Source organism: Bacillus atrophaeus, assembly GCF_001584335.1.
GTDB classification, from domain to species: domain Bacteria; phylum Bacillota; class Bacilli; order Bacillales; family Bacillaceae; genus Bacillus; species Bacillus atrophaeus.
Genome location: NZ_LSBB01000022.1, coordinates 1 through 55,073 on the forward strand (window position 1 = coordinate 1; position 55,073 = coordinate 55,073).

Annotated in this window: 71 protein-coding genes (1 of these 71 running past the window's edge); 44 read left to right on the plus strand and 27 right to left on the minus strand. The window is 37.4% G+C overall.

Annotated features, from left to right (window positions below):
• The 28 genes from AXI57_RS21640 to AXI57_RS19115 form a co-directional block, all read left to right on the plus strand.
• Positions 1-550, plus strand: a 550-nt coding sequence (locus AXI57_RS21640) for a hypothetical protein (RefSeq protein WP_162267652.1), incomplete at its 5' end; no start/stop codon positions are given.
• Positions 551-576: 26 nt separating this feature from the next.
• Entirely contained in the window at positions 577-1,668 is a 1,092-nt protein-coding gene (locus tag AXI57_RS18985) for a hypothetical protein (protein ID WP_061670942.1), read from the plus strand.
• A 49-nt stretch (positions 1,669-1,717) separates the two neighbouring features.
• Positions 1,718-4,078, plus strand: coding sequence for a VirD4-like conjugal transfer protein, CD1115 family (locus AXI57_RS18990; RefSeq protein ID WP_061670943.1), 2,361 nt, complete (start codon positions 1,718-1,720; stop codon positions 4,076-4,078).
• Between the two features lie 13 nt (positions 4,079-4,091).
• Positions 4,092-6,956 carry a pLS20_p028 family conjugation system transmembrane protein gene (locus AXI57_RS18995; RefSeq protein WP_061670944.1) on the plus strand — a complete coding sequence of 955 codons (2,865 nt, stop codon included), beginning with the start codon at positions 4,092-4,094 and terminating at the stop codon, positions 6,954-6,956.
• Complete coding sequence (locus AXI57_RS19000; protein ID WP_061670945.1) at positions 6,953-7,264, plus strand: DUF5592 family protein; 312 nt, start codon at positions 6,953-6,955, stop codon at positions 7,262-7,264. The genes AXI57_RS18995 and AXI57_RS19000 overlap by 4 nt, the downstream gene beginning before the upstream one ends.
• 2 nt (positions 7,265-7,266) lie before the next feature.
• Entirely contained in the window at positions 7,267-7,845 is a 579-nt protein-coding gene (locus AXI57_RS19005) for a hypothetical protein (protein WP_061670946.1), read from the plus strand.
• A gap of 13 nt (positions 7,846-7,858) precedes the next feature.
• Positions 7,859-9,754 (plus strand): VirB4 family type IV secretion system protein, encoded by a 1,896-nt coding sequence (locus AXI57_RS19010; protein WP_061670947.1) that lies wholly within the window; start codon positions 7,859-7,861, stop codon positions 9,752-9,754.
• Positions 9,754-10,380 (plus strand): hypothetical protein, encoded by a 627-nt coding sequence (locus AXI57_RS19015; RefSeq protein ID WP_061670948.1) that lies wholly within the window; start codon positions 9,754-9,756, stop codon positions 10,378-10,380. Before AXI57_RS19010 ends, AXI57_RS19015 begins: the two co-directional genes overlap by 1 nt.
• Positions 10,373-11,479 (plus strand): bifunctional lytic transglycosylase/C40 family peptidase, encoded by a 1,107-nt coding sequence (locus AXI57_RS22325; RefSeq protein WP_081112798.1) that lies wholly within the window; start codon positions 10,373-10,375, stop codon positions 11,477-11,479. The genes AXI57_RS19015 and AXI57_RS22325 overlap by 8 nt, the downstream gene beginning before the upstream one ends.
• Before the next feature lie 18 nt (positions 11,480-11,497).
• Complete coding sequence (locus AXI57_RS19025) at positions 11,498-12,307, plus strand: hypothetical protein (protein ID WP_061670949.1); 810 nt, start codon at positions 11,498-11,500, stop codon at positions 12,305-12,307.
• A gap of 333 nt (positions 12,308-12,640) precedes the next feature.
• Positions 12,641-12,880 (plus strand): hypothetical protein, encoded by a 240-nt coding sequence (locus tag AXI57_RS19035; protein WP_061670951.1) that lies wholly within the window; start codon positions 12,641-12,643, stop codon positions 12,878-12,880.
• 182 nt (positions 12,881-13,062) lie between these two features.
• Positions 13,063-13,506: a hypothetical protein gene (locus AXI57_RS19040; protein ID WP_061670952.1), complete on the plus strand. Its 444-nt coding sequence runs from the start codon at positions 13,063-13,065 to the stop codon at positions 13,504-13,506.
• Positions 13,506-14,738, plus strand: a complete 1,233-nt coding sequence (mobP2, locus tag AXI57_RS19045) for a MobP2 family relaxase (RefSeq protein ID WP_061670953.1) — start codon at positions 13,506-13,508, stop codon at positions 14,736-14,738. The genes AXI57_RS19040 and mobP2 overlap by 1 nt, the downstream gene beginning before the upstream one ends.
• 30 nt (positions 14,739-14,768) lie before the next feature.
• The gene (locus tag AXI57_RS19050; RefSeq protein WP_061670954.1) at positions 14,769-15,239 is read left to right on the plus strand and encodes a hypothetical protein; all 471 of its coding nucleotides are present in this window, start codon (positions 14,769-14,771) and stop codon (positions 15,237-15,239) included.
• A gap of 74 nt (positions 15,240-15,313) precedes the next feature.
• Complete coding sequence (locus AXI57_RS19055; RefSeq protein WP_061670955.1) at positions 15,314-16,693, plus strand: DUF3991 and TOPRIM domain-containing protein; 1,380 nt, start codon at positions 15,314-15,316, stop codon at positions 16,691-16,693.
• 106 nt (positions 16,694-16,799) lie between these two features.
• A complete protein-coding gene (locus tag AXI57_RS21815) occupies positions 16,800-16,955 on the plus strand; it encodes a hypothetical protein (RefSeq protein WP_013603224.1) in 156 nt (51 codons plus the stop codon).
• The gene (locus AXI57_RS19060; protein WP_013603225.1) at positions 16,956-17,468 is read left to right on the plus strand and encodes a type II toxin-antitoxin system PemK/MazF family toxin; all 513 of its coding nucleotides are present in this window, start codon (positions 16,956-16,958) and stop codon (positions 17,466-17,468) included.
• An 839-nt stretch (positions 17,469-18,307) separates the two neighbouring features.
• Positions 18,308-18,706 (plus strand): Rok-like winged helix domain-containing protein, encoded by a 399-nt coding sequence (locus tag AXI57_RS19065; protein WP_061670956.1) that lies wholly within the window; start codon positions 18,308-18,310, stop codon positions 18,704-18,706.
• 168 nt (positions 18,707-18,874) lie between these two features.
• Positions 18,875-19,168: a hypothetical protein gene (locus AXI57_RS19070; protein ID WP_061670957.1), complete on the plus strand. Its 294-nt coding sequence runs from the start codon at positions 18,875-18,877 to the stop codon at positions 19,166-19,168.
• A complete protein-coding gene (ssb, locus tag AXI57_RS19075) occupies positions 19,162-19,632 on the plus strand; it encodes a single-stranded DNA-binding protein (protein ID WP_061670958.1) in 471 nt (156 codons plus the stop codon). Before AXI57_RS19070 ends, ssb begins: the two co-directional genes overlap by 7 nt.
• 67 nt (positions 19,633-19,699) lie before the next feature.
• Positions 19,700-20,056 (plus strand): hypothetical protein, encoded by a 357-nt coding sequence (locus tag AXI57_RS19080; protein ID WP_061670959.1) that lies wholly within the window; start codon positions 19,700-19,702, stop codon positions 20,054-20,056.
• 116 nt (positions 20,057-20,172) lie between these two features.
• Positions 20,173-20,385 (plus strand): hypothetical protein, encoded by a 213-nt coding sequence (locus AXI57_RS19085; protein WP_061670960.1) that lies wholly within the window; start codon positions 20,173-20,175, stop codon positions 20,383-20,385.
• 125 nt (positions 20,386-20,510) lie between these two features.
• Entirely contained in the window at positions 20,511-21,080 is a 570-nt protein-coding gene (locus tag AXI57_RS19090) for a site-specific integrase (protein WP_061670961.1), read from the plus strand.
• Positions 21,081-21,111: 31 nt separating this feature from the next.
• Positions 21,112-21,348 carry a hypothetical protein gene (locus AXI57_RS19095; RefSeq protein WP_061670962.1) on the plus strand — a complete coding sequence of 79 codons (237 nt, stop codon included), beginning with the start codon at positions 21,112-21,114 and terminating at the stop codon, positions 21,346-21,348.
• 12 nt (positions 21,349-21,360) lie between these two features.
• Positions 21,361-22,020: a hypothetical protein gene (locus AXI57_RS19100; protein WP_061670963.1), complete on the plus strand. Its 660-nt coding sequence runs from the start codon at positions 21,361-21,363 to the stop codon at positions 22,018-22,020.
• Positions 22,021-22,085: 65 nt separating this feature from the next.
• Entirely contained in the window at positions 22,086-22,418 is a 333-nt protein-coding gene (locus AXI57_RS19105) for a hypothetical protein (RefSeq protein WP_061670964.1), read from the plus strand.
• A 149-nt stretch (positions 22,419-22,567) separates the two neighbouring features.
• On the plus strand, positions 22,568-23,737 hold the full coding sequence (locus AXI57_RS19110) for a DUF4062 domain-containing protein (RefSeq protein WP_255265383.1): 1,170 nt from the start codon (positions 22,568-22,570) through the stop codon (positions 23,735-23,737).
• Complete coding sequence (locus tag AXI57_RS19115; RefSeq protein ID WP_061670966.1) at positions 23,730-23,975, plus strand: hypothetical protein; 246 nt, start codon at positions 23,730-23,732, stop codon at positions 23,973-23,975. Before AXI57_RS19110 ends, AXI57_RS19115 begins: the two co-directional genes overlap by 8 nt.
• A gap of 364 nt (positions 23,976-24,339) precedes the next feature.
• Here the strand turns inward: AXI57_RS19115 and AXI57_RS19120 are convergent, their stop codons facing one another.
• The 6 genes from AXI57_RS19120 to AXI57_RS19145 all read right to left on the minus strand — a co-directional run bounded on the left by AXI57_RS19120 (position 24,340) and on the right by AXI57_RS19145 (position 27,751).
• Positions 24,340-25,152 carry an ATP-dependent DNA ligase gene (locus tag AXI57_RS19120; protein ID WP_061670967.1) on the minus strand — a complete coding sequence of 271 codons (813 nt, stop codon included), beginning with the start codon at positions 25,150-25,152 and terminating at the stop codon, positions 24,340-24,342.
• Positions 25,153-25,383: 231 nt separating this feature from the next.
• Entirely contained in the window at positions 25,384-25,653 is a 270-nt protein-coding gene (locus AXI57_RS19125) for a hypothetical protein (protein ID WP_061670968.1), read from the minus strand.
• A 15-nt stretch (positions 25,654-25,668) separates the two neighbouring features.
• Entirely contained in the window at positions 25,669-26,148 is a 480-nt protein-coding gene (locus tag AXI57_RS19130) for a hypothetical protein (RefSeq protein ID WP_061670969.1), read from the minus strand.
• Positions 26,145-26,933: a hypothetical protein gene (locus tag AXI57_RS19135; protein WP_061670970.1), complete on the minus strand. Its 789-nt coding sequence runs from the start codon at positions 26,931-26,933 to the stop codon at positions 26,145-26,147. Before AXI57_RS19135 ends, AXI57_RS19130 begins: the two co-directional genes overlap by 4 nt.
• 3 nt (positions 26,934-26,936) lie before the next feature.
• The gene (locus AXI57_RS19140; RefSeq protein ID WP_061670971.1) at positions 26,937-27,464 is read right to left on the minus strand and encodes a thermonuclease family protein; all 528 of its coding nucleotides are present in this window, start codon (positions 27,462-27,464) and stop codon (positions 26,937-26,939) included.
• Entirely contained in the window at positions 27,458-27,751 is a 294-nt protein-coding gene (locus tag AXI57_RS19145; RefSeq protein ID WP_061670972.1) for a hypothetical protein, read from the minus strand. The genes AXI57_RS19140 and AXI57_RS19145 overlap by 7 nt, the downstream gene beginning before the upstream one ends.
• 309 nt (positions 27,752-28,060) lie before the next feature.
• Between AXI57_RS19145 and AXI57_RS19150 the strand changes: the two genes are divergently transcribed.
• Positions 28,061-28,309, plus strand: a complete 249-nt coding sequence (locus AXI57_RS19150) for a hypothetical protein (protein WP_061670973.1) — start codon at positions 28,061-28,063, stop codon at positions 28,307-28,309.
• Between the two features lie 285 nt (positions 28,310-28,594).
• Positions 28,595-29,086, plus strand: coding sequence for a hypothetical protein (locus tag AXI57_RS19155; RefSeq protein ID WP_061670974.1), 492 nt, complete (start codon positions 28,595-28,597; stop codon positions 29,084-29,086).
• A 229-nt stretch (positions 29,087-29,315) separates the two neighbouring features.
• On the opposite strand, the gene AXI57_RS19160 is transcribed toward AXI57_RS19155, so the two are convergent.
• The 3 genes from AXI57_RS19160 to AXI57_RS19170 form a co-directional block, all read right to left on the minus strand.
• Entirely contained in the window at positions 29,316-29,513 is a 198-nt protein-coding gene (locus AXI57_RS19160) for a hypothetical protein (RefSeq protein WP_061670975.1), read from the minus strand.
• Positions 29,514-29,875: 362 nt separating this feature from the next.
• Complete coding sequence (locus AXI57_RS19165; RefSeq protein ID WP_061670976.1) at positions 29,876-30,727, minus strand: hypothetical protein; 852 nt, start codon at positions 30,725-30,727, stop codon at positions 29,876-29,878.
• On the minus strand, positions 30,727-30,984 hold the full coding sequence (locus AXI57_RS19170) for a hypothetical protein (RefSeq protein ID WP_061670977.1): 258 nt from the start codon (positions 30,982-30,984) through the stop codon (positions 30,727-30,729). Before AXI57_RS19170 ends, AXI57_RS19165 begins: the two co-directional genes overlap by 1 nt.
• Before the next feature lie 305 nt (positions 30,985-31,289).
• On the opposite strand from AXI57_RS19170, the gene AXI57_RS21510 reads away from it, so the two are divergent.
• Positions 31,290-31,442 carry a hypothetical protein gene (locus AXI57_RS21510; protein ID WP_155723749.1) on the plus strand — a complete coding sequence of 51 codons (153 nt, stop codon included), beginning with the start codon at positions 31,290-31,292 and terminating at the stop codon, positions 31,440-31,442.
• Positions 31,443-31,983: 541 nt separating this feature from the next.
• Positions 31,984-32,223 carry a hypothetical protein gene (locus tag AXI57_RS19175; RefSeq protein ID WP_061670978.1) on the plus strand — a complete coding sequence of 80 codons (240 nt, stop codon included), beginning with the start codon at positions 31,984-31,986 and terminating at the stop codon, positions 32,221-32,223.
• Between the two features lie 303 nt (positions 32,224-32,526).
• On the opposite strand, the gene AXI57_RS19180 is transcribed toward AXI57_RS19175, so the two are convergent.
• The 4 genes from AXI57_RS19180 to AXI57_RS21515 all read right to left on the minus strand — a co-directional run bounded on the left by AXI57_RS19180 (position 32,527) and on the right by AXI57_RS21515 (position 37,008).
• Positions 32,527-35,562, minus strand: a complete 3,036-nt coding sequence (locus AXI57_RS19180) for a DEAD/DEAH box helicase (protein ID WP_061670979.1) — start codon at positions 35,560-35,562, stop codon at positions 32,527-32,529.
• Positions 35,563-35,586: 24 nt separating this feature from the next.
• Positions 35,587-35,802, minus strand: a complete 216-nt coding sequence (locus AXI57_RS19185; protein ID WP_061670980.1) for a hypothetical protein — start codon at positions 35,800-35,802, stop codon at positions 35,587-35,589.
• Between the two features lie 55 nt (positions 35,803-35,857).
• Positions 35,858-36,667, minus strand: a complete 810-nt coding sequence (locus AXI57_RS19190) for a hypothetical protein (RefSeq protein WP_061670981.1) — start codon at positions 36,665-36,667, stop codon at positions 35,858-35,860.
• Positions 36,668-36,765: 98 nt separating this feature from the next.
• A complete protein-coding gene (locus AXI57_RS21515; protein WP_162268130.1) occupies positions 36,766-37,008 on the minus strand; it encodes a hypothetical protein in 243 nt (80 codons plus the stop codon).
• 187 nt (positions 37,009-37,195) lie between these two features.
• Here AXI57_RS21515 and AXI57_RS21520 point away from each other — a divergent pair, with 187 nt between their 5' ends.
• On the plus strand, positions 37,196-37,396 hold the full coding sequence (locus AXI57_RS21520) for a hypothetical protein (RefSeq protein WP_155723753.1): 201 nt from the start codon (positions 37,196-37,198) through the stop codon (positions 37,394-37,396).
• Between the two features lie 607 nt (positions 37,397-38,003).
• On the opposite strand, the gene AXI57_RS19200 is transcribed toward AXI57_RS21520, so the two are convergent.
• From AXI57_RS19200 to AXI57_RS19220, 5 genes are all read right to left on the minus strand, one after another.
• A complete protein-coding gene (locus AXI57_RS19200; RefSeq protein ID WP_061670983.1) occupies positions 38,004-38,267 on the minus strand; it encodes a hypothetical protein in 264 nt (87 codons plus the stop codon).
• A 3-nt stretch (positions 38,268-38,270) separates the two neighbouring features.
• Positions 38,271-38,528 carry a hypothetical protein gene (locus AXI57_RS19205; RefSeq protein ID WP_061670984.1) on the minus strand — a complete coding sequence of 86 codons (258 nt, stop codon included), beginning with the start codon at positions 38,526-38,528 and terminating at the stop codon, positions 38,271-38,273.
• Between the two features lie 2 nt (positions 38,529-38,530).
• On the minus strand, positions 38,531-39,031 hold the full coding sequence (locus tag AXI57_RS19210; RefSeq protein ID WP_061670985.1) for a hypothetical protein: 501 nt from the start codon (positions 39,029-39,031) through the stop codon (positions 38,531-38,533).
• 73 nt (positions 39,032-39,104) lie between these two features.
• On the minus strand, positions 39,105-39,347 hold the full coding sequence (locus tag AXI57_RS19215; RefSeq protein ID WP_061670986.1) for a hypothetical protein: 243 nt from the start codon (positions 39,345-39,347) through the stop codon (positions 39,105-39,107).
• Entirely contained in the window at positions 39,325-39,993 is a 669-nt protein-coding gene (locus AXI57_RS19220) for a hypothetical protein (RefSeq protein ID WP_061670987.1), read from the minus strand. The genes AXI57_RS19215 and AXI57_RS19220 overlap by 23 nt, the downstream gene beginning before the upstream one ends.
• A gap of 483 nt (positions 39,994-40,476) precedes the next feature.
• On the opposite strand from AXI57_RS19220, the gene AXI57_RS19225 reads away from it, so the two are divergent.
• The gene (locus AXI57_RS19225; RefSeq protein ID WP_061670988.1) at positions 40,477-40,710 is read left to right on the plus strand and encodes a hypothetical protein; all 234 of its coding nucleotides are present in this window, start codon (positions 40,477-40,479) and stop codon (positions 40,708-40,710) included.
• Positions 40,711-41,079: 369 nt separating this feature from the next.
• Here AXI57_RS19225 and AXI57_RS19230 read toward each other — a convergent pair whose 3' ends face one another.
• Genes AXI57_RS19230 through AXI57_RS19240 form a run of 3 tightly spaced genes read right to left on the minus strand, consistent with a single transcriptional unit; the run spans position 41,080 to position 42,105 of the window.
• The gene (locus AXI57_RS19230) at positions 41,080-41,334 is read right to left on the minus strand and encodes a hypothetical protein (RefSeq protein WP_061670989.1); all 255 of its coding nucleotides are present in this window, start codon (positions 41,332-41,334) and stop codon (positions 41,080-41,082) included.
• Positions 41,335-41,365: 31 nt separating this feature from the next.
• Positions 41,366-41,656, minus strand: coding sequence for a hypothetical protein (locus AXI57_RS19235; protein WP_061670990.1), 291 nt, complete (start codon positions 41,654-41,656; stop codon positions 41,366-41,368).
• Entirely contained in the window at positions 41,653-42,105 is a 453-nt protein-coding gene (locus tag AXI57_RS19240) for a hypothetical protein (protein WP_061670991.1), read from the minus strand. Before AXI57_RS19240 ends, AXI57_RS19235 begins: the two co-directional genes overlap by 4 nt.
• Before the next feature lie 234 nt (positions 42,106-42,339).
• On the opposite strand from AXI57_RS19240, the gene AXI57_RS22230 reads away from it, so the two are divergent.
• The 5 genes from AXI57_RS22230 to AXI57_RS19265 all read left to right on the plus strand — a co-directional run bounded on the left by AXI57_RS22230 (position 42,340) and on the right by AXI57_RS19265 (position 46,197).
• Positions 42,340-42,531, plus strand: a complete 192-nt coding sequence (locus AXI57_RS22230; RefSeq protein WP_061670992.1) for a hypothetical protein — start codon at positions 42,340-42,342, stop codon at positions 42,529-42,531.
• A 237-nt stretch (positions 42,532-42,768) separates the two neighbouring features.
• Positions 42,769-43,410, plus strand: coding sequence for a hypothetical protein (locus tag AXI57_RS19250; protein WP_141292213.1), 642 nt, complete (start codon positions 42,769-42,771; stop codon positions 43,408-43,410).
• A gap of 108 nt (positions 43,411-43,518) precedes the next feature.
• Positions 43,519-43,881, plus strand: a complete 363-nt coding sequence (locus AXI57_RS19255; protein WP_141292214.1) for a YolD-like family protein — start codon at positions 43,519-43,521, stop codon at positions 43,879-43,881.
• Positions 43,874-45,139 (plus strand): Y-family DNA polymerase, encoded by a 1,266-nt coding sequence (locus tag AXI57_RS19260; RefSeq protein ID WP_061670995.1) that lies wholly within the window; start codon positions 43,874-43,876, stop codon positions 45,137-45,139. The genes AXI57_RS19255 and AXI57_RS19260 overlap by 8 nt, the downstream gene beginning before the upstream one ends.
• A 737-nt stretch (positions 45,140-45,876) precedes the next feature.
• The gene (locus AXI57_RS19265) at positions 45,877-46,197 is read left to right on the plus strand and encodes a YolC/YozM family protein (RefSeq protein ID WP_061670996.1); all 321 of its coding nucleotides are present in this window, start codon (positions 45,877-45,879) and stop codon (positions 46,195-46,197) included.
• 55 nt (positions 46,198-46,252) lie between these two features.
• On the opposite strand, the gene AXI57_RS19270 is transcribed toward AXI57_RS19265, so the two are convergent.
• Positions 46,253-46,867, minus strand: coding sequence for a hypothetical protein (locus AXI57_RS19270; RefSeq protein WP_061670997.1), 615 nt, complete (start codon positions 46,865-46,867; stop codon positions 46,253-46,255).
• Positions 46,868-47,287: 420 nt separating this feature from the next.
• On the opposite strand from AXI57_RS19270, the gene AXI57_RS19275 reads away from it, so the two are divergent.
• A complete protein-coding gene (locus tag AXI57_RS19275; RefSeq protein ID WP_141292215.1) occupies positions 47,288-47,503 on the plus strand; it encodes a hypothetical protein in 216 nt (71 codons plus the stop codon).
• 22 nt (positions 47,504-47,525) lie between these two features.
• Here AXI57_RS19275 and AXI57_RS19280 read toward each other — a convergent pair whose 3' ends face one another.
• Together AXI57_RS19280 and AXI57_RS19285 are read right to left on the minus strand one after the other, a co-directional pair.
• Positions 47,526-48,152 (minus strand): VanZ family protein, encoded by a 627-nt coding sequence (locus tag AXI57_RS19280; protein ID WP_061670999.1) that lies wholly within the window; start codon positions 48,150-48,152, stop codon positions 47,526-47,528.
• 32 nt (positions 48,153-48,184) lie between these two features.
• Complete coding sequence (locus AXI57_RS19285) at positions 48,185-48,574, minus strand: hypothetical protein (protein ID WP_061671000.1); 390 nt, start codon at positions 48,572-48,574, stop codon at positions 48,185-48,187.
• A 340-nt stretch (positions 48,575-48,914) separates the two neighbouring features.
• Here AXI57_RS19285 and AXI57_RS19290 point away from each other — a divergent pair, with 340 nt between their 5' ends.
• A complete protein-coding gene (locus AXI57_RS19290; protein ID WP_061671001.1) occupies positions 48,915-49,187 on the plus strand; it encodes a hypothetical protein in 273 nt (90 codons plus the stop codon).
• Between the two features lie 290 nt (positions 49,188-49,477).
• On the opposite strand, the gene AXI57_RS19295 is transcribed toward AXI57_RS19290, so the two are convergent.
• Both AXI57_RS19295 and AXI57_RS19300 read right to left on the minus strand, forming a co-directional pair.
• Positions 49,478-49,864 carry a hypothetical protein gene (locus AXI57_RS19295; protein WP_061671002.1) on the minus strand — a complete coding sequence of 129 codons (387 nt, stop codon included), beginning with the start codon at positions 49,862-49,864 and terminating at the stop codon, positions 49,478-49,480.
• A 9-nt stretch (positions 49,865-49,873) separates the two neighbouring features.
• Entirely contained in the window at positions 49,874-51,049 is a 1,176-nt protein-coding gene (locus AXI57_RS19300; RefSeq protein ID WP_061671003.1) for an Alp7A family actin-like protein, read from the minus strand.
• 1,454 nt (positions 51,050-52,503) lie between these two features.
• Between AXI57_RS19300 and AXI57_RS19305 the strand changes: the two genes are divergently transcribed.
• Both AXI57_RS19305 and AXI57_RS22330 read left to right on the plus strand, forming a co-directional pair.
• Positions 52,504-53,622, plus strand: coding sequence for a tetratricopeptide repeat protein (locus AXI57_RS19305; RefSeq protein ID WP_081112800.1), 1,119 nt, complete (start codon positions 52,504-52,506; stop codon positions 53,620-53,622).
• The gene (locus AXI57_RS22330) at positions 53,619-53,747 is read left to right on the plus strand and encodes a hypothetical protein (protein WP_255265382.1); all 129 of its coding nucleotides are present in this window, start codon (positions 53,619-53,621) and stop codon (positions 53,745-53,747) included. Before AXI57_RS19305 ends, AXI57_RS22330 begins: the two co-directional genes overlap by 4 nt.
• Before the next feature lie 34 nt (positions 53,748-53,781).
• Here AXI57_RS22330 and AXI57_RS19310 read toward each other — a convergent pair whose 3' ends face one another.
• On the minus strand, positions 53,782-54,165 hold the full coding sequence (locus tag AXI57_RS19310; protein ID WP_061671005.1) for a helix-turn-helix domain-containing protein: 384 nt from the start codon (positions 54,163-54,165) through the stop codon (positions 53,782-53,784).
• Positions 54,166-54,731: 566 nt separating this feature from the next.
• Here AXI57_RS19310 and AXI57_RS19315 point away from each other — a divergent pair.
• On the plus strand, positions 54,732-55,073 hold the 5' portion of the coding sequence (locus tag AXI57_RS19315) for a hypothetical protein (protein WP_061671006.1). The gene runs 171 nt beyond the window's last position; only the first 342 of its 513 coding nucleotides appear in the window; it begins with the start codon at positions 54,732-54,734; its stop codon lies beyond the right edge, outside the window.

Here is a 55,073-nt window from a genome sequence, read left to right on the forward strand (position 1 = left end):
ACGTGCCCGCCAGGCTGAAGGGATTGTCGAGGAAAACAAAAAAGGAAAACCAGCTGCCGCTGTAAAAACATATTTATTTAATGGATTCAGTAAAGGAATAGTTCTTCTTAAAAAGCTGAAACAGCATGTACCTGATCGTAAAAATAAACGTGAAACACATATACCTTTAGTGGCACAAGAATCAGCTGCTATACCTGACTTTGAAAAGCAAATTTTGATGGCCAAGTTTGAATTGATTGAAGAAATTAAGCAAGAAAAACTTGAATTAGATAAAAAGTTGGCCAAAGAAAAGAAAAAGAAGCAAAGAGAGATGGATGCTGAAAAGAAAAAGGAAGACAAACATAAGAAAGCTTTGGCCAAACGTAGAAAACGAATGGCAGCACCTGGGCTTGGGTCCTCCAAGCTCATTTTGTTTGCCATTCTTCTTATTATCGGCGTACAGGTTTATTTCAACGTTGAATCAGGAAATAGCCCGCTAACAGTTCCCGGCTGGGTAATTGACATTGGAAATAAGGTCAGCAACCTAATAGCCTCTTACAAAAAGCTTTAACATTGTGAAGTAGAAAGGAGTATGCATTGGCCAATAACGTTGATCGATATAATGTTGATATGGAAAAGAAGGCGTCACCTTATCTAAATGCTCTTGGATCGGCTCTCAGCGAAGGTAAAAAAAGAGCTTTAAATGAATTTAATCAAGCCAATACCTTCTTGAACAGAGTCTTTAACAGAAAAAAAATTAATCAATTGTCCGAAAAGGTAAAGCTTTATAACTACTGTGAGAACCAAGTAAGAAGTAGCGATTTCAGAAGCAAGTTCTCTAAATTTGAAATTCTATCTGGAAGGGATTCTCAAATAAATATTAATGTATTTGGGGAACGAATTGAAACTGCTTTAGGAAGCTACTTCAAAGAACAAAGAGAAAACTTGACTCCTGGAAATAGTCTTGAAGCGTACGATGAGTTGTATAGGACAATGGTTAACTCACAAACCTTTTCATCTTTACGAGGGAATGATTTCACACCCAGATCAGAACAAGATACAAGTTTGATGGGATTTATTTCTGCTCAAAACGAGTATCAGAATTATGTGGCCGATTATCGTGAGTCTAAACCAATTCATCAAATCTTTCCAGACCAGTTCAAGGAAGGCATGTTGGAGAATGAAAGTAAACTTTACATCAACGAGTATACAAAACATTTAGCGTTAGTTCATGACGAGAACAAATCTATGTTGAAGAATGAATCCCCAGATTATGCTGCCATCAAAGAATTGGAAGGGGAAATTCGTTCTAATTTTAGTAAAGATCCGGAATATCCGGTTATTTTATTAAGGACAATGGCAGCAGATAACCTTAATAAACAAATAGAAACTGCTGTTAATATGACTAACTCCTTTATTAATGACTTTTCTAAAGGGATGAAAATTAAACAAGTACATTGGCCTACAACTGTGCCTGAACCTCTAACTTATGAGCAGTATAATCAAAATAAATCTAAATATCTTGAACAGCTATCAAAAGATGATGTGCTGATGAAAAAAAATGAAAAAGACCTGGCAACGGAAAGGGAACTAGAGAATATAGGGACTGAAAAAGGAAAAGTTGAAGTTCAAATTAAAAAAGCCTCAAATTCGAAAGGCTCAACAAGAGTTAAAGGTCTAGAAAGATAATAGAAGTGAGGAAGCCGTGTTTACGGCTTCTTTTTTTGAGGTGATCTTTTTGCATAAAGAATTCAAACAGTGGAAAAAAGTATTTGCAGATAAGTATTTTTTGATTGCCTTTACACTGTTTTGTTATGTGGCAGTGACGTGTATTGCTAATTTTTTTATACATCTTTTAAAACAAATTCCCGTAATACTCTCTTCTTTTAAAAACTTTGACCAGTCACAGCTTTCAAGTCCTTTTAGTTCGATGACCTGGAAGTGGTTCTTTGAATTTGATTGGAGTATGGGCATTGTTTATGTAGTAGTTTACGTTCTTGCTTCGATGTTCATATTGAGACAAGTGTATAGGTTTAGAATCGCTTTTCGTGATATCAATAAGCAAACGAAAGGCACAGCACGATGGACTGAGATTAAGGAGATTCAAGAAACCTATAAGGCTGTTAAAGATGGTGATAATGAGTATGAAGGCAGTGCAGGAATGCCGATTGTTCATTTTAATGACCATCTTTACGTTGACACAAACTCAACTCATACCCTTGTGGTTGCTTCAACACAATCCGGTAAGACTGAAACTTATTCCTATCCATATTTAGATGTCATTATGAGAGCAAAAGAAAAAGACTCTGTAGTAATTACAGATATAAAAGGTGACATGCTTAAAAATACCCGCGCTGAATTCGAAAAGTACGGTTATGAAGTTATGTGTTTCAACTTATTGAATCCGTATTGGGGAATGGCCTATAATCCATTGGAATTAGTTAAACAAGCATATTTGAAGAAAGACTATTCTAAAGCCCAAATGCTTTGTAATACACTATCTTACTCACTGTTCCATAATGATAAGTCACATGCAGATCCTATGTGGGAAAATGCATCTATTGCATTGGTAAACGCCTTGATTCTCGCGGTTTGTGATTTGTGCATTAAGAATGGACAGCCAGAAAACATCACGATGTATACATTGACAGTTATGTTAAACGAACTTGGAAGTAATCCAGATGAAGATGGGTATACACGACTTGATCATTTCTTTGGTAATTTGCCACCTTCTCACCCTGCTAAGTTACAGTATGGGACAATTCAATTTTCACAAGGCATAACACGCAGCGGTATTTACACAGGTACAATGGCCAAACTTAAAAACTATACTTACGATACAATCGCCCGAATGACAGCTCGTAATGACTTGAATATTGAGGATTTAGCTTACGGAGAAAAACCAGTCGCGTTATTCATTGTCTACCCTGATTGGGACGATTCTAACTACACTATTATTTCTACTTTCTTATCACAAGTAAATGCTGTGCTTTCCGAAAAAGCTACATTATCCAAAGAAAGTACACTTCCAAGGAAAGTAAGGTTTCTCTTTGAAGAAGTCGCTAATATCCCGCCAATTGAAGGGTTAAACAGATCCCTGGCAGTTGGTCTAAGCCGAGGTATGCTCTATACGCTTGTTATTCAAAACGTTTCTCAATTACGCGATGTCTATGGTGATGACATGGCCACTGCAATAATGGGGAACTTGGGCAATCAGATTTATATTATGAGTGACGAGTGGGAGGATGCTGAAAAGTTTAGCGAGAAGTTGGGGGTTACCACGGTAATCTCAGCTGATCGTCAAGGTGACTTAATGGATGTTCATAAGTCGTATAGCGAAAGAGAAGAAGAAAGGCCTTTAATGCTTCCTGACGAGCTAAGAAGATTGAAAAAAGGTGAGTGGGTTGTTTTAAGAACTAAAAAACGTGAGGATTTAAAAAGAAATAGGGTAGTTCCTTATCCGATTTTTGCTTCTTTAGATAACGGAACAAATATGCTGCATAGATACGAGTATTTGATGCATCGTTTTGATAATAAGATTGCTCTTGGTGATTTAGGGTTTAGAGGAGAGCATGAAACACTGGATCTGGAAAGCTTATTGATTGAATTTCAATTTAATGAACCTGTGAAGGAAAAAAGAAAAAGTAATTCAGGTAAAGGGAAAAAACCAAAAGCTAAAAAAGCTCCTGATGAACCTGTTTCTAGTGACTTGCCATTGCCTGAAGAACCGATTGGTTTTACTGAGCCTTCAGAAGGAATGGATTCACTATTTGCGTCAATTCCAGTCGAGAATATTGCCGAACATGGATTTTACGAAGATCCACCAATGAATGATTCATCTCATGACGATGATTTAGAAATGAGTGAGGGGGATGCTATTATGAATTCTCTTGAAGAGGTGTACGAAACGAGTACGCCTATTTCTGATGCAATTAAACCTGATCTTTACGTGTATATAAAGGTTCTTGCTCAAAAGAAATTATCAGATAGTGAATATGCGTATTTCGAGAGTCTGAAAACAGTTGAGGAATTAAGGGCCTTTTTTAGGGCACCAGAGAAACAGGGAATTTATGAACAAATAAAAAAACATATAGAGTAAGTGAGGGTTGTTTATGGATGATTCAGATATTCTGAAAATACTGCTTAGGTTTCAAGATTATCTATCCCTGACTTCAATTTGGACTGCACCATTCCGAGTCATCGGATGGTGGGTTATTATGGGCCTTGCCGCAATCGTAGATGCTTTGTCCGGCGGGATTGAAGAGATTTATGATTTGCTTAATTTTTTCGATAGTGAACAAATTAGTGGCTTTATAGATAAGTGGATGCCGGCTATTTTTGGATTAATGACATTGGCACTTGGCTTTCTTGGGTGGAAAATTATTGTTCAGAAGAAAACTGATTATGACAGAATTATTACAAGTTCACTATTTGCTTTGACTCTTTTCATTGTGCTTCCTTGGGGGATGCAGCAGGCATCGGACCTCTTACTTGCTGGAAAAGGAATGCTTGATGAAGACGGAAAGCTTAGTGTTTCCACCAAAATATATCAAAACAATATAGTTGATGTTTATAAAATTGATAAGGATGCTGAGTGGAGTAAGAAAGAATTCAAGAAGCTAAAGAAGAAAAATAATATTGAGAATGACCAGGATGTAAAACTTTTAGATATAACGGAGCCAGTTGATACGGGTGGGATTTTTCACTCTAGTCCGTTAACTAAAGATGGTGAAAAAATATTAGATAAAAAAGTAAGCGATGCGTCCGGTGAAAAGAAATTGGAGGACTTAGAGTCATTTTGGATACAAGATGATGAAGCTTATTATCGATATTCTTGGCACCCTTGGTACATGATGTTTGAACTTGGTACCATAGCGTTTGTTTTGTTTATGACCATGTTTAAGACAGCTCAGTTAATCATGGAACTAGGAATCTTAAAGATTTTCAGTGTAGGAACTGCTTTAACGGATCTAGAGCACGGACAACGTAATAAAAAATTCTTGGAAAAGATAAAGAATACTTTCATTGTTTTATTTTCAATCGAGCTTTTGTTACAATGCTACATCCTTTTCACAGATTACATGGGTCAAGCTGATATATCTGCACCGATAAAAATAGTTGTATTGATTGCAGCAGCTATTTTGACAGCGGATGGACCTAACTTTATTGAAGAAATGTTTGGTATAGATGCAGGTTTGAAGAGCATTTCGCGGAGTTTAGTTGGGTTATTTGCAGGTGCTAAAACAGCAAAAATGGCTACGGACTTTACCGCATCAACAGCTAAAAAGGCGGGGAAAATGGCAGGCAAAATTGCCAAGAAATCATCTGATGCTGCATTAGTTGGTATGGGTGCTGGAAAGGGTATACTTGATGGTTTTAAAGAAAACATGGACGCTGCTAAAAGTGGTGGAGGAAGTAATGGTGGAGCTACCGGAAAAGATAATAATACGCCGTTGTCTCATGGTTTAGCCGGTAAGCCGACTAATGTTATGTCAGACGAGGCTCTAAAAGAAGCAATGATGTCTGGCGACGATCAGAAAGAGAAAGAAAAAGATAAATCATCACAATCTGATTCTCCATTGTCTTCTATGAATAAAGAAAATAGCTCTGAGTCATCAGCAGCAGAAGATTCTGAAAATCGCGAGGGTAGATCAGGTATAGAAAATGGATCTCGAATGGAAGATCATAATACACCGCTATCATCCATGTCCGCGGGAGACGAAGCTGGAATCAAGAGTGAGAATGGAACAGACAATATTCTATCAAAAGATGGAGATACACCATTGCAAGCATCAAAAGAACAGTCGAGTCCTGATGAAGCTAGTGATGGTTTAGGTGCTCAGCAAGGTAAAAACATTGAAATGGCTGCTGATAAAGACGGAAATACGCCGTTGTCTAATATGGCAGCATCTGAAGAAATACAACCTGGTCAACCTGGTGGAGCTGTTGCCGACAAAGACGGAAATACACCGTTGTCCAACATGGCAGCATCTGAAGGAGTACATTCTGGCCAACCTGATGGAGCTGCTACTGACAAAGATGGAAATACCCCGCTGTCTAACATGACAGGTGATAGCCCAATTCCAGGGCAAGTTGGCGGAAACGCGCCAGACAGCTCTAATACACCGTTATCACCTCAGGGGCCAACAGAAAGTCCGGTGCCAGGGCAAGTTGGCGGAAACGCACCAGGCAGCTCTAATACACCGTTATCACCTCAGGGGCCAACAGAAAGCCCAATTCCAGGACAAGTCGGTGGAAGCGCACCAGGCAGTTCAAACACACCATTATCATCCCAAGGACCAGCTGCAGGACCAATTTCTAGTCAGATCGGTGGAAACACACCAATTACACCTGGTAGACAATTATCTCAGGGACCGATTAATGGTGGTTCTGTAGCAAACAATAGCACTTCCGATAATGGATGGGATTCATTGTTTGCAACTATGCCGCAGAATATAGGTTCACATTCTTCCGGAAGCCCAATGTCAAGTAGTCCTATTTCACAGGTGCCGGCTTCAATGACACCTATTACATCAAGCAGTAATCCTGCTATCAGTAATGCATCGACAGTCAATTCCGTTACTAATGGCTCTAATTCATCTTATTCGGCACCTACACCGGCAAATAACATTTTGCCGACACACCGCGCTGCCGTAGGAAATGTTTTATCAACCTATAGAGCACCTGTACAAAATACGGGAAGTGGCCGTTTTGACTATTCACCTAAAGTAATGAGTACAGTAAGCAATAAACCAATTGGAATGCCTAAGCATGTTCAAGCAAGTGCAGAAGCATTTAAAAATCAGATGACAAGAAGGCCGACTACTAATATGACAGCAAAAGATGTTTTGGTTAATAAATATGCTGATTTGGCACAACGGATACATGATTCAAAATCAATTAGGAATTCAAGAGCTGCATACGATATCGCGAAAAACACTGTGACAGCTGGACTTAAAGGGGAGAGTGAAAAATGAGACAGACCCTGACAGTATCAGAGAATATTCAAGCAAAAATACAATGGAATAAGTTGACGGTCGTGGATGGGTTTATGATCATTGGGAGTTTAGCTGTCGGGTATTTTATGAAAGGCCTGGTATACCCGTATCTTCAGGTCCCTTTTGTATTATTTGTAGTGCTTGCTACTACATTTTATCTTTGGCCATGTCCAGATTCTCCTAATAAAAAGATTTATGAAATGACTCTCATAGTCTTTAGAAAAGATAGTCGGACATATAAAGCACAAGAGCCTGTTATTGGTTCAGAGATAGGACAGGAGGATTAAACATGGGATTTGATGCATTATCGGTTAAACAGAAAAGCAAGTCAGGTACCGGTAGAAAATCCAAAAAGATGCAAAAAAGTTTAGACCGAATTAATCGTGTGTATCCGATATGTGGAGTTACACAAGAAGGTTATGTGAAAACAAAAATTGGTCTTAAACAAGGATTCTTTGAAATATTGGATGTCAAACATTACGATACCAATATCTTTGATAAAAAAGATTTTGATGAAGTGACGGAGACCTATTGGAAACTGCAGCAGCTATATTCAAGTTCACTTAAAGAATTGCATATGAATTTACCTGAAGACAATCAAATTCAACAGGAATACCTTAACTATAAGATTGAAAGAACAACTAATGTAGAACGGTTAAAGGTACTGAAAGCTGAACTCGAAAAATTAAAATTTATAGAAAAGACATATAAAAGCCGTAGAACTTATCTCTATGTCTTTGGGAAAACGGAAGAAGAAGTAACCAAGAATATTGAAGAATTACGTCCTTTCCAACACTTCTTGGAGCCGCAGCCAGTATCCCTTGAAAAAAAGATCAGGATTTTGCATGGAATAAACAATTTTATTTAGGCGGTGAGTTAATATGGATCAAATTGAGAAAGACTTGAATTTTGTTTATGCCACCCAGCCAATGGGTGGTATTTCTTTTAAAGATGAGTTTTTTAATAGGACAGGTGACGGGTATGTTGCATGTCTACATGTATATCGTTATCCCGAAAACTTTACACCCCACTGGTTAAAAAAACTAACCAGTATTCATAATACAATTGTTACGGTTGATACTTATACACCAAAAGATATAGATTATGCTGATAAAGTAAAGCATTCTACAACAGAAATGCGCTCAAGAATGAATAATGCAACTAGCCAAACTGAATATGATTTAGCACACGAAGAATTCCAATCATTAAGGGAGCTTGGCATAGCCCTTAATAAAGGCGGAGAAGTAATTAAACAGATTCATATTCGAATTTTTTTGCATGGTGCTACACAATCAGATTTAGAGAATCGTGTATGGGAGATCCAAAAACAAATTGACAGTGATGGTTTTAAGAGTAAAGTATTCCTAGATGAAAATAAGGAAGAATGGCAATCGTTGTTTCTTGATTATGAAACTCAGCTCAGCTTACCAAATAAAAGGATAGGTAATGATATGCCGGCTGAAGCAATAGGATTAGGATTTGCGTATGATCAAACCAGTCTTAGTGATCCGACTGGTCTTTATTATGGTTATACCTTTACTAAAGGAACTGTCTATTGGGACTTGTTTCATAAATCATCAAAAAGGCTTTATTATAACATGTTCGTTTCCGGAGACATGGGATCAGGGAAGTCTACACTACTAAAAAAGATACTTAGAGATAATGCGTCTAAGGGAAATTTTATCCGTGGATTTGATAAATCAGGTGAATTCCATGCAGTAACTGCAGATCAGGGCGGGATAACGATTGACTTGGATGGGAGCAATGGCCGTATAAATTTAATGCAGATATTCCCTTCAGTTACTAAAAAAACAGGAGATAAAATTGTAATAGATGAAAGTGCTTCTTTTAGACAGCATGTTTCAAAATTAAATACGTGTTTCCGCATTCAAACCCCTAAAGCTAACGATAATGTGTTAGTTCAATTTGATGAATTAGTATATGGATTTTACGAGAAACATAACTTCTGGGGTGAAAATTCACGTCCAAATATTACTCAGTTATCTCCTGAAGAATATCCATTATTATCTGATTTTCAAGCATATTGTGAAGAAAGATATCACGCAGAAAAAGATCCGAATTTCAAGTCCAGAATTGGTGACATAGCTATGTCAATAAAGAACCTTGTTACTCAATTTGGAGAGATATTTGATGGTATCACCACTATTCCCGATATGGTGAATGAACAGATTGTTTTTTATGACATAGGGAACCTGTCTCAGCTAAGTGAGGAAGTAAAGGATATTCAGATATTTAATGCGCTCAGTCAAATTTGGGGAACGATGATGAAAGTCGGGAGACAAGCGAAAGAAGCTTATGATAAAGGTGAAATTCATTGGTTTGATATTACGAGATTCCTTATTATACTTGATGAGTGTCACAATTTGTTAGAATTGAAAAAAGCTTTTACTGCGAACTTTTTTGTTACTCTTATGTCTGAAGCTCGTAAATTCTTTGGAGGGCTGGTATTGGCCACACAGCGTATTGAACGGATGTTTCCAAATACCAATACTTCTGATCCGGATATGGCTTTAGCAGCAAATAAACTTCGTGAAATATTTGGGTTAACGCAGTATAAAGCACTGTTCAAACAAGATCAGACATCAATGAAATTAATTAAGAGTTTATTTGAAGACCAAATGACAGACAATGAGTATGCTCTGCTGCCTAAATTTGAAACTGGTGATTGTATTCTTTCGATAGCTGGGGATCGTAATTTAGTTATGCATGTAGAGGCTACCCAAGAGGAACTTGAACTGTTTGAAGGTGGGGCTTAATGTTGAAAAAGATTCCGGCAAATGAAGAAAATGCAGAAAAAAAGATTGTTAGGCAAAAGAAGCTGTTTATTGTCATATGTATTGTTTTTATTGGGGCTATGCTGCTTTATTTTATGGGTGGGAGTAATAAAGAAAAGGTAACAAAGAATGAACAAAAAGAAAGCTTAGTTAAAGAGGATAGTTTAGAGCAATCAACCTCTAAAAGTTCTATTGTGAAGGAAGAAAAAGCAGATGATAAAGATAAGCAAGAAATGCAACAAACACTGAAATCCTTTATAGAATCATACTACTCGTACGATTATAAAAATAAAGACAAGCATTTAAAGGAGTCAAAAAAATATTTGACGCCTGAATTTTATAAGGAATTAAGTCTTGCTGAAGAAAATAATACAAAAGTACAGCCTTATGCTTATCGAAAAGTACAGAACATTTCCTATTCGGGCTTCTCTTTAGTCAACGGAAAGCCTCATTGGATTGTTAGTGTTAATACTGAATTAATGGATGAAAAGAGGAAGGTCACTGGCACTATTGAAGTTGAATTTGAATTGGATTTAGATAAAAGAGAAGATAATTGGACCGTATCATATTTTGCTGTGACAGGTAAAGGGTTGAAAGAGAATGGATAACGGGGCAGCTGCCGCCAAAGAAGCAGTGAAATACTTAATTAAGAAACAATTACAGAAGCGCGCGCTTCTGTTTTTTTTCTGCTCTTGGGCCGGTTTAATTACGATTGTAGTATGTGTAGTTATTGTCGGTGCGATAGGGATAATATCTGGCTTATCAGGTTCAGATTCAGGCGGAGGCGGCGGAGAATCTGCGATAAACATTGCGCCAGAAGTTGAACAGTATAGGGCGGTAGTAGAGAAAGAATGTAAAGCGAATGACATACCAGATTTAGTCGATCTAATACTAGCGCTGATTATGCAAGAGTCTGGCGGAAAGTCATTAGATGTGATGCAAGCGAGTGAATCAAAAGGGCTACCTCCAAACTCGATAACAGATCCTCATGAATCAATAAAAGTAGGTGTCGCAAACTTTGCTTCAGTATATAAAGAAGCGAAAGCAGCGAAAAAAAATGTCAAAGAAACGGCGTTGCAAGGCTACAACTTTGGGAGTGGATATATCAATTGGGCGATAAAGAAAAGTGGAGGTTGGACAAAAGAAAACGCTGCTGATTTTTCTCGGATTCACAGTAACGGCCAACAGCGACCAAACGGAACTTGGATGTATGGAGATCAACTTTATGTAGAGCACGTTATGAGATACCTAAAGCCCAATAACGGTGAAAATGGTGGAGAAGTTGAGGTAATAAAGGGTGGAAACAAAGTTATTGAGAAAGCAATAAAAGAAGGCTCAGCTTATATAGGAAGGTCCACTTATGTAATGGGTGGAGGGAGAACTCAAAGTGACATTTCAAAGGGGATCTTTGACTGTAGCAGCTTTGTACACTATGCGTTTAACAAGGCAGGTTTATCCCTTGGAAATTTAGCCTCTACAACAACTGACACACTTGTTGTACGCGGAAAAAAAGTCAAATATTCAAATATAAAAAGAGGCGATTTAGTATTCTTTGATACTTATAAAGTAAACGGTCATGTTGGAATCTATCTTGGAAATGGGGAGTTTTTAAATTGCCAAAATAGTTACGGTGTTAGCGTGGCAAAGATGAGTAATAGCTATTGGAAAAGTCATTTTAATGGGGTCGTTGTACGTATTACAGAGTAAAGGAGGGGAACTGAAAAAGTGAAAATAAAATTTAAAACTGTCGGTGCAAAATATAAAGTTTCTACCGGCGTAATTGCCATAATCCTGCTGTTTTTCTTGTCCAGCAGGATCATTTTTGATTCGCCTATTGAAGAAGAAAACACAAAACTAAACACCCCCGTTAGTATAAATAACATGACTGTGGAAATGACAGATCGAACTTATTTTTCAGACAAACACATGCTTGAAATTGATTTTATGATCACAGATTCTCTACAAGATATTCCTCCAAAATTAGATGCTGTTGTTAAGGAAAAATCTAATAAGAGAAAGAAATATCATCCCGAAATCATCAAGATTCGTGATGATTTTTACGTGTTGTTTGTAAAAGATATTCCGGAAGATTGGACAGCAGTTTCGGTTCAGCTGACTGATGAAAATGATGAAGAATCAAGCTCAATTGGATCGAGCAAAAAGACCTATTCATCATCTGCAGATACGAAAACAATGGATGTTTTTGTGAAAAGAAATAAGGATTATTATGAAGCAAAATATATCGATTTAAAGATCAAAAAAAATAAAAAGTTGATAAAAGAAGAAGAGAAAAAGCAGAAAGAATATGCGGTTGAAATCACACTATTAAACTCACGAATCTCGTCTTTAAAAGAAGATAAGGAGTATCAGATTGGAAAAGAAAAAGAGGAAACAGAATCACAAATCTCAGCCAATGAAAGCAAAATATCTTCAAAAGAAGAGGCAATAAAAACGAGCAAAGAAACGCTGGATGAACTTGAAAAACGAAATGAATTATTAAAGAAAAGAAAGAGCAATCTCGTCATCGAAGAATAAATTTTAGGGTGAGGTACAGTTGTTTGCTTGTACATAAATTGAAGATATATGTACATTCAGCTCTAAATCACCTAAATATTGGTTGCTCATAAACGTTTTATTTATGTGCATTCATCAATAAATCTGGTACCACGAAAAAACAAACCGCACTGCGGTTTCACCATGTAAATGGTGCCAGTTTCCCCTTATGCTCTTTCCTTTTCCACCCCCTCCTTCCTTCGGAATCGGGGGCCGGCTTTTGCTGCCGCAAAAAGCCTTGGAAAAAGAAACACTTTTTTGAACAGATCGTTGCCATGTAAAGTGCAAAAAATCGATGAAAAGGAGCGTTAACAAATGCCGGATCTCAACATCAAAGGTCTTTCAAAAGATACAATCAACAAGCTTGCAGATAAAGCGAGGAAGGCAGGACTTTCTCAGCAAGAATATCTCCGGCAATTGCTTGATAAACACGTTGTTGCCGATGAAGTTGAGGGCGTGCGAAGTGAATTAGGAGAAGTCATTAAATCTGTAACGTTCGCCCTCGAACAAAACACCAAAGTGCTTAACGAATTCATCAGAGTAAATGAAGGATAGCGACCGATTGAGGACGCTATCCTTGTTTCTTTTTAAAACAGCAAATGAGCTGACCGCAGTGTTTAAAGTGCAATGATATTTTCTTTTTTAAAGACCGTCTTTAAAGAGAAGATAAATGAGCTGCATAGATCATTTTATGCTGTCATGCGGATAAAAGATATTGGAAAGTGAGGTTATATCATATGGCAAAAGTAAAGAAGCACCTTACCTTTAGCGATCCGACAGAATCACCGTATGGTATTGCTTATATTGAAAAAGAAATGAAAGCGAAGAATTGCTCAAAAATGAATGAAACAATTGAACGGATCTTTGCTGAACATGATGAAATGAAAGCGAGATTAAATGACGAAGATGCACTTGTCGAGAAAATATTTCAGCGTTTTAAGAAGACGCTTGACGTTATCCGCGTGCGCGCCGGACACACGGATAAAAATGCACAAATTAACTTAGAGCTTTGGAATGCATTTCTCATGGCCAACCCACTAGCTGTGACAGTTTTAACTGATCAGCATACTTCTGAATCAGTATCGTTGGCCAAAGAGAAAGTTAGCAATGACATAGCTGCATTTAAGCAAAGGAAAGATGAACAGAAGGCCAAGCAAGATATGCTGAAGGGTGAAAAATAATGGATTCTCCTGGCGTTGTATTAGTCTCTAAATATGTTTCGGGCAAATCAACAAAATTTTCGAAGTATGTCAATTATATCAACCGTGATGAAGCAGTCCGAACGGAGAAATTTCAGACCTACAATGTGAATAAGTTAGACGGGTACAATCAGTATATGGGGAACCCGGAAAAGAGCAGCGGGATCTTCACCCAGCACAAAGATAGCTTATCACCAGTAGAAAAAAATCAGCTGAAGGAGATTTTCAGACAAGCCCAAAAAAATGATTCAGTCATGTGGCAAGATGTCATAAGTTTCGATAACAAGTGGTTAGAAGAACGCGGGATTTATAACTCGAAAACTGGCTGGGTCAATGAAGGGGCAATTCAAAACTCTATTCGAAAAGGAATGGAAGTTTTATTAAGAGAAGAGCAGCTTGAACAAAGTGGCGTTTGGTCCGCAGCCATACATTACAACACTGATAATATCCATGTCCACATTGCGCTAGTTGAACCCAATCCGACAAAAGAGTACGGCGTCTTTACGAACAAAAAAACAGGTGAGGTTTACCAGGCTCGGCGTGGGAATCGGAAATTAAAAACCCTGGATAAAATGAAAAGTAAGGTTGCAAACACCCTCATGGATCGGGACAAAGAACTTAGTAAAATATCGCAGTTGATCCATGACCGTATTGCTCCTAAAGGCCTTAAATTTCAACCTAGATTGGATACATACATGACGAAGATGTATAACCATATCTACGAGAATCTGCCGGAAGACATGAGACTGTGGAAATATAATAACAATGCCTTGAATAATATCCGGCCGGAGATAGACAGCGTAATTACGATGTACATTCAAAAGTATCATCCTGAAGACTATAAAGAGCTAGATCAGTCGTTAAAAGAAGAAATGGAATTCAGAAAATCAGTATACGGAGACGGGTCAAAACAGGTAGAGAGATATAAAGAGTATAGGAAAAATAAACATAAAGAACTCTACACTAAATTAGGGAACTCCATGCTGAAGGAAATGGCTGAAATACGCAGGCGTGAGTCGCAATCAAAACAAATTAGTCGCTCAGGCACCTATGCTCCTGGTTCAGTATCACATAGACAATGGGATACAAAGGGTAGGCGCATAAAAAGATCAGATATCAATAAAATCAAGCACGCTTTAGATAAAGATTATCAGAGCATGAAAAACATGCGTAAGTACCAACAAATGCAGTATGAAATGGAACAGAGCCGGTAGGCAAGTCTGAAATTAAAGGAGAGGCAGCCAATGATTTTTAAACTAGATCACTATATCAATGAAGAGAGAGATCCAGATTATTTGCTTTTTATCGAAAAGGACATTGAACCTTCACGATTTGAGGATGAACTTTTAGAGCTTATAGAGATAATTGCATGTATTCATTTTAGATTTGAGCAGCTTGTTAGGGATGATATTTGTGTGGCAGGAAAAGATATAGTGTTCCTTCTTGAGAAGTATTATGGTTTCAAAAACGTAACGTCCGAATACATGTGGTTAGAAAAAGAAACAAGGCTGCCGCGTGAGGAATGGTATGTTTTTAACGAATTCAGAGTTGGCACTAACCAAGTGCCCGTGTTTCAAATAGATGTATATAATGCGCGGGAAGCATGCTGCGGACCGGAATACAGAAATCTCATGATAAACAGGCTGCCACTTGATAAGGAATTCGATAATGATATTGAAAAGCTGGGGGCTTTTTATGTTGGTGAACAGCATTAAAAATTAAAGAAAACACATGTGAGATCAGGATAAATCCTGGTCTTTTTTTTATGACTATAAAAGGGGGAGTTTAAATGCCTAGAGTAAGTGAAGATGTCATAAAACAAGCAGCTGCAGTTGATATTGTAGACTTCTGTGAGGCCAATGGTTATGAGCTTGTTAAATTGAGCGATAGATGGTATCAGGGCGCTGAACACGATAGCTTAATGATTGATAAAGAGAAAAACAGCTTTCAGTGGTTTTCCCAGGGGAAGAACGGAAATTCAATTGATTTTGTTCGCACATTTTACGGAAAAAGCTTCCGTGAAGCTGTATCAATGCTCACTGAAAAAGACTATAAGCATACAAAAGAAGTTAAAGAGCAGCCGCAAAAAGAATTCGTTTATGACATCGATCATGATAACTCCACAGAACAAGTTGAACGTTACTTGACTGAAGAAAGAGGCATCGATAAAGGGATAGTAAATGCTCTAATTGCTAAAGGATTACTGAGACAGGATAAGAAGAAAAACTGTGTGTTTGTTTGGGGGAATACAGGCAAGCGTGTAGGTGCCGATCTTCAGGGCACCATTACAATGAATAAATACGGAAAGAGAACGACATTTAAACAAATTAAATCAGATTCTCAGCGGAATTATGGCTTTAATGTCTCATTAGGCGTCCCTAAAAAACTTTATTTTTTTGAGGCGCCTATTGATCTGTTAAGTTATTGGACAATGTATAAAGATCAATTATCGAATTGCCGTCTCATTTCAATGAACGGAGTGAAGAAAAACACGGTTTTCAACCTGATAAAGCATACAATGATATCCCGCGGTGTGGCTCCGACAGAGGGAGTATACTTCGGAGTTGATAATGACCATGCTGGGCACAAATTTATGGATGAAATACGACAATATGAGTTTTCCGTTAAAGGGGAGGAAGTCAAATTTCATAACTTAATCCCGGCAGACAATCATATCCCTAAAGAATATTTAGAACTGTATCAAACATACGGCAGTCAATATGGGGTCGATTGGAAGTACCTAGCTGCTATTCATAAAGCTGAAACGAACCTTGGAAATACAAATGAGATTACGAACGGTTATGGTTTTGGCAAGTATTTTGGTGCTAAACAGCTGCCTAGTGAAAAACCCTATGAGATCCAGGTGCCAATAGCAATAGAAGAAGCTGCCAGGGCGTTAAAAGCTAACACTATAGATGGAAAAACTGATCTAGGATCAGTTTTAAAACAGGATGTAAAAGAGGTTGATCTGACTAATCAGGTGAAAATGCAACAGAAAGTACAACTTTATTACGACAACTATAATGATCTAGGATATCTGCCGGTGGAAGAGGTTTCTAAGGATTGGAATGATGTGCTGAAGGTCCGTAGAGCTGCTTCAAAACATCGCGAAAAAACACATTCTCAAAAGCAACATAGGAGCAAGAAAAATATGCTTGTTAGGGGGTGATAAAACACCGATTTACCTGAATTAATCAAGGGAAAACAAGGGCAAAAGGTATCTTCAGTATCGCTAAAATGGTATAATATATTATAGAGAAAGGGAGGTCAATTGTATGGAAAAAATAAAAACAATTGAGCAAGCTCGTGAGAAAATGAAAGAACTGCTGGCTGACCCCCAATATAATCGTCCGGAGAACTACCCGGAACGAAACGCTGACGGGACTATCCTGTTAGATGAAAATAATGAACTTCACCAGGAATTAAGATAATTGGCTGAAACAGATCCAAAAAAATTAGAGCTAGGCAATATACATTTAGCGATAACTGAATTTAGAGATGGGACAGGTCGTAAAGCGCGGCCTGTCCTTGTTTTAGGTTCAAAGAAATCTATTGAAGGTGCTTTCGAGCCTGAAGTCCTGATCGGGTACATCACATCTAATAATAACAATAAGAATTTCTCCAAGTTTAAGTATCCGATTGCTGACTGGAAAGCAGCTGGTTTGGATAAGGAATCATGGGTTGTTTTGCAGGAACGGGAACTCAAATGGATGAATCACGAGAAGGATTTTCTTAAACACATCGGATTGCTGACGGAACGTGATACAATAGGCGTCCTGAATAAATTTATGGAAGTCCGAGAGTTAGAACAGTCATTAAAGCAAGAGGCTGAAAAATCTAAGCCGCAGCCTCGAAAGGGTAAGATGCAAGTGACTATTCAAGAGAATCCTACATTGAAGCGCAGTAGTCCAAGCGCACAACGAAGAAACAGCAGAGAACGGTAATTTTTTTGAAGACAAGCTCCCTTACTTCAGGGAGCTTTTTTATTTTTCTTATTGTATTAAGATGCTGCCGGTTCCGGAAACCCAGGAAGCCAGGCGCCGGTGATGCGGCAGCTGTAGAAAGAGATCGATGCCGGGTCCGGGAGCGAACCAGGTGCAGCTGAAGAATTTTGTTATTTTTTTTATCATTTTTTTGTTTGCATTGCAAACTGAATATACTGAGTATATACTGGTTATATAATTTATACGTTAGTCATCTATATGATGACCAATGTAAAAAAAACAGATGTTTTTGCATAAAAAAATACCGGAGTGCGCTAACACTCCGGTCTGTACAAATGCTGGCTCCTCATTGGAGCGCTGGCTATGATGGTGCGCTATGGACCAACCCTTACAAGTTTCTCAGGCTCAAAGGGTGGTCTATTTTTTACTTTTATAAGTCAACAAGGCGACAATTAAGGAACCCAAACCAATTAATGATGATTGGAAACCAATCAAAACCATTAGAGCTTGGTAAGCTTCAGTTGACATTTTATCACCCCCTTTCAGGGGCCAGCAGATCGCTATTGAGATACACGACAAATGTACAGGAATAATATACACTAGACAACCATATTGTGGTTGTCTTTTTTTGTATCTTAAGTATAGCAAGCTATGGCAAAAACACAATATATAGATTAGTGTTTTCACAAATTAAAGAAGCATTTCTCACTTTCATATAAAGACAATAAGAGCTTCCCATCTATTTATTTTAGCATGGTCATTGTCCCACCGTATAAAGTTCTTTATAATTTGATCTTCTTTCAAGACTGCCGATATCTTTAGATAAAGGAGAGATATAAATGCTTACAGAAAGACAAGCGTTGCAAGAACGTCTGGAAAAAATAGATAAAGATGAAACCGCCATGATCAAGGAGTATCAAAAACAACGAAACAAGATTTTTGAGCGCCTTAGAGAGCTTGATAGAGAAGAATATAAAAACCTTCCGGATCTTAAAAAATTAGCCTCACTAGAAAATCATCAAGAGTCAAAACCCGAAAAAGACATAAGAAAGCATGTAGCTGTTAATATTTTGAAAGTCTATTCTGATGGTATGTCTGCTGATGAACTTAGAAGCAAGATTGAAAAAGAGACGAATATGCAAATAGTTAACATGACGAGTTTTATGAGTTCGATTATGAAGAAAAATCCTTTCGTTCAAAAACCACGAAGAGGCTATTATAGATTTATTAAAATGTAACACAATGTTATTGTGTTACATTTTTGAATGAGTGCTGATCCCTTATGTATCAAGGGGTTAGCACTCTTTTTTTTTTGAAAAAGTTAAAATAAAGTATAAAAATGTAACACAACATATGTTATAATGATATTGTGTTACATTTTCAAAAAGAGGAAGAGAGGTGAAAAAATGGATATTCAGTATTGGGAAGTGAATGTTAGTCGTAAAGAAGCTGCTACCACGATTGCGAATAAACTTAACAAGGTAAAGTTTTTGTTTGTTGCTGGGATTTCTGATACTCCAAGAGGAAAGTGTCTCTACATAAAATTTGATGATTTGCACCTGGAGTATACCGAAAAAACAAGAAATGGGATGATGCTTTTCCTCAATCAGTTAAATAGCATGATAAGAGATAAATCATTGGTTGCTGGGTTTATAAATGATCTGAACATTATAGATTTGGAGGGGAAGATTAAATGTTGAATAGAGTAGTTCTAGTAGGAAGATTAACAAAGGACCCTGATCTTCGGTATACCCCACAAGGAACACCGGTCGTCACTTTTACTTTGGCTGTGAATCGTACATTTACAAATCAGTCGGGTGAACGTGAGGCAGATTTTATAAATTGTGTTGCATGGAGAAGGACAGCTGAGAATGTTGCTAATTTTTTAAAAAAAGGGAGTATGGCAGGAGTTGACGGTCGTCTTCAGACCCGGACTTATGATAATAACCAAGGTAATCGTGTATGGGTAACTGAGGTGTTAGCTGAGACCGTTCAGTTTTTAGAACCCAAGAACAAAAACCAGAATGGAACCAATTCTGGATATGACCAAGGCTTTAAAGGGCAAAGTAACAACCGAGAAAATTTTGCTGGTGTAGGGGCGGGAAGAGATCCATTTACTGATGGAAAGCCTATTGATGTAAGTGACGATGATCTTCCTTTTTAAGACTGATTAATGCTACCTTGCGTAAAAGCATTAGCCCTAGAGTGCTATCGGAATTGAGGTGATGACAATGAAAAATTTAAAGAATGATAGGCATTCCGCCCAAAATGAATATGAATTAGCATTATTTAAAAAAAGTGTTAAGACACTAATTATGCTCGTTTTAACAGTCATGTTTTTTGCTTTCTGCTTTAAGATTTTGGGGACAGCTTTAAATGAATCAGAGACACATTACGATGATATTGAACAAAAAAAATATGAATTGCTGGCAGAAGAATTAAATGTAAACAAGAAAAATATTGTAATCAGTCATAAGTGGTTTCAGGATTTCGACATTGCAACAACCGATAGAGGAGAATATAAAGTTGTTTTCAAAAATGATGACGATATTGAAAATATTGTAATTTCGAATATATCAAAAGAATAACCCTCCGGAATCAGTCGCCAAACAGGAATCCCGGAAGAGTTAAGGTAAAAGGGGCTGTATCAGCCCTTAATTAAGTATAAGTTATTTAGAAACCGTTGAAAATAGGAGGAGTTATTATGTGGGAAGAGAAAAATTATTTAGGTTTTTTCGTATTAATCTTTATTGGTGCTATTATGGCAACCTTGTTCATAATTTCGACGGTTTTCCCAGTTGAATTTATGGCATTCTGCATTCAGCATAGTGTTGCCCTTAATATTATAGGTGGAGTCGTTGTATTTATTTTCATCGTAATACTAGGTTTTTATTATTTTATATATGACAGATGTTAATAGGTTAGGGTTTATTGAAAAAACTGTTCAACTAACAGGAGCACTATTACAATAGAAGATAATGAATAGAAGGGCACTGTGTTTTTGAATTCACATGTCTAATATAAATAGAAGAGGTAATAGGTATGAATTTAGTTGAACCGATCCGAAACAGAAAAGATATAGACAACATGAAGAAGCTGCTTTATTCGATGAATGAACGTGACGCCGTATATTTCATTATCGGAATAAACACTGCTTTTCGGATTAGTGACTTAATTCATTTGAAATTCAAAGATGTTATTGACGAAAAAATGAGGCCTCTTGATTACTTTGAATTGAGAGAAACCAAAACAGGGAAACACAATAAAATTGCCATGACTAAAGGTGTTCGAAAAGCAATCGTTCAATATGTTCAGCACCGGTATGAAGGGAACCTTGACCATTACCTTTTCACCGGCCAGAAATCTAAAGATAAGCCGATTACCAGGGTGACTGCCTGGCGGAATATTAAGGCTGCAGCTGACACAATAGGCTTAAAAAACATTGGGACGCATTCATTGCGGAAAACCTTTGGTTATCATCAATACAAGAATGGAACGGATATTACGCTGCTAATGGATATGTTTAATCATAGTAGCGCGGGAATTACATTAAGATATATCGGAATTACACAGGACCAAAAGGATCAGGCTGTGAAGTCATTAGACTTATGATTTGACGACTAACTAACAGGGGGAATTCATGATGTCAAAAAAAATAAAATACATGTTGGCCATTGCGCTGGTGATTACGCTAATGGTTTTATTCAGGCATATTTTATTCCTTCTGTTGGTGAAATTGGTCTTCGGCGCTTTACTGATTTTCGTTTGTATTGTTGGTGTGTATGCCCTATTTAGATTATTTGCGGGATTAATAAGTGTTGCACTTGTGGTCGCAGGAATGCTTCTTATTTTTAAGATCGTTCAATTGGCTTGTGCATAGAAAGGAGATAGCATGGAATATTTATTAGTGCTAATATTGATACTTTTCCCTTTAGTATGGTATTCAGTGGGGGGAGCAATTTTTGATGGTTTAATGGAGATCTCAGAGCTTTCTAAAAAGTTCAATGCGAGTAAAAAGTCAATTAGAGATTATTTGAAGATACAAAAAAATTTAAGACATAAAATAGATGCTATCATATACCGTCCAAACAAGGATGTAAGTTTTAAGACATTGGTGGATAATCTTGAAGATCTGTTGAATGTTCTTAGTTTAGAGAGTCCACGCTTTGATCGTTCTAATAAGAATGATTTGTTGGTAAGGAATTTTCCACAAGCTTATTTCAAAGTATACATTCAGCTTATACGCTACGATGACTCGTTGAAAATTATATTTGATCAACTGTTATCTCTAATCTATGGTGATTATGATGATCCCCATATAAAAGAGATTAAAGATCTTCGTGATGAAGTAACGAATATCATCGTGTCAATTAGAAGAGAAGCTGAAAACACAATTAAACCTTATCGTAGAGAGAAAAACAAATTATTTAAAGTCAATGTTAAACATGCTCAGGAAATTATTGAATTTGAAAAACAGTTCATAAAAGAGCAACGTGCTGCACAAAAGAATGCTGTGGGGAACAACTCAATTGTGAAGTTAAATAAAGTATAGTCTCTCTCTTATTGACTCGTTATGTTTCAGTGGATAGTCAATCTAAAGAAGGGATGTAAAATAATATGAATGAGATTTTGTTTAATATATTTGCAGTATTGTCCTGTATTTTCTGTTTGTTAAGCCTGTTTAAAAAATTTGAACGTGTGTTTATCTCGATAGGAGCAATATTTCTAATAATGGCATTTAGTACAGGAGGATTTGGCGATGCACTTCATTCATGGTTATCTACAGTATTTGGCTTTGTTGATCAAGATGAACAAAATCAAATACTCACGGTTATGAAAACATTCCGTATTCACTTTTATATAATATTGTTTTTTGGAATCTTGGGAGTCTTTATCAAGTTGTTTTTTCGGCATAAAAGGAATAATTCTAGTGTACGTGAAGAGGAATGAATTTGAAATCGAATTAGAAAAAAGTTATCAGGGTAATCCTGATGACTTTTTTTGTTGATTGATTTCCTATAGAGCAATCAAAAGGTATAATTTTTATATGGAAGTGAGAGGGGGAGAGCACGCTGGTTATTGATAAAACAAGAATATTTATAAGTTCAGCATACGAAGAGTCCTTAAAGACACCGAGAAAAATCATCAAAAAACACTTAGAGGAATGTGGCCATGAGGTACCCATCTTTGAAGAAGAAGATTTTGGGACATGGAAGCCGGATACAATGAAGCATTGCATCGAAGTAGTTGAGAAAAGCGACATTGTCATATTGCTTATAAATGCAAAATCAGGTGAAGAACCGGAATTAAGATGGGGGAATGTAACACCTACATACTTGGAATTCCAAGAAGCTTGGAAAAAGAAGAAGCACATTTTGGTTTTCGTAAATCCGGATATCAAAAAGAGGTTCTTTGATTTAAGGAAGGATTTTGACTCATTATATAACCAATACATTGAAGAGAACCATAGGCCACCTGATTCACCCTTTGATCCATTTGAAAGCTGGATTTCCAGTCAGGAAGGATTGGCCAAAAGACATCTACAAGCAGCAGATCCATTTGTTTGGGCATTCTTGTATGACATATATAAAAAAAGGTACTGGTTGTATGAGTATGATTTTGCACAATCTGAAAAAGAGGCTAAGCAAATTTCCCAAATGATCAGTAATTCTTTAAAGACGGTTGTTGACTTTATTCCAAGGTTAGACGAGTTAACTGAAATTGAAGAGCAGCAGTCATATTTAGTAGAATATGCCGAACACACCCTTACTATGCTCCATCAAAGAAATTTAATATTGAATAAAGAGCAACAAGATTGGTCAAACTTTTTAAAACAAGGAATTGAATTTCTTAACCATAGTTACGACATCATCCAGGCTAAAGATACAAACCCAGTAGTCGTTAATCATATCAATTCGTGTTATGCTGCTTCGTTATATTCTCAGGATGGAGAAACATTAAGGTTGGTCGGAAAAGCAGGAGATATAACAGCCCCGGAAGTATTTGCATTATACGAAGAAGGAATTCATGTTGTTGATGCCTTCAATCAGGGTGAACGATTAATTACTTACAGGGAAGATAAAAAGACATTCTATATCACTGAGGCCGTTGATAGCTTCGTTCTATGCCTTCACTTTCTGCTTGAAGAGGATTGGGATGTAAAGCGTGCTGAAGCATACGCACAAGAGGTTGAATGTGCTATAATGAATAAACACCAACTCTATTTTGAATTTTTGAACTTGCTGATAGGAGGGAGCACTAATGAGTAGAGAACTTGCGAATTACAGTAGCTCTGGCTCGGTTGTTGTTAAACGTTCCCCAGCTGTAAGGGCAAGAAAAGTTAAAGGTTCTGCCGGCATGAGGGCTAGAAAAATTACAGCTGATGGTAAGTATATTCCTTCTCAAAATCTAAGAAGAACAATTTCTAAAATGAATTCGAATGTTCGATCTTTAAATGATTTATTGAATAAGTCAAATCAGATTAAATCAGATCAGGAAAATCGTTAAAATAGTAATCGTCCTTTTATTAAAGGACGATTTTTTGTTTATAGGCAGGAAAAGACCGTGACGTCAGTACCCTAACAGCTGAAGGTAAGATCCGGCCGCATCCGGAATCCAGCCGGCAGCTGAACCAAATTCGGATTTTTCATAAGGTGAGGCCGGCGACATCCGAATTTGTGGTTTTAGCGACATGAGAAATTTGCGTGGAGGGAGGTTAAACCCTGATATACAAAGGTTTCCATGATTGTAACAGTGTAACAGGTTTACTCATTAACAAATTTACTTTGTAACAGTGTTAGTGGGCTATTTTAGATTTTTTACGCGGAATTCTTTTAAAAAAGAGTGGGGGAGTGGCTATGTAATGGAGAGGTTACTCTCTCCAAGAAACGAATGAAGGTAAACGAAGTTTCCCGTGTTTGGTCATAAAACGATGTTTCACATTGCACGAGATAGGTTCAACAAAAACAAAATCTTCAGTTTCAGACTTTAATTTTTTCATTGAATGAAACTTATGTCGCTCAGACTTTGGCATAAATTCCATCATGCCAGCGGGCGTACCATCTTGGTAAGACAGCAGAAATTTTATATCTTTACGTGTATAACCGGTTATCAGCACTTCAGTAAAGTCATAATTAATGACTTTAATCCAGTTCTTAGAGCGTTTTCCGATTTCATATACTGAGTTTGCTTTTTTCAGGACGATGCCCTCTAATCCTTTTTCTTTAACCATATTGAAATAGGAGACACCATTTCCTCTTATCCCTTCAAGTACAAAAGCATTCGGATGGTTTATTTCAAGACCTTTAAGCACTTCTTTGCGTTGTGTCAGTGGTTTTGATGCGATGGATTGGCCGTTTGAATAAATGACATCAAAAATGCAATATACAATCTTATGTGGGGATTTATTGGACATAAATCGTTCCATGACTGCTTCAAAGTCAGGAGATCCGTCAGCACCAGTTACAATTATTTCACCATCTAACACCGTACCGTCAGGAACATCTAAATTCAATAACTCAGGAAACTTGCTGCTAACTTCATTGTTGTGACGCGTATAAAGCCTTATTTGATTATTGAATTTTGATAGTACAATCCGTATACCATCAAATTTAAGCTCACTGATGTAAGAATCATCATCGAATGGTTCTTTTGTGGATTCGAGTAGCATAGGGGATATAAACAAAAAATCACCTCCCTTTTGAAATAATAAGTGAAGGGCGGTGATCTTTAAAGTCATTTGAACCTGGTACTTAATGGGTTTCAATTATGTTAAGCTCTACAGTCCCATAATAAAAAATAAAATACCCCGGAGGGTCTAATTCCGGGGCCGGTAGCAATCAATCCTCAAGCACAAAGATTGATCATATGTCAATGATACATATAGCAAAGTAATGTGTAAACAGAATTGTTACTCCTACAGGTCATTAATTTTCCACACACCGTCTAAGCGATATTTATTAACTAGGTACTTCAGAAACTCAAAATAGCTCTGACCTGTTTCTTTAAAGCTCCATTCTTCTCCGATAAAAGCCGTTATTAAGGATATTTGCCCTCTGATAAAATTTGATTTTTGTTGGTAGGCTAGCCCTGTAACTGATTTTTCAATGCGGATGAACTCATTAATAGCATCAGTAAGTAATTTTCTTGAGGCATCGGGTGATATTTTTATTGTGGGTATTTCCAAAAAAAACGCCTCCTGTTATTTAGAGTATACCTTCATTTTTTGATTGGTCTTTTTGCCGTTTTTTATCTTGTCCAGGTACTTTGTAAGAAAAGAATCATATAGACTATCGGGAATATATCCAAGCCTTTGCAGCAAGAGATTTTCAACGACATTCATTTTCTTTGTGAAGAATTGATAATCTACCCTAGATTCCTCAGAAGCAGTGTTACCGGTTATTTCATCTGCTTTTGCCTTTCTATAGAGTTCGTTATATTTTGTAGAGCGTTTTTGCCTGATAAGTTTCAACAAGCAAAGTAACTCAAACGTGTGAAAAGTCATTAATTCAGGAGTTGTCTTAAACAGATCCTCTTCATCGGCAGTTTCGCGGAAACTGACGGTTTTACGGCTGCCGTTTTCTTCGGCATCTTTTATTTTGATGATGCAGAAATCACATTCATAATAGTTAGCCTCGTTTTCTTTTGCTACGGGGCTACCGCAGTATGGGCAAGTTTTCATTTCATTGTTCTCCCGTCAGTTAGATTTTTAATGTTCTCATTAAGTGAATTCATTAATGAGTGGTGTTTTTCGAGGAATTCTTTCATTTCTTTAGTATTCTTATCTTTAAATGACTCATTGGCGGACAAGGCAAATGAATAATATCCTTTAAGCAATTCATTTACTTTATCAATTTCATCTTTTAAGTCCACAACATCAGGAATCTTACAAAAGTTTTCTAAAGTGGCTAGTGCATAACAAATAGATTCCGAGAACTCCAAGATTATATCTTTGTTCTGTTTTTTTAGTAACTCAATGGGGGCACATACTTTAGCTTTAATGTCTCTATTTAACAGGGAGTATTCATCAGAACTTACACTTCCCTTTTTAACTCTCGGTCTGAAGTAGTTGTATTCTATGTACTTAAACAAGCCTAAAAATTTTTTGTATTTAGTTATCTCGATACTATCCTCAGTATGTCCAAGAACCTTAAAGTAAGATCGTGACCTTTCATTATCGTTTGAAAATGATTTTTGATACAGATCAAGTTCATCTTCTGGATCTCTCTTCTTGGTAGTATAGGCAAAACATACAAGTCTAAAGTCGATTTCTTGATAAATATCTGTGCCATACGCTTTTACATAATATTGATTGTCGAAGTCGTCCCCGTCTCCTTTTCTAAAAAACTCATAAATAACATCTTTTTTAAAGCCAAACAAACGCTCATAAATGTCATTAAGACAGACAGCTGAATACAAATATTCAATAGGAAGCTCTTTTTTTAAAGGAAGTATAGTTTTAGACATGTTCTATTCACCTTTCTTAGTATTCCACAGTCCTAATTTCTCTTTTTTTGCTGCTTCTTCAGCTTGTTTGTATTCATCCTCATATTTAATGTTTGGTGGAAAGACAGCTAAACGAGCATGGCCCTTCTCTAAGAGCATTTTATTAAATGAGGTTCCGTCCTGTAAAAATACGTACGCTAATAGTCTACCGTATTTATCACGCTTTTCTTGGTCGTATTCAAGATAAACAATTTGGTTCTCTAACATCTCTTTTGTAAAGGCTGAAGCTTCTTTTCCATAAGGCTGCACAGCTTTTGTAGGATGCACTGTTTCCGGAGTATCAACCAAGATTAAACGGATTCTTTCCTCAGTACCATTAACATCGGCAATGAATGTGTCTCCATCAACGACACGACTGACTGTTACCTCAATTTTATCAGATACATCAACGGTCTTTTCAGTTGTTCCAGAATGGCTGCTGCTAACACCCTGGCATCCACTAAGTAGGATGACCAGGACGGCCAAAGCTTGTATCAACTTTTGAGTTAGCATGTTCTTTCTCCTTTGTATGTTTTTTTAGCTGAGAGGTATATAGCTGTAATTTTAATTACGTCTAAAACACCTGATGTGCCTGTACGCAGAAACAGAATAACTAGATTATGCTGCGGAAATGTTCTTGATTCTGTGAAGACGATTTGGTTGTCTGTTAACTTGAATTCGATAGTATTGTAGTCTAATTCTGCCGCAATAAAATCAGTTTCTGGAAGAGTGAGTGTGCGGTTTAAGTGCGGCGTTAGTTGATCAGATACATCCAAATGCCATGACATTGCTTTATTCATGATACATTCTCCTTTTTTTAAGACTTTTTTTGGTTTTGCTTGGAGAGCCAATCTGCATTCACAATCAAAAGGACACAAGGTGTTACGAGCCGTTGAGGGGTGTTCTGTGGCCCTTTACGGATCGTTAAGACCAATTTATTTGTGGCAGCTGCTGGCAGCTGTCCGTTTTCAAAAAAATTGGCGGCCCTTGTGTGCTTTTATGAAACACGGATAGTAACGCGGCGGGCATGCCCGGCGTGTTGCTTGCCGATGTTGAATGTGAAATGCTAAAGCCCCCGGACAGCTTCAGCTGGCCAAGAATGGGGGCGTTTGGCTGAGCAAAAACAAAAAAAGGCGTCTAAAAAAGGATTTAATCATGCCGGCGTTTGGCGGCATACGCTTTGCAGAAATGCGACCGGGCTTTCCGGGAGCCTTTCTGCTTCTTTTGGGTTTAAGAGGCTGCTTCAGCAGCCTCCAAGCAGGCTCGATGCCTGCGTTTTAATCAAGGAAAACTTTAGTTTTCCGACCTTTTGCGGAAATGCGACCGGGGCTTTACGGGAGCTTTTCTGCTTCTTTTGATCTTCCGTCCTCGTTCACTCGTAAAGAAATGGCCAGGAACAATGCAGCTGTTGCTTCGGGATCCGCCGGAGGCAATCCGGAAGCTTACAGATGCATGTTATCGGGCATTTTAGAGGGAAGCGAGATGCCGCGGAATGTTGGCCGGCGTTTTTGGCCGGCTTACAGTCCGTGAGCAGACCCGTAGGGGACTCAAAGTAATTTTGTCAGCTACTCTGTCTTCTTGAATAAATATTTCTGTACCTTGCATACTAAAATCTGTAAAAATGATGAAAAAGGAGAATGGAAATGAATCTTTCTGAAGTGCTAAAAAAACATGATGAGCTTTTACAGAAGGAACTATATACTGTGAGAGGTAATATTGTACCCTTTGGGGAAGGAACTATGAAAATAGAATTTAGTTCCTATGCATATGCTCTGGTTAGTGAACAGGATATTGAGCCATCGCTTATCTTTCCCTTAATGCCCGATGAAGATCCTAGTGGTAGGGAAAGTAAACATGCAATAAAACTCCTCGAAGGAACAACAATTGAACTTCATGTAAAAAATGTGGTACATACATTTGAAATTGAAAAGTCTACGCGTCCATTCTATGTCGATGAGTCGAAAGAAGAGGTTGTTTATCTCGACACTAAAGCAGAAAATAGCAGTATTGAAAGACGTTGTTACAAACGAGTTTATGTAGCAGATTGTCACTGTTGTAATGGAGGTTATTTAGGGCCTTGCTATGGCTGGGTAGGGTGCGGATCTGAATGGTACGATCGAGAATGTTGTGATTGAAAATACTTCCAACAAATACGTAAAAAAGCAGCTCTTTGTGTTTGGTGGTTTGCGAAAGCAAAACCACCAAAGGGTTTTAAAGGGTTTGTAGAGGTTGCTTTAGCAACCTCCAAGCAGGCTCGATGCCTGCGTTTTAATCATGGAAAACTTTAGTTTTCCTTCCTAGCGTAACAGCATGAAAATTCATGCTGTTACGGACTTAAAACTGTTTTTCTTTCTAATCAGAGCATTACTTCAATAACTTTTGTTGCGTGAATACCCAATCTTCAATCTTATAGACAACTTCATCAAAATCATTGGGAAATGGGTAATCGTCACAAAGATTACTGTCTGTTGCTGCATCGGTTTTATGCCATAACTCAGAGATTTCGCGCGCGGAATTTTTGAATGTTGCTAATGCGATTAGTAAATTTTGATTGTTTTTCATTCAGTAATACTCCTTCTTATTCTATCACCAGTGCTATTTCCTGTTTAGTCACCGAAATTTACCCTTGCGTAACGCATTCCCGCGCATGTAGCGCGGGAATTCCTAGGAAAAGCTCCTTGTATAACCGGCTATAAAGTATGCCGGTAGTATTATAATTTTTTCACTTCAACATATAAGGAACCTTCAGCGATTAACGATTTAAAGCTTTCAAGCTTCTTCGGCTGCTGCTGCTTCTGAATCGGCATCCACTTCAATTTCGCAAACTACTAGGTACTCCATATTGTTCTCCTCCGAATTGTATATAGAGGGACAGGTAGACGAATCCTGTCCGATTTGTGCTTGTGTTTTTAATTGCTACTGATTTACTTTTCAAATATAGACTTTGCGGCCCTATATGCATTCATTGTTAACTTTCTTTGCCAGGCTTGTGAGTGTGGTGACCATCTAAATGCGTTTTTCTTTAACTTACCTTTTAATTGATCGTCTGGTCGTTGGTCAGAAAAGATAATTTTTAATCTGTCGTCTTCTTCATCTGCGATAATGCGACACTGTTCATAAGTCAAAGTGGGGTAGTGCGGCTTTTTTTCTTCAGCTTGAAAGAGTTTATAGATGCTGTGACGTTTTGTGAAAACTTTTGTCATGCCTTCTGCTTCAAATATCTTGTATAACTCTTCCTTGTTGTGTCCTTCTTTGAATAGTCTTTTTAAATTGGTGACGAGACTGTTTTTGAATAACGTAATATCATATCCAGGCATTTTACCTTCTTTTATTAGACGGATTCTTTTACAATCTTTACTGAATACAGCATATACCTTTACTGCTTTTTCTTCGGGTTTCTCTAAGAAGCCAAGATGTTTCTTTGTGCTTTGAATAAACCTTGTTATCTTTTCAGTTGTTTCTCTATCGTAATTGTTTTTTCGAGTTAATTCCTTTTGCTTTCTTTCAAATGGATAGTTTGCCCGTCCGGTAATCAAGGGACTTGGTGTTTTGATCATGGTAAGTGATTTCTCCATTCGCTGAGTTAAAAATTTTTCAAACTCTATCAGCCTATTTAGAAAATAATCTCTTTGATCTTCATTTTGAACTAGAGGTGCTAAATCGTTTTTAAATTTGTTTGCATAATACTGGATTTCTTGATCGGGATTGTATTTGTACATGTGCAACTCGTTATATCTCTTTGTGATTTCAGGTTTTACGTACGTTTTAACTGCCATTACATAGACACTCCTTTTTTGTTTTCGTATTCAACCATTTTTAATCCACGCCAAAACTTAACATCAGGAATGCGAAAATCTTGCCGTATGTCAGACAACAGTTTCAATTTGTCGAGAACTACTTCGCATTTTTCTTGGTAGAGCTGAACTTCAAATGGATCGTTAGCAAGTTCTTTTTCTTCCTCTGTTAATTTAAGGTCTAGTTCTAAATCTGTATGGTATCTGGCTAATACCAGCGCTATTTCTTGTTTAGTCATTGAAATTCACCCCTTTTTTTAAGACTTTTTTGTTTTTGCGGAGGCCGATTTGCATTCGCAGCCAAAAAGCACACAAGGGATTACGAGCCGTTAAGGGATGTTCTGTAGCCCTTTACGGATCGTTAAGACCAATTTATTTGTGGCAGCTGCTGGCAGCTGTCCGTTTTCAAAAAAATTGGCGGCCCTTGTGTGCTTTTATGAAACACGGATAGTAACGCGGCGGGCGTGCCCGGCGTGTTGCTTGCCGATGTTGAATGTGAATGCTAAAGCCCCCGGGCAGCTTCAGCTGACCAAGGTGGGGGCGTTTGGCTGGACAAAAACAAAAAAGGCGTCTAAAAAAAGGATTTAATCACGCCGGCAGCAGGCCGGCATTCGCTCTGCGGAAATGCGACCGGGGCTTTACGGGAGCCTTTCTGCTTCTTTTGATCTTCCGTGCTCGTTCACTCGTAAAGAAATGACCAGGAACAATGCAGCTGTTGCTTCAGGATCCGCCGGAGGCAATCCGGAAGCTTACAGATGCATGTTATCGGGCATTTTAGAGGGAAGCGAGATGCCGCGGAATGTTGGCCGGCGTTTTTTGCCGGCTTACAGTCCGGGAGCAGACCCGCAGGGGGACCCAAAGAAAATTTTTAAAACATTTTTTAGAAGTAGATACGCAACTTATAGTAACGGATGATGTCCATTTTGAAAAAATAATACGCAGTTAGAATTAGAAGAGGTTTTTACCATAATTTTGTGCCATTTTAGGAGTCGCTTCGCAGTTAATATTGACTGAAGAAAGTTATCAAAATTTAATGTCGCAAAAACAATAGTTCAGTACCCGTTATATAAGAGTGAAAAAGAAGCAAGGAGGACCACGTAGTCTGGTTATTAAAAAAATCATTTCTAAATCTAAAATGAAGAGGGTGAAGTGCTATATTAAAAGTAAAGGGGTTTAACTGAGAGAAGAAAGGAGATGCAAGGCATAGAAAAATTTGTAGGAGCAGGGGGATTTTTAGGATGAAGTTTTGGGCTGAGTTTCAAAAATGGATTTATAACGCTATAAGGGATAAAGACATTGGAAGGAGGTCAAATGAAATGAAAAAAAACGGTAAGGGAGAAAGGAGAAATAATATGAATAAAGAGGATTTGCTGTGGACGTTAAGGCTTGTCCTAATTACAAATTCATTTACGGCCACAATAACGGCCACAATATTGTTTGGTGTGTTTAAAGTTATTTTGATTGCTACAGGAAATTAAAAAGGATCAGTTAATAAACTGATCACAAGAATAGGTGACTGAAGATGTTCGAGCATCCAGCAGTCATATTGTATTGAGTTGGTGTAATTATAGCAGAGAAGATATAAAGAAGAAAGCTAACAAGGTTTTTCTGTCTGGTGGTTTGCGGCAGCGAAACCACCAGAGAAGGTTTTAAGGGTTTCAGAGGTTGCTTCAGCAACCTCCAAGCAGGCTCGATGCCTGCGTTTCAATCAAGGAAAACTTTAGTTTTCCGACCTTGCGTAACGCGATTACCGCGCTATGTAGCGCGGTAATTTTTCTATTTTATGATGTTTTTAGGAACTTTTGATTTCCCCAAGCTATGTAGCTTTTTCCGTCCTTATCCGTTTCTTTTGTTAAAAGCATATTTAATATGTCATTATCTATGCCGAACCTTTCGTTTATTTCTTCATCGTCCATATAATCGTTTTTCATGAAAGAATTAAGTTTTTCTTTGGCCATAATCAACTTTATTAAATTGGCCTCGATGCTGTTTTTGACTGTAAGAAAACGAATGTCTTTTTGCTTGTCTGAAGTATACCGAATAAAGCGAGCAAAAAACTGATGCATGGCCGCGAAATTCCATTGTAACTCCAAAAGAAGAACTTTATTTACAAAACCAATGTTCATGCTGCTGGATAATGATTGTTGGGTACAGATCAAAATTCCATTTTCAGTGCTTTTTAATGATCGGACAATTTCTTTCCGTCTTTTCAAGCTTACTTTGTCACCTGTAATAATGAAAAGAGGACGATCAGGAAAATGCTTTCTTATATAGGAAGCATAGCTCTGTACGGTGTGTATGTGTGTACATCCTATAGCAACATGTTCACTATCCCATTTATTAAGCATAGACAGCATTTTCAAAGCTTTTGAGGGCATTTGAGAGCTGTAATACTCTGGGAACTTATCAGGTGTTACACACGCTTTCAGAAGGCTGTTTAACTGATTTATGATTTGCAGCAACGCATCTTTACGGGCGTTCCCTGTTGATTTGAACATATGAGCCAGTTTATAAAACTCTTGAATAATTACACTGTATAGTTGCTCTTCATCTTCATTAAAGGAACAAAAGGAGGGAGTGAGTTTATAAAGATTCTTGCCGGAAACCTCTTCAAATGTTCTCGTAATCATTGTTTTGTCAATTAGTGCTTTTAAATACTCACCGTTGTAAACGTCTTGATTTTGCTTTCCGATACCGAACACAGTCGTTTTCTCAGGTGAAAAACATCTTTTAAACAATGTATGTCCTTTTTTATATGCCGGAAATGGCTTTAGGAAATTATCCTCGTTATAGATACCTTTTATATCTTTGGTTTCCTTGTCTTGCACATAAATGAGTTCAGCCTCACAAAGCATATTCACAGAATTATTGTATAGCAATTCAAAAGCTGTAAAAGATTCGGCAATATTGTTTCTTGTACTGGTGGCGCTAAGTAGAAGCTTATATTTCACACGCCGGAAACAGTTTAAAACTGCCTTTGTACGTTTGGATGAAGGATTAGAAATGCCGTCCGCCTCATCTAAAACAAGCATGACTTTTTGACTTTGCAGCTTAATATGTCGTTTAACAAACTTTTGATATTTCGTAAGCATTCCGAAAGTCATTAAAACAATTTGTCCCTTTTGAATGCTGTAAATGTCCTTTAGGCTTTTAATGTGGGTAAAGTCCATTTCATAGTTTGCTAAAATATCAGCCCAGTTGTTTTGTATTGCGATAGCCGGCGCAATGATGAAAATGTTTCTTACGTTGTTGTATTTTTGTCTGTAAAGCATCTGAGCAATTGCAGAAATACTTTTCCCTGAACCTGTGCCCCATTGAAGGTAAACAGAGTCTTTCTGCAATAGTTTAGCTGTATCAGCTTTTTGAACATCGTTTAATCTGATTTCCTTATCATTTTCGGTGTCTTTTATGACAAGTTGATCAAGGAACTTTGTTGTGCTGCTGTCTGGTTCAATATCGGAAAAGGCTGTATTTACTGATTTGAAAGCCTTTTGTTTCTTTTTGAACATGGCTAAATATCGCTTATCCGAAAAAGGGTATACGTCTTGTAAAAGCATGTCAGCGAAAGTCATTTCTTTAGTGTCTTTTAAGCGATTTAATAACATGGCTTGTTTGCGATTGTACGGCTTCAGCTTTAAACCGTATCTAGTTTTGACTAGCCTTGTTTCGTCCTTTTCGGTTTTGTGCTGCTTATTTAGCGTGTTTTTCAGATACCGGATGACTTTGTTTTTTGTCACTTTTGTTTTGTTCCATTCGGAATAGTCCATACCTTCAGGTTTTTGCTGCGTGTGGTATCGGTTCAGATATTCGCGGCATTTGCTATAATATTTCCTTGTTTTTGCGTGGCGTTTAATATCAAATAACAACTTATCCACTTTGTACATGAATTCCTTTTCTTCTTGACCAGCTGAAGCAATTTCGAGTTTGATTTTTTGGCTGACCTTTTCTTTTTCTCTAAGGGCTGGAAGGACGAAACTGTTATAAACATGTTGTGCTCCTAACTCATCAATATTGATAGTTTCATATCTAATATTAAAAGGCTGTTCTTCTAAATGAATGCTTTTGTTCTGAAAAATCATGATTTTAGTTTCAAAGTGTTTTACGCCTGTATGTTCAAAAGCGTTAGAAGGTAAGAGGAATTGACATATAAAATTGAATTTAGCCTCTATTTCTTGAATGATTCCAGCATCTGAAAAGTCATCGTTCATGAAACTTTTCGGAACAATCAGCGCCATAAGTCCGCCGGGCTTTAAAAGCTCGTAAGATTTAATGCAGTAATACAACTGGCTCAAATAACTGTTGTTTTCAACATCCCATTTTAAATTAAAAGGGGGATTGCCTAAGATCAAATCAAACTTAATACCAGGATTATAAAATCGAACATCTTGGTTTGTCAGATTGGCTTCAGGATATAAGAAACGTGCCACTTTGAAGGCTTTTATATCAAGCTCGTTTCCGTAAACATTCACTTCATTAGGCAAATAATTAAAGAAATTCCCCATACCACAGGTTAAGTCTGCAACTAGATCATGCTGTGAAGGCTTTAGGCAATCCATTAAAAAGCGTGAAATTTCGTGAGAAGTGAAAAACTGTCCGTTTTCAATTTCCTTTTTTGCTTCGGTGTAGCTGTGAAAATTCTTGTATGCTTTGAATTCCAAACCATGCAGACCGCCGTCACCAGTGAAAGAATTAAAAACATCTGTTTTTGTGATTCCGTATTCTTCACACATATTATGATCAATGAGATACAATATCTTTTCATTTGTTGTTTTCCGTTCGTTTTGAGGGATTTTATCCTGACTAATGTTGTATTTCATATGATGAACTCCTTTTAAAAACGTTTATTTTCCTACACTGATTGTTATTTCAAGGGCTTCCGGTGCTGTCCCTAGTTCATGGGTGTAATATTCCATCAATTCGCTTTTGGCTTCTTCTTTACTGATTGCGGTTAAATCGCCTTTTAATGTTGGAAAAATGCCGTCTTTGTCTTTGACACTGTAGCGAAAAGAAATCAACTCATTTTCTGAGGTGTTTTTTGAATCAATTTTGTTCTTCATGTGATAGACTCCTTATATTGCGGGGTGTACCATGTACACCCGCATGGCTAGTGGTTTATTTCTTTAGGTAAGTATTCGCAAACTCCTGAGCTAAAGCATGATCTTTGAACTCTACAGTGATTTTTCGATTTTTAAAGACCTTAATTGATTTAATTTTTTTATAATCAAATTCGTATTTACTGAAAATGTCATATTTATTAGATCCTTCTTTCAAGTGTTCAAACATCCGTTTAAGGGAATGCAATGTCTCTACGCTGCCATTTTCAAAATGACTAAGTGCTTGAAAAAATGTTTCCAATTTAGAATCCCAAGAGATTCTCATACCCGACCATGACCATGAATCCCACCATACATAATCGGTAATGCTTAAAGAAGCTTTTTTGATAATCACTTTTTTATCAAAGTTATAAATTGTGTTTTTTGTTGCTTGAATTAATTCATGTACTGCTTTTTCTTCAAAACTAAATCCGTCTAGCTGTTCAAAAATCTCACCTATAATGTCATTGTGAGTCAGGTTTAAATCGTATTTTTCATTGATAACCTTTGTATCCAAGCTCACATTATACTGACGAGAGAAATGGTTAACGATTTTAGAAACAAATTGACCTTTGATTTTCTCTAATCGTTTGTCTAAGTATTTAATATCGTCATAATCATCAAGGTAACTACCATAAAGGCTATTAGTGTTTTTCGCTGAGTTTTTTTCTTTATCGTATACTGGCTTAATGATATCTAGCGCCTGTTGTAGTGCTTCACGTGCTGCTGCATACAATCCGAATTGATTTTCACAATACTTTCTATCTGTATCAGCGATACGATCATTATTATTGATTGTGATTTCATTTAATTTGCTTAAAATGTTCATGTGCTTGTTAGCTCCTTTTGTATTGAAAATAGAGTGGAAGGGGAGACCAATCCCCAACCGATAACCCTTATACTTGTGTTTTTGATTGCTACCGTTTTTTATTCTGTTACTTCACAAAAAGTTGGAAGTGGGGGCAAAGTCCACCCATCTTTTTCAGTTTGTGCAATAGCTTTTTTACACATTTGTTCCTCGAAAGCATCACCTAAACGTTCTTGCTCTGTTTGGTAATCACCCTCTAAATAAACATTCAATTGATAATCACCCAAATCAAGTTTTACTATGATCTTTTGCCTCCTTTTTTTAAGACTTTTTTGTTTTTGCGGAGGCCGATTTGCATTCACAGCCAAAAAGCACACAAGGGTTTATGAGCCGTTAAGGGGTGTTCTGTGGCCCTTTACGGATCGTTAAGACCAATTTATTTGTGGCAGCTGCCAGCAGCTGCTGTTTGCAAAAAAATTGGCGACCCTTGTGTGCTTTTATGAAACACGGATAGTAACGCGGCGGGCGTGCCCGGCGTGTTGCTTGCCGATGTTGAATGTGAATGCTAAAGCCCCCGGACAGCTTCAGCTGGCCAAGGTGGGGGCGTTTGGCTGGACAAAAACAAAAAAGGCGTCTAAAAAAGGATTTAATCATGCCGGCGGCTGCCGGCATTCGATTTGCGGAAATGCGACCGGGGCTTACGGGAGCCTTTCTGCTTCTTTTGAACTTCCGTCCTCGTTCACTCGTTAAAAAATGGCCAGGAACAATGCAGCTGTTGCTTCAGGATCCGCCGGAGGCAATCCGGAAGCTTACAGATGCATGTTATCGGGCATTTTAGAGGGAAGCGAGATGCCGCGGAATGTTGGCCGGCGTTTTTTGCCGGCTTACAGTCCGGGAGCAGACCCACAGGGGGACCCCAATTTATCTTGATAACAACGGACCACAAATGGAAAAAAGGATGTGCTATGCTTTGAAATATAAAGAGGGGGTGGTGTCAGATGGGTACAAATGAGGTACTACAGTTGTTGATTGCTACGAATGGAACTACAGCAACAGTTTTAGTTGGGATGTTCACTTTAATTTTAACGGCACTAAAAAAATAAGATCAGTGTAATAAAACACACTGATCAGCAGAATGATTTTGTAACTGAGATGTGGCTGCATCTTCAGTTACGCTCATTATAGCAAATTATTTTGTTTTTCCCCTGGTTTTGCGTTAGCAAAATCAGGGGGGAGGTTTTTAAAGGTTGCTTTAGCAACCGTCAAGCAGGCTCGATGCCTGCTTTTAATCAAGGAAAACTTTAGTTTTCCTTCCAGGCGAACCAGCATGAATTTCATGCTGGTTTATTTGCCATGTTTAAAAGGAAAATTCAATTGTATTATTGTTGGTGTAAAGCATTTCGTTCTCTTCGGCTTCTGCGGGAAAATATGTTTCTCCATCGAACTCGTACCTTTGCTCCGCAAAGACAACTGTCATAATAGAAGTAAAGCAGGATGGATTAGATTGGATTTTTTGTATTTCCTCTTCAGTTAGTTTAAATGACATTCCTGCTCGTCCCCATATTGTTGAATAGGCAGGTTCCTGGACAGGTTTTAAGGTTTTATTTTTAGCTGATTCCATCTTTTAATCTCCAATCTGAACTATTATTGTCTTAACGATAACATTCCAAAAATTATCGTCACCCTGGATAGTGCAAGAGTATATTTCGTTGTTATCAATTTGTTCGTCCTCGTAATATTCTTCATGTAGATAACATTCTCTGATATGTTTGTCTTTCGCTTCTTTGGCTTGTTGTATTGCGGTGTTTGGATTTGTATACAATTGAACGTCTGAACCAATGCCGTTGTCTTCTAAATCGTACAAGGTTTGAACAATATACATTGTTATCTCACTCCTTTTGTAATGCGTGGTCTTCCTACACCGCAGTTCAATAAGCTAGATGATGTAATTGCGTCTAGGAGCCAGCCGGCAGTGTCATCCATGATGTACTCACTTTGAAATTCAGACAGTGATACGTAGCCGTGTTGTTTCGCTTTATTTTCTGCCCAATCGCTGGGAACTGTAAACCAGGCACAACCTAAGTGATCAATTATGCCGTTCTCATTTGGTATTAATTCACCAACGTAAGTGTAGATTGTGATGATTTTCGCCTTTTCATAGTTTGAAGGCTCAGCATAAGGCGGAAGCGATTTGTCTTTTTTGGCTTGTTTCCACATGTATAATAGATCGATTGCTGGTATCTCTGAAAGCTTAATATAGTTAGCTTGTGTATTTTTGTCTACATAACCTAAGTCGTGTAGATCAAAGCAAGAATCAAGAGCTTCACAAAGTTCTTCAAAGGTTTTGTAACGAGTGAGAATTTCATAGATAGTTAAGGATATCATTGCTGTTGTCGTCTCCTTTAGTGATTGAGGGCAGGGGGACCAATCCCTGCCAATCATCTGTATGCTTGTGTTTTTAATTGCTACCGTTTTTCACATTTACCCGTTCATAATCGAAATGGTTGCTGTTGGGGACTAGTTTTTCGCCTGAATGCTTGCATTCTATGACCTTCCAATTTAGCGGAGAAACTAGCCTTTGTAGGTATCCCATGACATTTGCTTCGGTGTCAGGAACAGGCATAGGAATGATTATTGCTGGATCGCCTTGCTGTTTTTCCAGTGTTGCTTGATATAAGTCAAAATGCACTTGGTTTATCATTTTGATAACACCCCTGTATTTGAGATTTTAAACTGTTCTCCATGTCAGTAAGGCATTCTTGAAAAGCCAGCTCACTCTCTAAATCTTTATAGGTAAAAACATAGCCAATACTAAAGCGATAATACTTGCCGTTTCGTTCGAAAATAGATCGTATGGAGCAATCGAACTCATATATGCCTTGTTCCTCTGAATACCAGTGCATATCAGACTCACTTCCTATGAACTCATTCTCTGAAAAGTATTGATTGGAATACATGAAATTCAAAATGACCGTATCTATAAAATCGCAAAAAGTCTTACCGATATCATCCAAGTTATCATCTTTTTCCTCTGATGAAATTTGCCACAAGGTTTCTTTAAAAGGTACCGGCTCAGGTATACCGGTTAACTCTTTATACTCTTCCTCAGCTATATCGAGAAAATCATCTAGGGACATAGAGCCAACCATGTTTTGATAGGATTCTTCAGATATTAAATTTTCCGGATTTGTTTCAATTAGGTGGTCTATGCAGTCTCCGGCGAAGGAGTATAACATTTCAGTTAGTACGGTTTGGTTAACGTTTTTAATGTTTTCCCTTGTGGCAGGATATCCGTGTGTTTTTAACTTATCTTTTAATGCTGAATTTAAATCCATGCTGATGTTCATGAGACTCGCTCCTTTTTACGTTTTATAGAAACTTACTGCAACAAACTACACCTAGAAACGCTATGGCAATTATTGAAACCCAGATATAATACCTCTTGCCTTCACCTCTTGTTCTGATAGTGATAATTGTAAGAAAGCCAAATAATGCAACTGCAATTATCACTAAAATGATCTCTTGCATGGGAACCCTCCTTTTTTTAAGACTTTTTTGTTTTTGCGGAGGCCGAATTGCATTCACAGCCAAAAAGCACACAAGGGTTTACGAGCCGTTAAGGGGTGTTCTGTAGCCCTTTACGGATCGTTAAGACCAATTTATTTGTGGCAGCTGCCTGCAGCTGCTGTTTGCAAAAAAATTGGCGGCCCTTGTGTGCTTTTATGAAACACGGATAGTAACGCGGCGGGCGTGCCCGGCGTGTTGCTTGCCGATGTTGAATGTGAATGCTAAAGCCCCCGGGCAGCTTCAGCTGACCAAGGTGGGGGCGTTTGGCTGGACAAAAACAAAAAAGGCGTCTAAAAAAAGGATTTAATCATGCCGGCAGCAGGCCGGCATTCGCTCTGCGGAAATGCGACCGGGGCTTTACGGGAGCCTTTCTGCTTCTTTTGAACTTCCGTCCTCGTTCACTCGTGAAGAAATGGCCAGGAACAATGCAGCTGTTGCTTCAGGATCCGCCGCAGGCAATCCGGAAGCTTACAGATGCATGTTATCGGGCATTTTAGAGGGAAGCGAGATGCCGCGGAATGTTGGCCGGCGTTTTTTGCCGGCTTACAGTCCGGGAGCAGACCCGTAGGGGGACCCCGGAGTAAGGAATGTTGAAAGAAATCATTTAATGTAAACCCGATAAGGGATATAACGTAAAAATTGATCTTTCTCATGCACTGTGGAGGTGTTGGGGGTGTTGGGAGGGGGTTGTAAGGCTTTGTGTTAACAAAGCCTTACAAGAAGGTTTTTATGGTTTTAGAGGCTGCTTTAGCAGCCTCCAAGCAGGCTCGATGCCTGCTTTTAATCAAGGAAAACTTTAGTTTTCCGTCCATTCGTCCGCCATAGGCGGCGAAAAAACCAGGCTATTTAAGCCTGGTATCACAAGGTTATTTTGACCAGATTTGTCGGTTTCGACGGTAAGGTGCTTCATTGTCAAAATGAAGTGTTTCTTTCAGTTTAAATCCTAATTTTTCAATGTATTTAAGTCGCTTCTTCATCCCAAAAGGATAATCGATTTCAATTTCTCTGGCAGTTTCCAAGTGTGCTGGGAGGTCTTTGTATCTACTATTTATGATTCTTCCGGAATCGGTTGTAATTGGTTTATAGATAGTTGCTGTATTATTGAGTCTTACAAGTATCATCATATTTCGCTCCTTTGTAGGGTTGTGTGTCCTAACCTATGAGGTGCTCAAGGATTACTGTTCCGAAAAATAATAGTCCGATTAAAGAAAGTGTTATTTGCGGACTGACTGCTATGATTTTGTCATCGAATACGAAGATCTCTCCCTGGGCTTCAAGTTCAGTAATAAGGCTCATGACTAATTCATTATTTGAATTACCATATTTTAATAGTTTGCTGATTGTGATATACTTTGATTCACGTATTGATTTGAGCAGTGATTCTTTGGTCGGGGTCACATGCTCTTTTTTTATTTTCCGTTGAATTGCTTGTGCTGCGTTCATTCGCCTTCATCCTCCTTTAAAATGGTTAGCCCACTTTCACCCGTATTTTCCTTTGCTATTTCAAATATGAGTTTAGTTTGGTCGTATGTATATTCACACGAGAAGGTGCTGAGATCAGGGACATCAGGGAATCTGAGTCTGAGAATATCTTCTAACCAGTCCTCGTAAACAGAAAATCTTACCTGTGTCATAGGGGATTCATTTGGTGACGCTTTATAAGTCCACAAACTACAGAACGTCTTTGGCTCAGTTTTACCGAGTTGCGATTCAACTGATCCAATTAGGTCATCTAATATTGTCCAGCCTTCTGCAACGCTTCTTTCTTTCAATGTTTTTTCGAAGTGGTTATTAATGCAGATTTCAATATTTTTCTCAGTACCAGGAAATCCTTTGGATTCCAAAGCTGATTTCAAGTCTTCTTTATGCCATACAATAGAGGTGAAAAACATATGAGACAGCTCCTTTTTTTAAGACTTTTTTGTTTTTGCGGAGGCCGATTTGCATTCACAGCCAAAAAGCACACAAGGGGTTACGATCCGTTAAGGGGTGTTCTGAGGCCCTTTACGGAACGTTAAGACCAATTTATTTGTGACAGCTGCGGGCAGCTGGCCGTTTACAAAAAAATTGGCGGCCCTTGTGTGCTTTTATGAAACACGGATAGTAACGCGGCGGGCGTGCCCGGCGTGTTGCTTGCCGATGTTGAATGTGAAATGCTAAAGCCCCCGGACAGCTTCAGCTGGCCAAGAATGGGGGCGGATGGCTGGACAAAAACAAAAAAGGCGTCTGAAAAAGGGTTTAATGATGCCGGCGGCGGGCCGGCATACGCTTTGCGGAAATGCGACCGGGGCTTACGGGAGCCTTTCTGCTTCTTTTAAGGTTTAAGAGGTTGCTTCAGCAACCTCCAAGCAGGCTCGATGCCTGCGTTTCAATCAAGGAAAACCTAAGTTTTCCGACCATTCGAACGAACGGCTCTTAGAAAAATTCAATAGAGGAGTATGGCGGAAATATCATAGTTTGGATAAGATTGAATTATTGAATTCCAAACAAATAAAAGGCTGAAGATATGCTAAAAATTACCGATAGAGAGTATAGGAATGGAAAGAGAGGTAGACATGAAGAATATAGAGCATATTAAAAAGATGAGGAACAGTATTCTTTTCTCAGTTGTATGGCGGTTGTTGTTTTTCGTAATATATCCAGCATTTTTAGGGGCTGGACTGCAATTGATTGGAGTTAAGTTGTCTTCAGAAATGCTGTTTATATTAAGTTTTATTGGTTGTATGATGGTTTGTTTAAGTATAGCTACTCATATAAGTAACCTCGTTAATATAAGAGAAGTTCTAAAACAGTATGCTTCAATTGAAAGAGAACTTGTTGGGGAGTATTCAATTGATGCTAAAGTTTTGGACGACATGCTTGATAACACCAGGGAAAAGTACCGTCATCAAATATCTTTTGACCGTGAATATGACATAGAAGATTTACATACTATTCAAAAGTTGAATAAAGATGATCGAGAAGGTAAGTATTTTGATCAATATCTTAATCCTGATAATAATGTAAAAGATGAAATCCGTATGGCCATTATTCCGAAACGGACAGCGGAGGCTCTCTTATACTCAGTGTTTAACTCAAAAACTGCATTCGGTGTACCCGGAAGGAAGTACTTTCACAAATGGAATATGGCTCGATTAGATGAAGAGTTACTGCCGATGTTCCAAGAGAAAGAAAAAAAAATGAATAAAACTAATTAGAGTTTAAAGTACCTGAAGGTTTTCAGGTGCTTTTTTTGTTAGGAAAAACTTTCTTGTATTAAAGGAACGTATGTTCTGTTAATATATAATCAAAAAACGTTTAAGGGTGTGGATCAGGTGATTAAGGATCGAGGACTAATGAAATGGGCAACTTCTATGATGTTGCCGGAGCACAATGAAATGTTAAAGCAGCTTAATCTTGAAATGGAAAAAATGAAGCGTCCTGAAAATGATGAACAACAAATTGAAGAAATGGGCCTAACCATTAACGAAGCAAAACAAAGAAACCAACTTTTAAGCATCTCCTATTTTAAAAATGGCCATATTTCATCCCTCACAGGCTTTGTAAGCTCTTTTAAGCACATTGAGAGGCAAATGTTAATAAAAACGAATGACGGGCATATTAAGGCTGTTTCAGTTAATGATTTGATCGAGGTGGAGCTGGCTGAAGGAGAAAAGTTTTATGATTGACTATGATAGCCTTCCTAAACGTACTTTTTTGACCGTAGATATGCGCAGCTTTTACGCCAGTGCATCTGCAGTTATGCTTGGCCTCGATCCCATGAAATGCTATCTTGCTGTGGTAGGCGATACTGAACGAGCAGGAAGTGTTGTTTTAGCTGCATCACCGGCATTAAAAAAACGATTTGGTATTAAAACAGGTTCCCGCCTTTATGAAATACCAGATCATCCTCAGATTCACATTGTAAATCCTCAGATGCGGATGTTTATTAAGCTTTCCACCAATATAACTCATTTGTTTTATCAGTTTGCTGCACCTGAAGATATACTCACCTATAGTGTCGATGAAAGCATCCTTCGTTGTGATCATTTGAAGAGACTATGGGGAACACCGATGGATCTGGCGAAAAGAATACAAAATGCAATCTACAGAGATTTTGGTGTACCAGCAACCGTAGGCATTGGCCCAAATATGCTGATGTCAAAACTAGCCTTAGACTTAGAAGCGAAGAAAAGCCCTTCAGGAATTGCAGAATGGACATATGAAGACGTTCAAACGAAATTATGGCGAGTTCATCCATTATCGAAATTGTGGGGCATAGGAAGGCGTATGGAGAGGAATTTGAATCGAATGGGCATTGCCACAGTAGGCCAGCTCGCAAATTACCCCGTGGAGCTTTTAGAAAAACGATTTGGTATTATGGGGAGTCAGCTATATTACCATGCTCATGGTGTGGATCTTAGCGAGCTGGGCACGCCTATTAGGCAGGAGCAAATTTCTTTCGGGAAAAGCCAGATATTGTTGAGGGACTACAATGAAGAAGTAGAAATTAAATCAGTCATATTAGAAATGTGTGAGGAAGTGGCTAGACGGGCTAGAAAGGCTAAAAAGGCAGGCCGAACCATTTATTTAGGAGTAGGTTATAGTCAAACAGTAGGCGGAGGTGGCTTTCATCGGTCTTTAACAATAGAACAACCAACTAATATCACGATGCAACTTTATAAAGCGTGCCTTGTTTTATTTAAGAGGTTCTACCAAGGGCAAACGGTAAGGAGCTTGTCTGTTACATTGGGTAATGTCGTAGATGATAACCAATTTCAGATGTCTCTCTTTGAAAAAAATGGTGAAAAGGAACGTCAACTTGGCCATGTTATGGATTCCATTAGGGAAAAATACGGCTCAGATGCGATTTTAAGAGCTGTTTCTTATACAACAGCTGGAACTGCATTAAAACGAGCTAAGCTTGTCGGCGGGCACCAGGCGTAATTCAAACAGTACAGGTAGAAGAATCTATGTAAATAGCAAACGTCACTATTAAAATTTCAGATTCAAAAAAGGCCTGAAGTAAATTATCCAGGCCTTTTAAAAAAAAAACAAAAAAGAAGATTTCCACTTGAAATCTCTTAAAAGTTGTGATATAATAATATGTAAGTAGGCGTATGCCTTTTTTTAAATCACTTTTCTGTTTGATGATACGGGAATATCATCATCAGTTATGATGTGTTGATGATTAGTCAACATCGTTACATTGACTATAATATCTCACAACTTTACTGTTGTCAACTATGCGTATGGAAAAAAGATTTTTGGCAATATATTACATACTGATTTGCAGATTTGATGATTTCAAAAAGTGCATATGCTCCTGCTTAAAATTTTTATAAGGAGTGATGCACAGTGTGCAAAGTTACTATCCATTACAGAAAGCCTCATAAGGTGAGAGGTCATTTTAGAAATTGTAAGGGAGGACGTGTTTGGATTCCCGAACACGAAAGGGCAGGAACCTGGGTCAATGACCATTGTTACCTAGGATTCTCCCCTAACCTTCCAAGTTAAAACTGAAGGCCCTGTAAAGGGCCTTTCTGAAAACTGTTTCCGCGCTTTGTTTTTTGGCAGCTTAACAGCTGCCTTCAACTATATTTTAAAACTGGTATGGGATTTCAATTGTTAGACATGATATACTCGTTAGGAAGATATTTACTGGAAACAAAGGAGGCGGTTAAATGAAAAAGAAATTTATTGGATTCTTGGTCTTAGCTTCTTTTTTGTTGATGTTTAATACGGCTTCATATGCAAGTGACACAGATGAAAAATCAACTGAAAAATCAACTGCTGAATTGTTGGAAAGTGTTTGGGATGAATTTGGATTATTTAGTTTTGAAATTGGACAAACAGATCCGGCAATTACAATTGGCATGGATCAAACCAAAAGTGAAGCAAAGCTTCGTGAATATTTAAATGATAATCTGTCTGAAGAAGCAAAGAAAAAATATGACGTTTATATTTTCAAAGATGATATTAATAAGTTGGAAAAAGAACATTAAAAGTATTTGCAAGAAAAAAGCAGACCTTAATGGGTCTGCTTTTTTAATATCAAAATTAGTTGTACCATAAAGTAGCTTGTTTAATTGTAATTAATTTACCGCCACTTGATGTGAATTTGATTCGATAGCTTTTACCTTTTTTTAAATTCCAATTTAGATGAAATTGGCCTTTCCATCCACCAGGTATTGAAACTTTTTGGGCTTGACCAGCAGGCCCTTTTTTTCCCTCGTAATGTGCGGCTACAGAAAATGCTTTTGCTGTTCCTTTATACGTTATGAGGAGGGTACTTGGATCTTTATAAGCTTTTCCATATATTCCTGGTCCACCACCAAGCCAAATGTAATTGCTAAAATCGAAGTATCCTGATGAGTATGATTTTTTCAATATTTTTATTGGATTATCTTCAGACTGCTCTTCTGTGAGTCTAATCATGCCTTTCAGCTGTTCCGTTGTATAAGGATGAATCTCTTTATTATTTTCATCGAAAATTTTGATTTGAGATGCAATTTCTTCTTTCTTTGCCTCAATTTCTTCCTGTGACAGAACTTTTGTCTCAATAGGAGAGGATGCCTTTACCTCTGCTGCCTCTGCTTTGCTTGTTCCCATAAAATCAAAAAGCGAAATACCCAAAACAGTTGCTATTGACCAATACTTCAAGTTTGCTTTCATATTGCATGACTCCTTTATTCATTTTTTTAGATTACCGGTTGAACTTTTCTTATGATTTCTCACTGGTGAAATTAGAAATTTACTGAAGAATTCTATGGAGTACAGATACATCTGATGATTTGAGCCAGTAATGGTAGGAAGCTATTCTTGAAGTTTTAGGATCTTTCGAAACGGCTCAATCAGCAAAATAGCAGGAATAAACGGAAACCATAATTTGAAACCTAAATTAGCTGATGTTATTACCCTTTTAATTTTTTATCAAGACAAATTTCCCCTCCTTGAATGATAATACAAAGCAAAACTACCATATATATTAGATGTTTTACAACAAAAGACACCAAAATATTTGAAAATTATCTATTTTTCTACATTTTTGCGCATGATTATATTATTTATGTACATATTTTCTCCGAGGCAGCGGTGCCGGGTGATATGCAGCTGAGGGAAGAGATCGATGCCTGGCTTCCGGAAGCCCCGGCTGCAGCTGAATGTGAGATCCGGATGTATCCGGAAATCAGGAAGCGAGGCGCGGCGGCACTGGTGATGTGGCAGCTGAAGGAAGAGATCGATGCCTGGCATTGCGAATCAGAACTATTTGATCATAAAAAAGAACCAGGAGCTGCTGGTTCTCATTGATTTACGGCCATTAATACGGCTTTTATATATGTTTTCGTACTTTTTGTTTCTTCGGCGAATTGTCAGTGCTGTCCACTTCAAATAGCTCCTGCCTAACCATTGGATAAACGAATTTATAAAATAGATATCCAATAGCAGAGCCTAAAGTGTTTAATATAAGATCATCTACATCAAAGCTTCGATATGTGAGTCCAATCACTGATGAAATGGTAAACTGTGAGGTTTCTATGATGAGTGAAGCAATAAACCCAGCGATAATAACACGCTTTGCTTGTCTCATTCTTTTGAAAAGAAGAGGAAGAAAACATCCTAAAGGGAACAAGAGTATTATATTTCCGCCGAGTTGATATACAGTAACGGATAAACTTGAGCCTGTTAATGCGTCCATAATAGTGTTAAAAGGTATGAGGTTATTAGTTTCTTGGAAGCCTTCTGCGGCTCTGTCATGAATTAATAAAGGGTCAGTTGGAATCGGAAATAGAGTCATACATATAACGCCTATGAGATAAACAAAAGCAGCAAGTACATAAATGCTTTTTTCAATTGTGTATCTCGGTTTTTTTAAGACGAAAACAGCAAATAAGCGATAAACAATAAACAAAACATAAGCAGAAACACCGTACGGGATAATAAAACTATTAAGTAACACAATATCACCCTATTCTTTTAATAAGCTGCTACTTAATTGTAAATGTCCCCATATCCTCCTGTCGATGCTCCATTATTCTTCTTTTTCATAATAAAATAGAATTTTCCTTTAGTTTTATTTCCATAACTGTTTGTAGTTGAACCGTTTTGAGAGAACTTTTTAGAGCCGAGATATTTAGCTTTCCCTTTTTTCTGTTTTCGATATAGTTCAATGTTAAAAGTACCGCCTTTATCGCCTGTATCAGCATGCGTATTAATTTTAATGCTACTAGCGCCGCGGCTGTATGTTTTAGAAGTAACTTGATGTTTAAACTCAAACCAAAAATCATGCTTTGATGCAGCAAAAGCAGCTGGCGCAGTTACAGGGAGTAGTAATGTGAAACTTAAAGCTGATGAGACTAGAACCTTTTTAATCTTCTTCATGTTAATTCCTCCTTTAATATGGTAATCCAAAACAAAATTACCATAGAAATTAAGCGGTTACAACAAAGAATATCAAAATAATTGAATATTCACTAATTTTCTACATTTTATGTGCATAATTACATATTTTATGTGCATATTCACTATAAGAAGAATGATATAAGAGCCACCGGCTTATAGGAGTTAGTATGTAGTGATCAAGCCTGCCACTTTTAATTGGTTTGTACATATTTTGAAGGGTTACAGAATAACATAGTAACAGATGAAAACTGTTACGGTGTTACAGTGTTAGTGGGATAATCTCAAGTAAGCTGATATTTAGTTGGGGGGAGAAGACGGTATGAAGAAGAAAACGACTAACCAGGTCGAAGAAAGAAAAGTACGTTCGGATAAAAAAACACGAGTTAATCCTTCATTGGATTCAGATACACATCAAAAGCTGAAGAAGCTGGCCATTTCCTGTGATATGACAAAGACACAGTTAGCGGCTGAGATTCTTAAAATGGCTCTCAACAATGAGAGTGTAATTGACTGGTATCAAAAAAAATACAACAAAGACGATTCATATAGAATTATCCTTGCCCGTATTAATGGTGAGTTGCATTATTCTTAACCAACTTTCCCCCAAGTGCGGCCGATTTTCTTCCAGAGTTTAAAACAACTAGAGCATAGTTTATGTTTCTCTATATATTTTTCTTTTGACATCCTTACCGTTTTACCACAATGCTTGCATTTCATTTTATGACCTCCCTTAGTAGTATCAGCATTGACAAAAAAACGGAATTTATACAGATTAATTGTATTCTAATGTTGCTCAGAGCGTTTGTGTTGCAACTAAATTAAGTTTGACTTGTAACCCCTAATTAAATGGCACATAAAAAGAGCCTAGATTATTCTAGGCTCTTAAAAATCATAGTCGTATTCTTCTTCAATCGTTCCAGTGATTTTCTCAGTGATTAACTGACCTTCTTCAATCGTTTCTGAAGTCGGCTTAGTCTCAGGTGTTTTGTGTTCTACGTATATCGATCCCTGATCAATTTTCTTCCTCAAATCACGAAATTCTTTCTTCATTTCTTCTCTCATGGCAATTAATTCATCATGAACATGACGATCTTTTTCTCTATTTTGCTGTTCGTTTTTCTGTTGTTGCATGTCTCTTTCTATTAGTTGGAAAGCATACTCTCGAAAGTTTCCCTTCTCACTGACCTGCTCAATTACGAAATTGTACATTTCATCAGACATTTGTGTTGTTCGGACATTAAAGAGTGGAACTCTTTTGCTGTTTCCCATTTCTATCACCTAAATTGATTGTTCCTCTTTTTGATTTGCCTGTCTTTTTACTTGTTCAGCTCTACTTAAAACTTCGAGACCATATAGGTTAAGCAGTCTTGCATCTTCAGCGACTATATGATTTGATTCAGAAATATCACGGCCATATCTTTCTTCCGTAACTAAATTAATTGATTCTTCAAGCACCTCACCAACGCCACCAAAATATAGATACTTGTAAATCTTATCTTTTGGTGCAGGAAAAGTATTTTCAGCTTGAGCTATTTTGATTTCTGTGTATTCTTTGAGAGATTTTTTAATGATATCAGTTAAATCGAATTTCTGACCGGTATTCCCGTCTCTTCGTTCCATCTTAGTTTTTCCAATATTTGAGTATATAAACTTTTCAAGCTCCCTAACGCTATCAAAATGCTCCAGGAGTTTTTCTTTTCTTAATTTTTCTAAGTGCGCCAAAAATGGCGCTTCAGTATTAGAAACAAAAGAATCACGGCTTTTTGGCGGTTTCAATCCAGCTGGCAGTAATACCAGATCATCGGTTCCGCCACCTAAATCACAAAAGACTACGTCATAATTTTTAAATTGCTCGGCATAGTCCTTATCTTCCAGGTCAAAGTTTTTCTTTATTGCCCATCTTGCAACTTCTGATTCGGTCCTGCACGCAGCATCTTCTACTTTTATAGTTAGCTCTTTTTCTAATCCCAATGTCAAAACCTTTACTTGGTGAGTGCCCAAAAATTTAGCTGCCATTCTTTTCTGCATTTCACTGAACTTTTCCAATTTTTTAAGAAGCCAAATTGGTAGCATTGTTTGAAAGTATTCAATAGTAACTTCATTATCTTCACGTTTGCCTTTTAGCGCTTGATAATAAGCAGTTGCGGCTAAAAACGTTACGTATGGAATATGTGACTCTACTTTATTATGTAACTTCTTGATGTGTTGATTGCCTAACACTTCTGGTTCAGCAAGCTCACCAACTAGAAAATATCTCTCTGTTTCATCAATAACTGTAGAAACTAATAATCGGTCTTTTAAATCTGCCGAATCTTCAACGATACTCGTGAATTTTCCTTCAGCAGCTTCTTTAGTTATCTCTACTACATTCGTAGGCAATTCAAAGAAATAACCATCAAGTAAATTCATGTACATACTGTTTCCAAAGTCCACGTTCATACGAGAAATATTCATATTTTTATTCTCTCCTTTGATTTCACTTTTCTTAATACTAGCATCTTAAATGGAATATGTCAACAAAGTGAAATCATATTTAAAACCAGTAAAAACAGGACTTTAATGCTTAATTATTTAAATGTGAAATCAGTGAAATCAGTAGATATAAGTGATTTCAGGTGCAGGGGTTTACGGCAAAAAAAAAATCGTGTAATATTAAGTCAAGTTAAGTCAACGTGAAAGATTTGACAGCGAATTTTTATTCTAGTATGTTATTAAACAGCAAAAAACCCTGTTGTTTGCAGACAACAAGGTTAATAGTTTGGGTGAACGGATTTTGAACCGATCATCTATACATAATGATTATTTTTAAAGACTTATAAAATTGAATACAAATAAAGAACGACAAATAAAAAAGTGTCCGATGTTGCAGCACCGAACACTTCATGTTTTTGTATGGTGGCACCCACACAATAGTAATTTAGTATGTCTTCATTTTACCGAAAACACGTCTGTACGTCAATAGTTTTCGGCTTCTTTTGAACGACAGAAAACCACTGTTTGGGTCGCCATCAAACCCTGGTTTTCTGTCGTTTTTTGTTTGTCACCCAGCTGCCGTTAAGGGGTGTAAAATAAACTGACGTCAGGAGTTGCTCCGTCCACCGCATAAATACGGAGATATACCACAATAAGCGTTCCTTGCTGCGCTTGTGGCGAATGGCGAGGACGGCCATAAACGGTCCGGAGAATGTGTTTTTACACTAGGTTACTCTGGCGCACTACGGTGCGGGTAACTATGATCAAGCTTTTATGTATACGGGACACAATGGAGTGTTATCGTGTGAGAGAACACAAGACAAACACCATAAAAGTAAGCATACAGGACAGAGATTGTATGTAAAAAGATCATGGCGGGCGCAAGCCTGGCGATAGCAAGGCAGTACTGGAAACCTCAGGCATCACTACCGAGCCAGTTTCAATTGATCGATTACCTTATAGCAGCACGTTTATTTTTTTACGCGCTGCTATAAGGTAATCGAATTTCGCCCCTGTTTCCTAGAGCAGTCAGCTATCCTGCCAGTTTCAAGTTCGAAAAGTCAAGTGATTTAAATAAAATAAATGCGAAATTCCTTAAAACCGTTGGTTTTAAGTTCCTTTTTGAAAAGCTTTGTTCTTGTTAGAGAACAAAAATATTTTGATATATTTATTTTGCTGATGATGTGTCTTATTCAGGATTTCCTTTGTTTTTTATAAATTAATTTTCTACAGAGAGAAATTGTGTTGATAAATATAGATTGTATTTACATGTTTTAGTATGATGTTGGTAAATCCTCAAAAAACTTTCAAAGAACATTCAGCACAATGTACTAAATGTTCTTAGTTTGTATTTGTCCCTTGGTTACATTTTCTCGTGTTTTGTCGATATGTAAGTTATATAAATTTGGGCTTATGAAGTAGACCTGGAGGGAAGAATGAGTATGTCATCCAACGCGAAAACAGTTCCTTCTCCTTATGTGGCAAACCTTTTAAACATTTGGAATGAGTTTATTGCAGCGGGGAAAGTTCGTGAATCAACTGAAAAGAAACAAGAAATAGAAAGCCTTCTTTCTGAGGGTAAAGATGATATGGAACTGCTGGAGTATTTTTATTTATTGGATTATTCACACAGCGTAGCGTTCGGTAGAGGTGCAATGGGATCTTTAGAGAATGTTGTGTCAATGTTGAGTAAAGGAAACCACGAGTTAATGATTTCGTATTACTATGATTTGTTTAATGGTGATTATGAATATTATAAAAAGAATTATATTAAGGCCATCGCTTGTTATGATAAGGCGGAACAAAAACTTTCCCGGGTTCCTAATGTTGATGATACGAAATTTGCTGAATTTCATTACAAAATTGGAGTGGCCTATTATCAAATTGATCAACATTTGTTTTCTGTTAGTCATATAAAGAAAGCCAGAAAGATCTTTAGTAAATACGATATGCATAAATTTGAAGCTATTCAATGTAGCATGGTTATGGGTGTAAACTTGTATGATATGGGGCGTTTAGAGGAAGCAGACGCTTATTATCAAAATGCCTTGACTGATGCTTTAGATCACAGATATGATACAATTACAGCTAAGATTTACCATAATCGAGGGCTTATTCAATGGCAGCAGGACTCTTATGAAATGGCTCTTTATTATTTTAATAAGGCTTATTCATTTGATTGGCTTCGAGAATCTGAAAAGGGACTTGAGACTATCTATATGCTTGCCAGAGTGTCTTATAATGCCGGTAAAAATGAAGATGCATTTTCGTGGTATAAGCTCGGTATTGAGAAATCATCAGAATTTGATGATCAAGAATATAGGGCGAAGTTGGATATTCTCTTTAATCTTTATGAAAAGTATTCTGTAGAGAAAATTAAGAAATCCTTGGCTTTTTTAGAGGAGAAAAATCTTTGGCCCGATGTAGCGAAAATAGCTAGGGAAATAGCTGATCTTTATGAGGAAAAAGGAGATATTGAAAACAGTCACGAATTTTTGAAAAAGGCATTATATGCAAAGGATCAAATTTTAAAAATAACGGAGGCGTTATCATGAAGAAAACGAAAATTTTGGTCATTTCAGGAATTGTGGCAGTAACTGCATTTACATTTGGTTATGTTAATAATGCGGAATCATCTGTAAATCAAGAATTTCAAGTGGCTCAAAAGGCAATGGTTTGATAAATTAGAACTTACGGCTAACTTCTTAAAGAGGTTAGCCGTTTTTATTTTTTTCATATTCCGCACGGATCTTTAATAGTTCTATCGTTTCTTGGATATGTTGAATATCTTTTTCTGACAATCCGGTTATATCAAAAAAATGTAGATTTTGAACTGGTTCTTCAGTTTCTTTTTCATCATTACTTGAATCAGCAATAAACTCCAGCAGCTTCATCACTTCTATATTTGAGATCGAAAGGACCTTTGCTAATTTTTTTATGACTGCGGGCGAAGGGTTTTTCTTTTTGCCGTTTTCGAGTAAGGAGATATAAGCAGCTGTTAATCCTGTGCGATTTGCAACTTCTGTTTGAGTTAATTTCTTTTGCAATCTCTTTTGTTTAAAGTAAGTAGAGAGTGTAAAAGTCCCTCTATCATCCACTTATATCACCTCAATACAGGTTTCGGAATTTAAATGAGTTAAAAAAACTGGTTAAAAAATTCTTTACACCAGTTAATTTTTTTGTTAGTCTAGTTACATAAAGAGTGAAATCGAACCAAAAAAAGGGTACAAAGACTCATTTTTTTTGGTTTATGAGAAGTTATGTAGGTGATTTAACGTTTATTATTAACTAAGGATTAATCTGGCGGTTAACTGATGGTTAAAAATAAAGTTAATTATATAACTATCATACACCAATAAAGCCTTTTATCTCAATTGAGTAAAGAAATTTAGTTAAAATTAAATCAGGGCCATCACATCTCAAAAATTGAGATGTGGTATAGCTCGCATAGCAGAATAACTGCTGTTAGTGTGATCTTGCCCCATTTGTTGTATTTACATACAGCGCTACGCTATAAGGTTAAACACCATATAGTGTATAACCAGATTTTCTTTTGGTGTTGTGTTGTATGTTCAGCAAAACGGAGCTGTCAGGCTAACTGCCTGACAGCTTTTTTTGTTGTTTAAGAACTGTCGATAGGAAAATTTAGAGGGAGGGGAATTGTTTGAGTAAGGTGCAATTGCTACAAAAGAAGATGACAGAAGATGATATCCGTAAGTATGGGATGTCAGTGAGAATGTATGATGGCAGCATACATCGGATAGCTGGGAGGGACTTTATAAATACTACTACTAATACAACAAGGCCAATTTCTCAATACTATTCGAATGTAAGAAATGTGAAAAATGAAAATGGAATTATAGTTGGGAAACGTACTAATCCTCATTCCAACCTTCTTTTTACAACCGAGGCATTTCAGCCGGTTAAGAAAGAAAAACGGATATATACAGCACCTAAGATTCCGCGTAGAGATAAGCAGGTAAGACCTAAGAATAGATCAGGAAGG

What these genes read in the sequence shown, in the direction of transcription:
- AXI57_RS19035 (WP_061670951.1), top strand. Translation starts at nt 12,641, where the DNA reads ATGCCGGATCTCAACATCAAAGGTCTTTCAAAAGATACAATCAACAAG.
- AXI57_RS19205 (WP_061670984.1), bottom strand. Translation starts at nt 38,528, where the DNA reads ATGTATATTGTTCAAACCTTGTACGATTTAGAAGACAACGGCATTGGT.
- AXI57_RS19235 (WP_061670990.1), bottom strand. Translation starts at nt 41,656, where the DNA reads ATGAACGCAGCACAAGCAATTCAACGGAAAATAAAAAAAGAGCATGTG.
- AXI57_RS19010 (WP_061670947.1), top strand. Translation starts at nt 7,859, where the DNA reads ATGGATCAAATTGAGAAAGACTTGAATTTTGTTTATGCCACCCAGCCA.
- AXI57_RS19185 (WP_061670980.1), bottom strand. Translation starts at nt 35,802, where the DNA reads ATGAAGAACAAAATTGATTCAAAAAACACCTCAGAAAATGAGTTGATT.
- AXI57_RS19260 (WP_061670995.1), top strand. Translation starts at nt 43,874, where the DNA reads ATGATTGACTATGATAGCCTTCCTAAACGTACTTTTTTGACCGTAGAT.
- AXI57_RS18995 (WP_061670944.1), top strand. Translation starts at nt 4,092, where the DNA reads ATGGATGATTCAGATATTCTGAAAATACTGCTTAGGTTTCAAGATTAT.
- AXI57_RS19155 (WP_061670974.1), top strand. Translation starts at nt 28,595, where the DNA reads ATGAATCTTTCTGAAGTGCTAAAAAAACATGATGAGCTTTTACAGAAG.
- AXI57_RS21815 (WP_013603224.1), top strand. Translation starts at nt 16,800, where the DNA reads ATGGAAAAAATAAAAACAATTGAGCAAGCTCGTGAGAAAATGAAAGAA.
- AXI57_RS19050 (WP_061670954.1), top strand. Translation starts at nt 14,769, where the DNA reads ATGATTTTTAAACTAGATCACTATATCAATGAAGAGAGAGATCCAGAT.
- AXI57_RS19040 (WP_061670952.1), top strand. Translation starts at nt 13,063, where the DNA reads ATGGCAAAAGTAAAGAAGCACCTTACCTTTAGCGATCCGACAGAATCA.
- AXI57_RS19190 (WP_061670981.1), bottom strand. Translation starts at nt 36,667, where the DNA reads ATGAACATTTTAAGCAAATTAAATGAAATCACAATCAATAATAATGAT.
- AXI57_RS19105 (WP_061670964.1), top strand. Translation starts at nt 22,086, where the DNA reads ATGAATGAGATTTTGTTTAATATATTTGCAGTATTGTCCTGTATTTTC.
- AXI57_RS19160 (WP_061670975.1), bottom strand. Translation starts at nt 29,513, where the DNA reads ATGAAAAACAATCAAAATTTACTAATCGCATTAGCAACATTCAAAAAT.
- AXI57_RS19065 (WP_061670956.1), top strand. Translation starts at nt 18,308, where the DNA reads ATGCTTACAGAAAGACAAGCGTTGCAAGAACGTCTGGAAAAAATAGAT.
- AXI57_RS19165 (WP_061670976.1), bottom strand. Translation starts at nt 30,727, where the DNA reads ATGGCAGTTAAAACGTACGTAAAACCTGAAATCACAAAGAGATATAAC.
- AXI57_RS19270 (WP_061670997.1), bottom strand. Translation starts at nt 46,867, where the DNA reads ATGAAAGCAAACTTGAAGTATTGGTCAATAGCAACTGTTTTGGGTATT.
- AXI57_RS19115 (WP_061670966.1), top strand. Translation starts at nt 23,730, where the DNA reads ATGAGTAGAGAACTTGCGAATTACAGTAGCTCTGGCTCGGTTGTTGTT.
- AXI57_RS19240 (WP_061670991.1), bottom strand. Translation starts at nt 42,105, where the DNA reads ATGTTTTTCACCTCTATTGTATGGCATAAAGAAGACTTGAAATCAGCT.
- AXI57_RS19055 (WP_061670955.1), top strand. Translation starts at nt 15,314, where the DNA reads ATGCCTAGAGTAAGTGAAGATGTCATAAAACAAGCAGCTGCAGTTGAT.
- AXI57_RS19095 (WP_061670962.1), top strand. Translation starts at nt 21,112, where the DNA reads ATGTCAAAAAAAATAAAATACATGTTGGCCATTGCGCTGGTGATTACG.
- AXI57_RS19085 (WP_061670960.1), top strand. Translation starts at nt 20,173, where the DNA reads ATGTGGGAAGAGAAAAATTATTTAGGTTTTTTCGTATTAATCTTTATT.
- AXI57_RS19145 (WP_061670972.1), bottom strand. Translation starts at nt 27,751, where the DNA reads ATGAATAAAGCAATGTCATGGCATTTGGATGTATCTGATCAACTAACG.
- AXI57_RS19210 (WP_061670985.1), bottom strand. Translation starts at nt 39,031, where the DNA reads ATGATATCCTTAACTATCTATGAAATTCTCACTCGTTACAAAACCTTT.
- AXI57_RS22325 (WP_081112798.1), top strand. Translation starts at nt 10,373, where the DNA reads ATGGATAACGGGGCAGCTGCCGCCAAAGAAGCAGTGAAATACTTAATT.
- AXI57_RS19215 (WP_061670986.1), bottom strand. Translation starts at nt 39,347, where the DNA reads ATGATAAACCAAGTGCATTTTGACTTATATCAAGCAACACTGGAAAAA.
- mobP2 (WP_061670953.1), top strand. Translation starts at nt 13,506, where the DNA reads ATGGATTCTCCTGGCGTTGTATTAGTCTCTAAATATGTTTCGGGCAAA.
- AXI57_RS21520 (WP_155723753.1), top strand. Translation starts at nt 37,196, where the DNA reads ATGTTGAATGTGAATGCTAAAGCCCCCGGACAGCTTCAGCTGGCCAAG.
- AXI57_RS19305 (WP_081112800.1), top strand. Translation starts at nt 52,504, where the DNA reads ATGAGTATGTCATCCAACGCGAAAACAGTTCCTTCTCCTTATGTGGCA.
- ssb (WP_061670958.1), top strand. Translation starts at nt 19,162, where the DNA reads ATGTTGAATAGAGTAGTTCTAGTAGGAAGATTAACAAAGGACCCTGAT.
- AXI57_RS19090 (WP_061670961.1), top strand. Translation starts at nt 20,511, where the DNA reads ATGAATTTAGTTGAACCGATCCGAAACAGAAAAGATATAGACAACATG.
- AXI57_RS19175 (WP_061670978.1), top strand. Translation starts at nt 31,984, where the DNA reads ATGAAGTTTTGGGCTGAGTTTCAAAAATGGATTTATAACGCTATAAGG.
- AXI57_RS19300 (WP_061671003.1), bottom strand. Translation starts at nt 51,049, where the DNA reads ATGAATATTTCTCGTATGAACGTGGACTTTGGAAACAGTATGTACATG.
- AXI57_RS19290 (WP_061671001.1), top strand. Translation starts at nt 48,915, where the DNA reads ATGAAGAAGAAAACGACTAACCAGGTCGAAGAAAGAAAAGTACGTTCG.
- AXI57_RS22330 (WP_255265382.1), top strand. Translation starts at nt 53,619, where the DNA reads ATGAAGAAAACGAAAATTTTGGTCATTTCAGGAATTGTGGCAGTAACT.
- AXI57_RS19015 (WP_061670948.1), top strand. Translation starts at nt 9,754, where the DNA reads ATGTTGAAAAAGATTCCGGCAAATGAAGAAAATGCAGAAAAAAAGATT.
- AXI57_RS19005 (WP_061670946.1), top strand. Translation starts at nt 7,267, where the DNA reads ATGGGATTTGATGCATTATCGGTTAAACAGAAAAGCAAGTCAGGTACC.
- AXI57_RS19180 (WP_061670979.1), bottom strand. Translation starts at nt 35,562, where the DNA reads ATGAAATACAACATTAGTCAGGATAAAATCCCTCAAAACGAACGGAAA.
- AXI57_RS19250 (WP_141292213.1), top strand. Translation starts at nt 42,769, where the DNA reads ATGAAGAATATAGAGCATATTAAAAAGATGAGGAACAGTATTCTTTTC.
- AXI57_RS19130 (WP_061670969.1), bottom strand. Translation starts at nt 26,148, where the DNA reads ATGAAAACTTGCCCATACTGCGGTAGCCCCGTAGCAAAAGAAAACGAG.
- AXI57_RS19000 (WP_061670945.1), top strand. Translation starts at nt 6,953, where the DNA reads ATGAGACAGACCCTGACAGTATCAGAGAATATTCAAGCAAAAATACAA.
- AXI57_RS19170 (WP_061670977.1), bottom strand. Translation starts at nt 30,984, where the DNA reads ATGACTAAACAAGAAATAGCGCTGGTATTAGCCAGATACCATACAGAT.
- AXI57_RS19230 (WP_061670989.1), bottom strand. Translation starts at nt 41,334, where the DNA reads ATGATACTTGTAAGACTCAATAATACAGCAACTATCTATAAACCAATT.
- AXI57_RS19070 (WP_061670957.1), top strand. Translation starts at nt 18,875, where the DNA reads ATGGATATTCAGTATTGGGAAGTGAATGTTAGTCGTAAAGAAGCTGCT.
- AXI57_RS19285 (WP_061671000.1), bottom strand. Translation starts at nt 48,574, where the DNA reads ATGAAGAAGATTAAAAAGGTTCTAGTCTCATCAGCTTTAAGTTTCACA.
- AXI57_RS19265 (WP_061670996.1), top strand. Translation starts at nt 45,877, where the DNA reads ATGAAAAAGAAATTTATTGGATTCTTGGTCTTAGCTTCTTTTTTGTTG.
- AXI57_RS19080 (WP_061670959.1), top strand. Translation starts at nt 19,700, where the DNA reads ATGAAAAATTTAAAGAATGATAGGCATTCCGCCCAAAATGAATATGAA.
- AXI57_RS19295 (WP_061671002.1), bottom strand. Translation starts at nt 49,864, where the DNA reads ATGGGAAACAGCAAAAGAGTTCCACTCTTTAATGTCCGAACAACACAA.
- AXI57_RS19140 (WP_061670971.1), bottom strand. Translation starts at nt 27,464, where the DNA reads ATGCTAACTCAAAAGTTGATACAAGCTTTGGCCGTCCTGGTCATCCTA.
- AXI57_RS19220 (WP_061670987.1), bottom strand. Translation starts at nt 39,993, where the DNA reads ATGAACATCAGCATGGATTTAAATTCAGCATTAAAAGATAAGTTAAAA.
- AXI57_RS19200 (WP_061670983.1), bottom strand. Translation starts at nt 38,267, where the DNA reads ATGGAATCAGCTAAAAATAAAACCTTAAAACCTGTCCAGGAACCTGCC.
- AXI57_RS19135 (WP_061670970.1), bottom strand. Translation starts at nt 26,933, where the DNA reads ATGTCTAAAACTATACTTCCTTTAAAAAAAGAGCTTCCTATTGAATAT.
- AXI57_RS19100 (WP_061670963.1), top strand. Translation starts at nt 21,361, where the DNA reads ATGGAATATTTATTAGTGCTAATATTGATACTTTTCCCTTTAGTATGG.